Source organism: Pseudomonas kuykendallii, from assembly GCF_900106975.1.
In the GTDB taxonomy this organism is placed as follows: Bacteria; Pseudomonadota; Gammaproteobacteria; order Pseudomonadales; family Pseudomonadaceae; genus Pseudomonas_O; species Pseudomonas_O kuykendallii.
The window spans coordinates 1,036,231-1,093,127 of sequence record NZ_FNNU01000001.1; the positions used below are offsets into that span (position 1 = coordinate 1,036,231).

A 56,897-nucleotide genomic window follows, 5' to 3' on the forward strand; every position below is an offset into this window, starting at 1 on the left:
CGTGAAGGAATACCTTGAAGGCCTGCCAGAGCGCGCTGCGATAGCGTTCCGGGTGCCACACCAGGGAAAAGGTGCGGGTCAGTTGCAGGTCGTTCTGTAGGGCGACCAGTTCGCCGCGCTCCAGCTCGCCGGAGATGCTCAGGCGCGACATGCAGCTCAGGCCGAAACCGGCGCGCACCGCCTGCTTGATCGCCTCGTGCTGGCTCAGCTCCATGCGCACCCGTAGCCGTTCGGTGTGGTGAAGCACCGCCGACTCGAAGATGCTGCGGGTGCCGGAGCCGGGCTCGCGCAGAATCCACGGCTCGTTCTGAATGTCCTCGTCGCTCAGCCGTCCGCCGCGGGCCAGGGGATGCGCGGGGGCGCAGACCACGAGCATTTCGTCCTGGCGCCAGACTTCCCAGGCCAGCCGCGGCTCGCTGCACTGGCCTTCCACCAGGCCGAGGTCGGCCTCGAAGCGGAGGATGTCGCCGATCACTTCGCCGGTGTTGCGCAGGCACAATTGCAGGTTGGCTTCGGGGTGCGCCTCGCTGAAGCGCCCGGCGAGCGAGGGCAGCAGGTAGTTGCCGATGGTGGCGCTGGCAGCGATGTTGAGGGTGCCCTGCAGCGATCCCTGCGGCTCGCGCGCCGATTCGACGAACTGGCCGAGCTCGTGCAGCAGGCTCTCGGCCTGGGGCAGCAGGCGCCTGCCGACATCGTTGAGCTGCAGGCGACGCCCCTGGCGATCGAAGAGGATGACGCCCAGCTGGTGCTCGAGGTCGGCGAGCGACTGGCTGGTGGCCGACTGCGAGAGACTGAGTTTTTCCGCGGCGTTGCCGAGGCTGGTGCCCTTGGCGACGGCTACGAAGACCTGCAGCTGGCGGAAGGTGACGCTCGGGTTCATTTCACTTTTTCCGATCAGTCATATCGTTATAACCGTTTCGCAGCAGCACCTATTCGCCCATAGCCTGACCACATTCGCAAGCCTGGAGGTGGTTTTCATGTGGCAGGGTCTGCTCCTTTGCAGCGTACTGACGGCGCTCGGCTATGGTCTTTCGCAGGTGCCGCTGCTCGCCCACAGCGGCTTCAGCCCGTTGGTGTTCTCGCTGTTGCTCGGCCTGCTGGCGGGCAATGTCGGCGTGATCCGTTCGTTGCCCGGCGCGCGTCCGGGATTGTCCTTCTGCACGCGCTGGCTGCTGCGCGGCGGCATCGTGCTGTTCGGTCTGTCGTTGACCCTGCAGCAGATCTTCGCCCTCGGGCCCTGGGTGCTGGTGCTCGACGTGCTGGTGATCGGCTGCGTGCTGACGCTGGGCTACCTGATCGGCACCCGGCTGCTGAAGCTGGACGCGGAAACCACCCTGCTGACCTGCGCCGGCAGTGCGATCTGCGGGGCCGCGGCGGTGCTGGCCACCGAGGCGACGATCCGCTCGCGGCCGGCGGCGACCTCGATGGCGGTGGCCACCGTGGTGCTCTTCGGCTCGCTATCGATGCTGGTCTATCCGCTGCTCTACCCGCTGGTGGGGCTGGACGAGGCGCGCTTCGGCATCTACATCGGCGCCACCGTGCACGAGGTCGCTCAGGTGGTGGCCGCTGCCGACGCCGTCGGGCCGGATGCGCTGGCGAATGCGGTGATCGTGAAGTTGCTGCGGGTGCTGCTGCTGATTCCCTTCCTGCTGATCGTCGGCCAGTGGTGGCTGCGGCGCGGCCATCCGGCGGCGATGGGCATCGAGGGAAAAGGCCGCCTGGTGATTCCGTGGTTCGCCTTCGGCTTCCTGGCGATGGTGCTGTTCAACAGCTACGTCCAGCTGCCCGCCGAACTGCACCGCGGGCTGATCCTGATCGGCCAGATCGCCCTGGCGATGGCGATGGCCGCGCTGGGCTACGAGACGCGTCTGGAGAAGCTGGCCGCGCTGGGCGTGCGGCCGTTCATCCTGGCCCTGTGCCTGTTCGTCATGCTTACCGGCGGAGGGCTGCTGATGACCGTGCTCTGCTTCGGCTGAGCAGGCCGCCGGACTAGCCGGGCAGCGGCGCGGGCTCCACCGGTACGCTGGCGTCCTGGCCCACCGCGATCACCCGGCGCAAGGTGACGGGAATCGATTTGGCCGCCGGCACCTTGGCCTTTTCCGCGTGGTGCCAGAGCGGGATCAGCGCGTTGCATTCGGGGTAGTAGCCGGCGCAGCAGCCTTCGGGAATGTCATACGGCGTCACCCGCAGCGGCCCGACCTCGCGGTGCACGCCATCGTCCACCGCGGTGCTGACCTGCACCTTGTCGCCTTCGGCCAGGTTGAGCCGGGCGATGTCGTTGCGGTGCATCAGCAGTACCGCGCGGGTGCCGTGGATACCGCGGAAGCGGTCGTTATAGCCGTAGACGGTGGTGTTGAACTGGTCGTTGCTGCGGATCGTCATCAGGTTCAGCACGTCGCGGCGCTCCGCGCGCTGCTCGACATCGTCGTCCACCGACAGGGTGTGCGGCTCGATGAAGTTGGCCTTGCCGTTGCTCGTCTTCCACTGGCGCTGGCTGGCGCCGAGCGGACGGTGAAAGCCGCCGGGCTCCATCATCCTGACGTTGAGGTCATGGAAGGTCTCCGGGTAGGTCGCGGCAATCGCCTCGCGCACCAGCCCGTAGTCGGCCACCCAGGCATCCCAGTCGACGGCCGGGTTCGGCGCCAGGGTGGCCTTGGCCAGCGCCGCGATGATCGCTGGCTCGGACAGCAGGTGCTCGCCGGCCGGTGCCGCCACGCCGCGCCAGGCACGGATGCAGGCGGTGCTGTCCTCGGTGGTGTGGCGTTGCTCGCCGCTGGCCTGGACGTCGACCTCGGTGCGCCCCAGGCACGGCAGCAGGTAGGCCTTCTCGCCGTGGACCAGGTGGCTGCGGTTGAGCTTGGTGGCGATCTGCACGCTCAGCTTGAGCGACGACCAGGCCGGCTCGAGGCGGCCGCTGTCGGGAATCGCGCGGATGAAGTTGCCGCCGAGGGCGACGAAGGCCTTCACCTTGCCCGCGACTATCGCTTCGCAGGCCTCCACGGTGTTCATCCCGTCCTCGCTTGGCGGCTCGAAGCCGAAGCGCTCGCGCAGCTTGTCCGCTGGCACCTGGGCGGCCTTCTCGGTGATCCCCACGCTGCGCTGGCCCTGCACGTTGGAATGGCCGCGCACCGGGCAGATGCCGGCACCTTCCTTGCCCATGTTGCCGCGCAGCAGCAGCAGGTTGACCAGCATCTGCACGTTCAGCACGCCGTGGCGGTGCTGGGTCAGGCCCATGCCGTATACCGCGATCACCCGTTCGCAGCCCGCGTAGACGGTGGCGGCGGCCTCCATGGCGCCGCGGGTCAGGCCGCTGCGGCGTTCCAGCAACGGCCAGGCATAGCCGCGGATGCGCCGCTCGAAGGCCTCGAAGCCCGCCGTGTGCTTCGCGATGAAGGCAACGTCGAGCACCCGCGCGGCCCCGCGCTCGCGGGCGGCGTCGTCCATTTCGAAGAGTGCCTTGCAGATACCGGCGATGCAGGCGATGTCGCCGCCGATTGCCAGTTGGTGATACTGGGTGCTGACCACGATGGATTCGCCGGTGGCCATCTGCACCGGCGACTGCGGGTTGGTGAAGCGCTCCAGCCCGCGTTCGCGCAGCGGGTTGAAGGTGATGATCGGTGCATTGCGTTTACGCGCCGCCTCCAGCTCATGGAGCATTCGCGGGGCGTTGCTGCCGGTGTTGTGGCCGAAGAACAGCAGGCCGTCGGTCTTCGCGAAGTCGTTCAGCGTGACCGTGCCGACCGGCACGCCGATGCTCTCCGGCAACGCGATCGAGGTGCTCTCGTGGCACATGTTCGAGCTGTCCGGCAGGTTGTTGGTGCCATACAGGCGCGCATACAGTGCCCACATGTAGGAGGCCTCCAGCGAGGCGCGGCCGGAGGCGTAGAACACCACCTCATTGGGATCGGTGTAGCCCTTGAGTTCGGCGCCGATCTCGGCGAAGGCCTGCGCCCAGCTGATCGGCAGATAGCGGTCGCTGGCGGCGTCCCAGCGCAGCGGCTCGGTCAGGCGCCCCTGCTGCTCGAGTTCGTAGTCGCTCCAGTTGCGCAGTTCGCGCAGCGTATGCCGGGCAAAGAACTCCGGCCCGCAGCGCAAGGCAGTGCCTTCCCAGGCGGTGGCCTTGGCGCCGTTCTCGCAGAAGGCCAGCGGCAGGCTCGGGTGCGGCTTGGCCCAGGCGCAGCTGACGCAGGCGAAGCCGTCGATCGGCTTGTTCTGCTTGAGCAGCGCCTTGCCGGCGGCGAAGGGCGCGCGTTCGCGCAGCAGTATCTCGCCCACCGACTGCGCCGAACCCCAGCCACCGGCCGGACCCTTGTAAGGCTTGAAGCGCGCTTTGCGCATGCGGTTCTCCTCGGCGGCCGACGCGGTTCGCGCAGGCCTCTGAGTTACGACGCAGCGCCGCAGAGGATGGTTCAGGGTGGCGGATGAGCAAGCGTGGGCGACCGCTGCGGCCCGGTGAGGCTAGGCGCCGCCGCGGAAACCGAGCTGACGCCAGGCTTCGTAGACCGCGACGGCCACCGTGTTGGAGAGGTTCAGGCTGCGGCAGTCGGGCCGCATCGGCAGGCGCAGGCGCTGTTCCACCGGCAGGGAATTGCGGATGTCTTCCGGCAGGCCGCGGCTCTCGGGGCCGAAGAGAAAGGCATCGCCCTCGCGGTACTCGACCTCGTGGTGCGGGTGCGAGCCCTTGGTGGTGAAGGCGAAGACCCGCGGCTGGCCCAGGCTTTCCAGGCAGCTGGGCAGGTCGGCATGACGCTGCAGGGTGGCGTACTCGTGGTAATCGAGGCCGGCGCGGCGCAGGCGCTTGTCGTCCAGCTCGAACCCCAGCGGCTCGATCAGGTGCAGGCTGCAGCCAGCGTTGGCGCATAGCCTGATAATGTTGCCGGTGTTGGGTGGAATTTCCGGTTGAAAAAGGATCACGCGAAACATGCACGGCTCCGAGCCTGAAGACGGGCTCCATTCTACCCTCGAGGATGACCCGCGACCGCGCATGTGGCCGCGCTTTCTCCTGGCCCTGGCGCTGTTCGGTCTGCTGCTGGGGATGATGATCGGTCGCCTGAATGCGCCCCAGCCCGCGCTCCTGCAGCGGGTCGAAGTCCTGCCCGGTGCGCTGGTGCTGTGGTTCGACCGCGAGCCGAAGGTCTTCGTCGAGCGTATCGAAGGCACACTGGCGATGCTCATCGAGACCCGGGGCAAGGAGGCGGGCGGCCAGTTGCTGCTCGACGGGCGTCCGGTGAACTGGAGGATTGTGCGTGTGGAGCGTGGGTTGTTGCTCAATCTCGTCGCTGCCCTGCCTCTGCACGGCGCCCTGAAGGGCGCGGCAGAGGAGGGAGGATGGCGGCTGGAGATCAGCCTGCGAGCGGAATAAAAGAGGGGAATCCCCGGCCTGCCTGTACCAAGGCCCCCGAAAAACGGTGGTATCTGGCTTATTGCATCTGCTGTGCCAGTTCCGTACGGATGCTCGAAATCTGCACGTCTTCGTTTTTAAGTCCTTTAAAATCAATTGTTTGTGCTTGCATGGTTGTACAAATTGAGCCGGTTGGACGCTTCTCCGCCGTTGTTGCGAGGCGAATGCGCGGCACGGTGCGTGTTCAACATCTGTGCACCGTGCATTCAGGTTGTGCATGACAAGGTCATCGGCAGGTTGGACCGGGTAACCGGTTTGCGCCGCCGGGGCAGAGCAGGGCGCACTTCCTGTCGGCCTGTTACCGCTGGCGGATTGGCAGGAGCCGCGAGGCAATAAAAAAGCAGACCGAAGTCTGCTTTTGTTCCAGCGCGACGCGGCTCAGCTTTCTTCGCTGTCGTCGTCGTCGCCGCCGTCGATCTTCATGCCCAGTTCCTTGATCTTGCGCGTCAGGGTGTTGCGACCCCAGCCGAGCAGAACCGCGGCATCGCGGCGGCGGCCGGCGGTGTGCTTGAGCGCGGTCTCGATCATGATCCGCTCGAAGGTCGGCACGGCGCTGTCGAGCAGGCTCGACTGGCCGCGCGCCAGGGCCTGATCGGCCCACTGGCGCAGGGCCTGCTCCCAGTTGGTCACCGGCGCGGCGTCCTGCGGCTGGGTGAGCAGTTCCGGGGGCAGGTCGTCGATGTGCACTTCGCGACCCGACGCCATCACCGTGATCCAGCGGCAGGTGTTCTCCAGCTGGCGCACGTTGCCCGGCCAGTGCAGGTTCTGCAGGTAATCCTCGGTTTCCGGCTTCAGCAGCTTCGGCTCGACCGCCAGCTCCAGGGCGGCGCGGGCGAGGAAGTGGCGGGCCAGCGCGGGAATGTCCTCGCGGCGATCGGACATCCGCGGGATGTGGATGCGGATGACGTTGAGGCGGTGGAAAAGGTCTTCGCGGAATTTCCCCGCCTGCACCAGGTTTTCCAGGTTCTGGTGGGTCGCGGCGATGATCCGCACGTCGACCTTGACCGGCGTGTGACCGCCGACCCGGTAGAACTCGCCGTCGGCCAGCACGCGCAGCAGGCGGGTCTGGGTGTCGGCTGGCATGTCGCCGATCTCGTCGAGGAACAGCGTGCCGCCGTCGGCCTGCTCGAAGCGCCCGCGACGCTGGTTGGCCGCGCCGGTGAACGCGCCTTTCTCGTGGCCGAACAGCTCGGACTCCATCAGGTCCTTGGGAATCGCCGCCATGTTCAGCGCGATGAAAGGCGCCGCGGCGCGCGGGCTGTGGCGGTGCAGGGCGTGGGCGACCAGCTCCTTGCCGGTGCCGGACTCGCCGTTGATCAGTACGGTGATGTTGGAATGCGACAGGCGACCGATGGCGCGGAACACCTCCTGCATCGCCGGCGCCTCGCCGATGATCTCCGGCGTCCGGGCGATGCTCGCCGGCGCTTCCAGCCCCTGCTGTTCCTGGGCATGAAGGAAGGCGCGCTTGACCAGCGAAACCGCCTCGTCCACGTCGAACGGCTTGGGCAGGTATTCGAAGGCGCCGCCCTGGTAGGAGGCCACCGCGCTGTCCAGGTCGGAATGCGCGGTCATGATGATCACCGGCAGGCGTGGGTACAGCTCGCGTATCTGCGCCAGCAGATCGAGGCCGCTGGAGCCGGGCATGCGGATGTCGGAAATGATCACGTCCGGCTGCTGGCGAGTCAGCCGATTGAGCACGCTGTCGGCGTTGTCGAAGCTCTGGACGTTCATCCCCTCCTGTTGCAACGCCTTTTCCAGGACCCAGCGGATGGAACGGTCGTCATCGACGATCCAGACGGTTTCGCTACGGCTCATGTGACGCTGCTCCTTGTTCCAGCGGCAGGAAGATCGAGAACACGGTGTGGCCGGGATGGCTTTCGCATTCGATCAGTCCCTGGTGCTGACTGATGATGTTCTGGGTGATCGCGAGGCCGAGCCCGGTACCGTCCGGGCGGCCACTGACCATGGGGTAGAAGATGGTGTCCTGCATGTCGGCGGGGATGCCGGGCCCGTTGTCGATGATTTCCAGCTTCGCCACCAGGCGATGGCGGATGTAGCCGATGGTGAACTGGCGCAGGGTGCGGGTACGCAGCGAAATCCGTCCCAGGTGCAGGTCGTTCTGCGCCGACAGCGCCTGCATCGCGTTGCGCACGATGTTGAGCACCGCCTGGATCATCTGCTCGCGGTCGATCAGCACCTCGGGAATGCTCGGGTCGTAGTCGCGAACCAGGGTGATGCGCCCCTGGCTTTCCGCCTCGACAAGGCTGCTGACGCGCTCCAGTACTTCGTGGACGTTGGTCATCGACAGCGACGGCAGCTTGTTCGAGCCAAGCATGCGGTCGACCAGATTCCGCAGGCGGTCGGCCTCCTCGATGATGACGTTGGTGTAGTCCTTGAGGTGTTCTTCCGGCAGCTCGCGGGCGAGCAACTGGGCCGCGCCGCGAATGCCGCCCAGCGGGTTCTTGATCTCGTGGGCGAGGCCGCGCACCAGCAGTTTGGTGGTTTCCTGCTTGGACAGCTGCGCCTCTTCCTTGGTGATCCGCAGCAGGCGATCGCGCGGGTGCACTTCCAGAAGTAGCAGGGTCTCGTTGCGGGTGATGATCGGCGTCACCGCGTAGTCGACCGTCTGCATCTGGCCGGTGAGCGAGGTGAGGGTGGCTTCGCGCTTGGTGAAGGGATGGGCCTGCTCGACCGCCTGGCGCAGCGAATGCAGCGCCTCGGGCGACTCGGTGAACAGTTCGCTGATGAACTGCCCGTGGCTGCGCTGCCCGCTGACGGCCAGCAGCATCTCCGCCGCCGGGTTCATGTACTCGAGCCGCAGTTCGGCGTTGAGCAGCAGGGTCGCGGTGGTGAGATTGTCGAGCAACAGCCGGTGCAGGGGAGAATCGTTGGTCATGAGTGCGCAGGTCTCAAAGGATGCTGGAAAAATGCAAAAAGCAAACCAAGCCCTGAAAAGACGCGCTTTTATGGCCGAAATCATCCGGAAAGCTGTTTTTCGGCGCAAAAAACAGCCGGATAGCGGGCTTATTTGGGGAGAGTATAAAAATTAGTGCACTGTCGCGCTCTTTATTGGTGCGCGGCTTTGCCTTAGATGAACGGGATGAAGGGGATGTCGCGTTTTTCCGGAGGTTTGTCTTTCAGCGGGCATTCCGGTCGCACGCCCCAGTCGTCCTTCTTGCACGGATTGACGTTGCGTTTCTGCGCCAGGCTCGGACGCTGTACGTGGAAGGGCTGGCTCGGCGTCCGCTCCAGAACGACGCCGGCGGCGTTGACGATTTCCACCGACAATTGATGCGTCCCGCGGTCCTGCGTGGCGAGTGGGAACACGGGACTGCGTGTCGGTTCGCCGACCACCTTGCCATCCAGATACAGCCGGAAATTGTGCCCGGGTAGCAGGTTCGGCTCGCTGGTCACGGTGACAATCAGCGTGCCATCGCCATCGCGAAGGGTCGCATCCGGTTCGGGAACCAGAATGCGCAGCAGGTCGTAGCGCGGCGCGGCCACCGGCGCAGTCGCGGGCGGTCGCATGTGGATCGTCGCCGGCGCCGAGGTCATCGCGTTGGGCGGCGCCAGCTCGACGCGCTTGGCGTTGTCGCCCGCCCGTGGTTGGTCGGTGAACACGCGGTTCCCGGCGGCATCGACGTAGGTGTACACCTCGGCGGCCGCAGGCAGCGCAACCAGCAGCAGGGCGAAAAGCAGGCGGGCGTTCGGCACTAGTTGCTAGGCCTCGGTGGTGGCGGTGGACGTAGCGCCGGGCTCTGGGTATTTACCCGTTGCACGCTGAAGGTGATGGGCGCGCTCTGCTGGATCGACTGGCCGCCGCTGAGGACCTGGACGGCCAGGCTGTGCTCGCCGCGATCGATGTTGCTCAGTGGCAGGCGCAGCGAGGAATAGGGCACGCCATACGGGTTGCCATCCAGCAGCAGGCGTAACGTATGACCCGCACTCAGTTCGGGTTGCAGGATCACATCCACGCTGAAGCTGCCATTGTTGGCGCGGATGGCCTCGGTGGTGGGCACGTTCAGCTGCAGTACCGCGTACGGCGGCTGATCCGCCTGCTGCTGGTCGGAGCCCTGGCTGGGGGGCGGATTGGGTGTCTGGATATCCACGGTGTTGGTCGGCGGCAGCTGAATGGTTTCCGCCTGGGTGCCGTCCGGCGGTTGGTTGGTGAACACCGTCTTGCCGTTGGCATCGATGTATTTGTAGATCTGCGCGGTTGCCGGCAGGGTCAGCAAGCAGAGAAGGCAGGCAATCAACAGGCGCATCGGTGCGGCTCCGTGAGTGGACGCCTTAAGCCTTGCACCCCCGCGCCCGGCTTGCAAGGCGGATGAGCCCGAAAGCCCCGGCATCCTCCGGGCCGCGCAGAGACTTTTCGAGCGCCCATGAAAAAGGCCTCCCGAGGGAGGCCTTTCGCTGACGCTACTGGCTTAGACGCTGTAGTACAGGTCGTATTCCAGCGGGTGCACGAAGGTGCGCACCTTGATTTCTTCTTCCGATTTCAGCTCGATGTAGGCATCGATGAAGTCGTCGGAGAACACACCGCCCTTGGTCAGGAACGCGCGGCCCTTGTCCAGCTCTTCCAGGGCTTCCTTCAGGCTGCCGCAGACCTGCGGGATCTGGCTCGCCTCTTCCGGCGGCAGGTCGTACAGGTTTTTGTCGGCGGCATCGCCGGGGTGGATCTTGTTCTGGATACCGTCCAGACCGGCCATCAGCAGTGCAGCGAAGGCCAGGTACGGGTTGGCAGCCGGATCCGGGAAGCGCGCTTCGATGCGGCGGGCTTTCGGGCTGTTGACGTACGGGATGCGGATCGAGGCGGAACGGTTACGGGCCGAGTAGGCCAGCATGACCGGTGCTTCGAAGCCCGGGACCAGACGCTTGTAGGAGTTGGTCGACGGGTTGGTGAAGCCGTTCAGTGCCTTGCCGTGCTTGATGATGCCGCCGATGAAGAACAGGGCGGTGTCGGACAGGCCAGCATAGCCTTCGCCAGCGAAGGTGTTCTTGCCTTCTTTGGAGATCGACAGGTGGACGTGCATACCCGAACCGTTGTCGCCGTACAGCGGCTTCGGCATGAAGGTAGCGGTCTTGCCGTAGGCGTCGGCGACGTTGTGCACGCAGTACTTCAGGGTCTGCACTTCGTCGGCCTTGGCGACCAGGGTGTTGAACAGCACGCCGATTTCGTTCTGGCCGGCAGTCGCCACTTCGTGGTGGTGAACTTCGACCTTCAGGCCCATCTCTTCCAGTGCGTTGCACATGGCGGTACGGATTTCGTGGTCGTGGTCGACCGGCGGTACCGGGAAGTAGCCGCCCTTGACGCCCGGACGGTGACCTTTGTTGCCGCTTTCGAAATCACCGTCGGTGTTCCAGGAAGCCTGCTCGGAGAAGATCTTGAACATCGAGCCGGAGATGTCCGACTTGAACTTCACTTCGTCGAATACGAAGAATTCCGGCTCCGGACCGACGAACACCTTGTCGCCGATACCGGTGGATTTGAGGTATTCCTCGGCGCGGCGAGCGATGGCGCGCGGGTCGCGATCGTAGCCTTGCATGGTGCTCGGCTCGATGATGTCGCAGACCAGGATCAGGGTCGGCTCTTCGGTGAACGGATCGAGCACGGCGGTGCTGTCATCGGGCATCAGGATCATGTCGGAGGCTTCGATGCCTTTCCAGCCGGCGATGGAGGAGCCATCGAACATCTTGCCGTACTCGAAGAAATCGTCGTCCGCATCGCGTGCCGGCATGGTGACGTGTTGCTGCTTGCCCTTGGTGTCGGTGAAGCGCAGATCAATCCACTTCACATCGTTATCTTTGATCAGTTGAAGCGACTTCGACATGTTGTCCTCCAGGTGAAAGGCTGGGAGCGGTTGGCATACCCCCAGTATCAGTTGATGCCGGGGCAGGGATACTCCGCCAGGGCAACCTGCCTCACAAGGGAGCAATTAGCATGCCAGCGCCCCGAAATGGTAACGACCCCGAAACACGTGATTTTTCAGGGGGTCAAAGGCAATCTGAGAAGGGTGTGCGCCTTTAATTGGTGCGTGATGTTTTTTGCTTGCATTGTATTGGTGCGTAGCTGGGTGGGCTGATAATCACTGATTAAACCTTGAGCAATTTTCCGCTATAATTCGCCCCCCTCTTTTTCGGCTGCTTCGTGCACGCGCTGTTTCCATGAAACTCATCGTCAAGGTCTTCCCGGAAATCACCATCAAAAGCCGGCCGGTGCGCAAGCAGTTCATCCGCCAGCTGGCGAAGAATGTGCGCACGGTTCTGCGCGACCTGGATGCCGACGTGAGTGTGGAAGGCGTGTGGGACAACCTCGAGCTGCTGACCCGTGTGGAGGACCCGAAGGTCCTGCGCCAGATCATCGAGCGGCTGACCTGCGTTCCGGGCATCACCCATTTCCTCGAAGTGCACGAATACCCGCTGGGCGATTTCGACGACGTGCTGGAGAAGTGCAAGCTGCATTTCGGTGACCAACTGGCTGGCAAGGTCTTCGCCGTGCGTTGCAAGCGAGCCGGCAAGCACAGCTTCACCTCGATGGAGATCGAGCGCTACGTCGGCAGCCAGCTGCGTCAGCAGTGCGGTGCCGCCGGCATCTCGCTGAAGCAGCCGGAAGTCGAAGTGCGCATGGAGATTCGGCACGAACGCCTGTTCGTCATCCATCACCAGCACAATGGCATCGGCGGTTACCCGCTGGGCTCGCTGGAGCAGACGCTGGTACTGATGTCCGGCGGATTCGACTCCACGGTGGCGGCCTACCAGATGATGCGTCGCGGCCTGCTCACGCACTTCTGCTTCTTCAATCTTGGCGGTCGTGCCCACGAGCTGGGGGTGATGGAAGTCGCTCATTACCTGTGGGACAAGTTCGGCAAATCGCACCGGGTGCTGTTCATCAGCGTGCCGTTTGAGGAAGTGCTCGGCGAGATTCTGGAGAAGGTCGACAACAGCCAGATGGGCGTGGTGTTGAAGCGCATGATGCTGCGCGCCGCCACGCGCCTGGCCGAAGATTTGCAAATCGATGCGCTGGTGACCGGCGAGGCGATTTCCCAGGTGTCCAGCCAGACCCTGCCGAATCTCTCGGTGATCGATTCGGCGACCGACATGCTGGTGCTGCGCCCTCTGGTCGCGGCGCACAAGCAGGACATCATCGATACCGCCTACGAAATCGGCACCGCCGAGTTCGCCAAGCACATGCCGGAATACTGCGGAGTGATCTCGGTAAACCCGACCACCCGCGCCAAGCGGGCGCGTATCGAATACGAGGAAAAGCAGTTCGACATGGCCATTCTCGAACGGGCGCTGCAGCGTTCGCGGCGGATGACCGTGGACCGGGTGATCGACGAACTGGGGCAGGACGTCAAGATCGAGGAGATCGCCCAGGCGCTGCCGGGGCAGGTGGTGATCGACATCCGTCACCCCGACGACCAGGAAGAGGCGCCGCTCGAACTGTCCGGCATCGAAGTGCGCAACCTGCCGTTCTATGCCGTCAACAGCAAGTTCAAGGAACTGGATGAAAACCGCCAGTACCTGCTGTACTGCGACAAAGGCGTGATGAGCCGTCTGCACGCTCACCATCTGCTCAGCGAGGGGCATGCGAATGTACGTGTTTATCGCCCGTCTTAAGCAGCCCGGGCTGTTCGGCGGGAGTATCCGCCACCGCCCTCCCGACGCCTGAGCCCTACCGTTTCAGGCCCCGTTTCCGTGATCGGCGACGGGGAAAGCACGCTTCCAGCCCGGACCTTCAGCCCGGTGCCACAAACGAGATATAGAACTGTGATCGAGAATCTCCGCAACATCGCCATCATCGCCCACGTCGACCATGGCAAAACCACCCTGGTGGACAAACTCCTGCGCCTGTCCGGCACCCTGGACCGCAAAGAGCTCGAAAGCGAGCGCGTGATGGACTCCAACGACCAGGAAAAAGAGCGTGGCATCACCATTCTCGCCAAGAACACCGCACTGAAGTGGAACGGCTACGACATCAACATCGTCGACACCCCCGGCCACGCCGACTTCGGCGGTGAAGTCGAGCGCGTGATGTCGATGGTCGACTCCGTGCTGCTGGTGGTCGACGCCCAGGACGGCCCGATGCCGCAAACCCGTTTCGTGACCCAGAAGGCGTTCAAGGCCGGTCTGCGTCCGATCCTCGTGGTGAACAAGATCGACCGTCCGGGCGCGCGTCCGGACTGGGTCATCGACCAGATCTTCGACCTCTTCGACAACCTCGGCGCCACCGACGAGCAGCTCGACTTCCCGATCGTCTACGCCAGCGCCCTGAACGGCATCGCCGGTCTCGATCACGAGAAGATGGACGACCACATGGATGCCCTGTTCCAGGCCATCGTCGACCACGTTCCGCCGCCGAAGGTCGATATCGACGGCCCGTTCCAGATGCAGATCTCGCAGCTGGACTACAACAGCTTCCTCGGCGTCATCGGCATCGGCCGTATCGCTCGCGGCAAGGTCAAGACCAACACCCCGGTCGTCGCCATCGGCGCCGATGGCAAGAAGCGTCAGGGCCGCATCCTGAAGATCATGGGTCACTCGGGCCTGCACCGTGTCGAAGTCGCCGAAGCCCAGGCCGGTGACATCGTCTGCGTCAGTGGCATGGACGAGCTGTACATCTCCGACACCCTCTGCGATCTGCAGGCCGTCGAAGCCCTGCCGCCGCTGTCCGTCGACGAGCCGACCGTTTCCATGACCTTCCAGGTCAACGACTCGCCGTTCTGCGGCAAGGAAGGCAAGTTCGTCACCAGCCGCAACATCAAGGAGCGTCTGGAGAAGGAGCTGCTGCACAACGTCGCCCTGCGCGTCGAGGAAGGCGATTCGGCCGACAAGTTCAAGGTCTCCGGCCGTGGCGAGCTGCACCTCTCCGTACTGATCGAAACCATGCGCCGCGAAGGCTTCGAGCTGGCCGTCGGCCGTCCGGAAGTGGTGATCAAGGAAGTGAATGGCGAGAAGCAGGAGCCCTACGAGAACGTCATCATCGACATCGAAGAGCAGCACCAGGGTCCGATCATGGAGCAGATGGGTCTGCGCAAGGCTGACCTGACCAACATGGTTCCGGATGGCAAGGGTCGTATTCGCCTGGAATACACCGTGCCGGCACGTGGCCTGATCGGTTTCCGTAACGCCTTCCTGACCATGACCTCCGGCAGCGGCGTGCTGACCAGCACCTTCAGCCACTACGGTCCGATCAAGGTCGGCGACGTCGGCCACCGCCTCAACGGCGTGCTGGTTTCGATGGCCACCGGCAAGGCGCTGACCTATTCGCTGGAAACCCTGCAGGATCGCGGCAAGCTGTTCCTCGAGCCTGGCCAGGACATCTACGAAGGCCAGCTGTGCGGCATCAACAGCCGTGACAACGACCTGGTGATCAACCCCACCAAGGGCAAGAAGCTCGATAACATGCGCGCTTCGGGCAAGGACGAAACCATCGCCCTGGTTCCGCCGATCAAGTTCACCCTGGAGCAGGCGCTGGAATTCATCGACGACGACGAGCTGGTCGAAGTGACGCCGAAGTCGATCCGTCTGCGCAAAAAGTTCCTCAACGAAAACGACCGCAAGCGCGCCAGCAAAAGCTGATAGCGCTCGTGTTTGACGACGAAGGCGCCTTATGGCGCCTTTTTCGTTTCCAGAATTCCATTTTCACTTACTCGTATGGCTGTTTCGTGAGTGCTCATCAAAGGCTTGGCGATCATTAAATTATGGTATTAATATAAGTCCACGATCTCTTACTTGCGGAGCAACACATGAGCGTCCCTTCACGAAAAGGCGTGGCACTGGTTACCGGAGCTTCCAGCGGAATCGGCGCCGGCTATGCGCAACGTCTCGCTCAACGCGGCTACGATCTGCTGCTGGTGGCGCGCGACGAGCAGCGCCTGAATGCGCTGGCTGCGCGTCTGGGCAGCGAGACCGGGGTGAAGGTCGAGGTGCTGCGCGCCGACCTCACCGACAAGGCGGATCTGCTGCGCGTCGAGCAGCGCCTGCGCAGTGACGACTCGATCAGCCTGCTGGTGAACAACGCCGGCATCGCGGTGAAGGGTACGACGCTGGAAACCGATCTGGACGCCTTCGAGCAGATGGTCCAGCTCAACGTGGTCGCCCTGACGCGGCTGGCGATCGCCGCCGGCACGCGTTTCGGTGCGGCTGCCGGCGGCACGCTGATCAACATCGCCTCGGTGCTGGCGCTGGCGCCGGAGTTGTTCAACGGCCCCTACAACGCCACCAAGGCTTATGTCCTCAGCCTCACCCAGAGCCTGCAGAACGAGCTGGTGCCGCTGGGCGTCCGCGTCCAGGCGGTGCTGCCGGGCGCGACTCGGACGGAAATCTGGGAGCGGGCCGGGCTGGACGTGGACGGCTTCCCGGCGAGCATGGTGATGGAAACCATGGAGATGGTCGATGCCGCGCTGGCCGGTCTCGACCTGGGCGAGAACGTCACCATCCCCGCGCTGCCGGACGTTGCCGACTGGGAGGCGTTCGCTGCCGCGCGCCTGAAGTTGATGCCCAACCTGTCGTTGAGCCAGGCCGCCAAGCGCTACAAGTCGGCGGGCGAAGACGCCGCCTGAAGTTCCCCCGGACGCTGCGGGTACGCAGCGCCCTTACGCCTGCCGTGAACCTTTGCGGCGGGCTTTTTATTATCTGGGTGTCCGGTTTTTCCGGCGCCCTGGAGGCTGGATATGACTGCAACGAGAATCGTGGTGACCGGCATGGGGTTGGTCTCGCCGCTGGGTTGTGGGACCGAAATCGTCTGGCGCCGCCTGTTGGCCGGTCAGTCGGGCATCAGGCGACTGCCTGACGATGTCGTCGCCGACCTGCCGACGGCGATTGGCGGTGCGGTGCCGACGTTGGAGGAAGACCCAGAGGCCGGTTTCGACCCGGAGCGCGCCGCGCCGGCCAAGGAGCGCAAGAAGATGGATCGCTTCATCCTGCTCGCCCTCGCCGCTGCTCGCGAGGCGCTGGAGCAGGCGAACTGGCTCCCGCAAAGCGCGGCTCAGCAAGAGCGCACGGCGACCATCATCGCGTCCGGTATCGGCGGTTTTGGCACCATCGCCGAAGCGGTGAGGACGACCGACAGCCGGGGCCCGCGGCGCCTCTCGCCGTTCACCATTCCGTCCTTCCTGGTCAACCTCGCGGCGGGTCACGTGTCCATCCAGCATGGTTTCAAGGGACCGCTGGGTGCGCCGGTCACCGCGTGCGCGGCGGGCGTGCAGGCGATCGGCGATGCGGCGCGGATGATTCGCGCGGGTGAGGTGGACATCGCCGTGTGCGGTGGCGCCGAGGCGGCGATCGACCGTGTCAGTCTGGGCGGTTTCGCCGCGGCCCGGGCACTGTCGAGCGATTTCAACGAGACGCCCGAGCGCGCCTCGCGGCCGTTCGACCGTGATCGCGACGGCTTCGTCATGGGCGAGGGCGCCGGTGTGCTGGTGATCGAGTCGCTCGAACATGCGCTGGCCCGGGGCGCGCTGCCGATCGTCGAGCTGGTCGGCTACGGCACCAGTGCCGATGCCTATCACCTCACCGCCGGGCCGGAAGATGGCAATGGCGCGCGTCGCTCGATGGAGCTGGCGCTGCGCCAGGCGGACATCGCGCCTGCGCAGGTGCAGCACCTCAACGCCCACGCCACCTCGACGCCGGTCGGTGACAAGGGCGAGCTGGCGGCGATCAAGGCGCTGTTCGGCGCGGAAGGCGGTATTGCGGTGACGTCCACCAAGTCCTCCACCGGCCACCTGCTCGGCGCGGCCGGCGGCATCGAGGCGATCTTCACCGCCCTGGCGCTGCGCGATCAGAAGGTCCCGGCGACGCTCAACCTGGAGCACCTAGACGAAGCGGCGCAGGGTGTCGACATCGTTCACGGAGCGGCGCGCCCGATGCGCATAGAGCATGCACTGTCCAATGGCTTCGGTTTCGGTGGGGTGAACGCCAGCGTGCTGTTCAGGCGCTGGCAGGGCTGAGCCAGTGGCTGGTATCGATCACCCCGCGGGGCGATCGATACCGGCAGGCTCCGTCAGCCTCGGGGGCCGAGGATCATGCAGGTCGTGGTGCCGGTGGCGTAGAGACGGTCGTCCACGTCGTAGATGCGGCCTTCGGCGAGGGCGATGGTACGGCCGATGTGGACGATCGTGCCTTCCGCCCGGACCGGACCGGTATCGCTGGTCAGCGCGCGTACGTAACTGATGCGCAGATCGACGGTGGTATAGGCCTGGCCTTTCTTCAGTCCGGTGTGCACCGCGCAGCCCATGGCGGAGTCCAGCAGCGTCGCGGCGTAGCCGCCATGTACGCTGCCGAGCGGGTTGTAGTGACGCTTTCCCGGCGTGCCCTGGAAGACAAAGCGCCCCTCGGACCATTCGATGGGGTAGAAACCTATCAGGTCGCCGATGGCCGGGCTGGGGAAGTCGCCGCTGCCTATGCCGGCCAGGTATTCCGTCGGTGCCAGTTCGAGCAGCTGCTCGATGCTGGTGCTGCCAGGCGCGGCGAGGCGAGCACGCATGGCGGCCTCCACGGCATTCCACTCCTCGATTTTGCGGGTTCGTTCGGCTTCGTTCATGGCTGTTCCTTTATTGGTTTTGTATGACGGTCAACATGCTGCTGCGCAAAGGCGCTCTCCTGTGAGAGCAAGCGGGGGCGTTCAGTCGCGGGGGTCGCAGGTCTGCTCGATGAGCCAGTCGCGGGTCGTGTCGAGGATGCGTTCGGACAACTCGGGATCCACCACGCTGCGCGAGATCATCAGCGCGCCGAGCATGGCGCAGAAGGTGCCGATGCTGTCGCGTTCGGCCTGGGCGCCACCGATCTTGCCTTCGAGATTCGCCAGGCGGTTGCGCACCAGTTCGTCGGTCGTGCTGCTGGGTTGGCCGCGCTGGCCCAGCTCGGAGGACATTGTCGGCAGCGGGCAGCCCTTGCCGGGATTGTCACGGTGCGCGGTGGACAGGTAGCCGCTGATCAGCGTGCGCAGGTCGCCGCTCAGGGTATTGTTCTGGGCGCTGTTCAGGTTGCTGGATGCCGCGCGAAGCGCTTCTTCGACCAGCTCATCCTTCGACTTGAAGTGCGCATAGAAGCCGCCGTGGGTCAGCCCCAGCGCCTTCATCAGGGGTTGCAGGCCGGTGGCGCCGATGCCGTCGCGGCGAAACCGCTCGGAGGCTTCGTCGATGATGCGCTGATGGGTGCGCGCCTTGTGGTCTTCCGAATATCGCACGGACATGCCTCCGCTTAGATTGTGACCGTAATTTAACACGGAATGGGCAGTGTGCGAAAAGCAAGACGCGGTGTTTCGGCGGGGTGCTGGAGAAATGGTGGGCCTTCCCGGGCTCGAACCGGGGACCGAGCGATTATGAGTCGCGCGCTCTAACCAACTGAGCTAAAGGCCCTTGTTGCGATGCCGACGACCTATGTCGCTCGGCGGTGGTGCGGGTCGCCCTTGAGGGCCGGCGGATTATAGGGCGCGCGTCGCCACGCGCCAAGCCATTGAGCAGAAAGCAAAACCCCAGCTTGTGGCTGGGGTTCTGTGGTTACTCGTCGAGGAACGAACGCAGGTGCTCGCTTCGCGACGGGTGGCGCAGCTTGCGCAGCGCCTTGGCTTCGATCTGGCGGATACGCTCGCGGGTGACATCGAACTGCTTGCCGACTTCCTCGAGGGTGTGGTCGGTATTCATGTCGATGCCGAAGCGCATGCGCAGCACCTTGGCTTCACGAGCGGTCAGCCCGGAGAGCACTTCGCGGGTCGCTTCCTTGAGGCTTTCCACGGTCGCCACGTCGATCGGCGACTGCATGCTGGAGTCCTCGATGAAGTCGCCCAGGTGCGAGTCTTCGTCGTCGCCGATGGGCGTTTCCATGGAGATCGGCTCTTTGGCGATCTTCAATACCTTGCGGATCTTGTCCTCGGGCATCTCCATGCGCTCGCCCAGCTCTTCCGGAGTGGGCTCGCGACCCATCTCCTGCAGCATCTGGCGGGAGATGCGGTTGAGCTTGTTGATCGTCTCGATCATGTGCACCGGAATACGGATGGTGCGCGCCTGGTCGGCGATCGAGCGGGTGATCGCCTGGCGAATCCACCAGGTGGCGTAGGTCGAGAACTTGTAGCCGCGACGGTATTCGAACTTGTCCACCGCCTTCATCAGGCCGATGTTGCCTTCCTGGATCAGATCGAGGAATTGCAGGCCGCGGTTGGTGTACTTCTTGGCGATCGAGATCACCAGGCGTAGGTTCGCCTCGACCATCTCTTTCTTGGCGCGACGGGCCTTGGCCTCGCCGATGGACATGCGACGGTTGACGTCCTTGATCTCGGCGACGGTCAGCTCGGCTTCGTCCTGCAGCGCGGCCAGCTTGCGCTGGGCGCGGACGATGTCGTCCTGCAGGCGGCCGATGGCTTCGGCGTACTTGCTCTTGCCCTTGGCCAGTCCGGCGGCCCAGCTTTCGTCGGTTTCATGGCCGGGGAACTGGCGCAGGAAGTCGGCGCGCGGCATGCGGGCATCGCGAACGCACAGCTGCATGATCGCGCGTTCCTGCTGGCGAACCAGATCCAAGGCGCCACGGACGCGGCTGACCAGCACTTCGAACTGCTTCGGAATGACCTTGATCGGCATGAACAGCTCGGCCAGTGCCTGCAGTTCGGCAACGGCCTGCTTGCTTGCGCGGCCATGCTTCTTCAGGGCTTTCTTGGCCTTGTCCAGCTGTTCGGAAACGGCGGTGAAGCGGCGCAGCGCTTCCTCCGGGTCCGGGCCGCCGTCGCCTTCTTCCTCGTCTTCGCTGTCGCTATCGTCCTCTTCCTCGTCGTCCTTGGCGGCAGCGGCGTCGGTTTGCGGCTGCACGGGCTCGACTTCCTCGGCCGGCGCGCTGCCGTCATCGGGGTCGATATAGCCACTGAGGACGTCGGACAGACGGCCACCTTCGCTGGTGACGCGCTGGTACTCGCCGAGGATGTAGTCGACGGTGCCGGGAAAGTGGGCAATTGCGCCCATGACTTCGCGGATGCCTTCCTCGATGCGTTTGGCGATTTCGATCTCGCCTTCGCGGGTCAGCAGTTCCACGGTGCCCATTTCGCGCATGTACATGCGCACCGGGTCGGTGGTACGGCCGATGTCGGTTTCCACGGCAGCGAGAGCGGCAGCGGCTTCTTCAGCGGCGGCTTCGTCGGTGTCGGCTTCGGCCAACAACAGGGCATCCGCATCCGGAGCACTCTCGAATACGTTGATCCCCATGTCGTTGATCATGCGGATGATGTCTTCCACCTGTTCCGGATCGGAAATATCCTCCGGCAGGTGGTCGTTGACCTCCGCGTAAGTCAGGTAACCCTGCTCACGACCGCGGGCGATCAACTCTTTCAAACGAGACTGCTGTTGCGCTTTTCCGGACATAACACCCTATCCACTTAGGTCTTGGCGGGCAAAAAATAAGCTGAGCATTATAGCTGAGCCTTGACCTCACGCGCCAGTTGAGGTCGGGGAGACGGGAGATGCATTTCGACTGAGCAGGTCCCGAAGCTGGTCTTTCTCTTCGGCGGTCAACTCACTTTGACGTGCTTTACGAAGCAGGTGTTCGAGGCTTCGCTCGCGTTGGCGGGCTGCAAGCCTAGTTATAGTGTCGAAAAACTGTTGTTCAAGGTTATCGGCCGAAATCAGCCATTCCTTCTCGGCCAGCGCCCGCAGTAGCCGACCCTGTTCGGTGCCGTGCCAGCGCGCGATCAATTGCAGCGAGCGCAGCTTGGGGTTCTTCTGCATCGCTTCGAGCAGCGATACCAAAAGCTGCGCGTATGTGTCGTCTTCCGCGGCGAAATGGCTGGCATCTTCGACCTTGTGCGCGAGTTGCGGATGGTGAAGAAGCGTCCGCAGTGCGGTCAGCGTCGGTGATTCGACGGCGGTTGGAATGCGCGGGCCGCGCGGTTTCGGCTCCCCCTTGCGTCCGTCCTTCTTCCAGTCCTTCTTGCCATCCCACTTCTTTCTCTCGCCGGTGCCTGGGTTGGGCTTCTCGAAAGCGGCCGGCTCGTAATCGTGTTCGTGCGCCGGCATGGCTTCGTAGTAGGCGCTGCCGTCGTCCAGCGGTGGCGGGCCATCGACCGCGGGGGCGCTGTGCGCCATATGCTGCAATGCATCGCCCTGCAGGCCGGTGATCTCGCTCAGGCGCTGGCGCATCAGTGCGCGCAGATTGGCGCCGGGAATCTTTTCGATCAACGGTGCCGCGAGGGTGGCCAGATGGGCCTTGCCTTCGAGCGAGCGCGGGTCGGCTTCGTCGGTCAACTGCTGGAAGAAATAGTCCGCCAGCGGTTGCGCATGCTGGTTGATGCGCGCGTGGAACGCGTCGGTACCTTCGGCGCGCACCAAGCTGTCCGGGTCCTCTCCCTCGGGGAGGAACAGGAAGCGCGCCCGGCGTCCGTCCTGCAGGCTCGGCAATGCCGATTCGAGGGCGCGCCAGGCGGCCTTGCGCCCGGCGGAGTCGCCGTCGAAGCAAAACAGCACGTTGGGCACCAGGCGAAACAGTCGCTTGATGTGCTCCTCGCTGGTCGCGGTGCCGAGGGTGGCGACGGCGTTGCGCAGGCCCTGCTGGGCCAGCGCGATGACGTCCATGTAGCCTTCGACCACCATGATTTCGTGTAGGTCGCGGTTGTTCTGGCGCGCTTCATAAAGGCCGTACAGCTCCTGGCCTTTGTGGAACACCGGCGTCTCCGGGGAGTTCAGGTACTTCGGCTTGTCGTCACCGAGCACCCGGCCGCCGAAGGCGATCACGCGTCCGCGGCTGTCGCGGATGGGGAACATCACTCGATCGCGGAAGCGGTCGTAGCGCTTGCCAGTTTCGGCGTTCTCGATCAGCAGGCCAGCATCGATCATGGTCTTCTGCTGCAATGCATCGCCGCCGAAGTGCTTGAACAGATTGTCCCAGCCGGGCGGGGCGAATCCCAGGCCGAAGTCGCGGGCGATCTCGCCGGTCAGTCCGCGTCCCTTCAGGTAGGTGACTGCAGCCTTGCGCGTGGGGTGGCTTTTCAGCGCCTGGCGATAGAACTCCGCCGCGGCCGCGAGCAGCGGGTAGAGCGGCGAGTCGGTGGGTTGCCGGGCTTTCTGACCGCGGCCGCCTTCCTCGCGCGGCACCTCCATGCCGGCACGCTTGGCCAGGTCCTCGACGGCCTGGACGAAGTCCAGGTGGTCGTGGTCCATGACGAAGCCCAGGGCGTTGCCGCCAGCGCCGCAGCCGAAGCAGTAGTAGAACTGCTTGTCCGGACTGACCGTGAAGGACGGCGTCTTTTCCTTGTGGAACGGGCAGCAGGCGCTGTAATTCTTCCCGGTCTTCTTCAGCGAGATGCGCGAGCTCACCACGTCGACAATGTCGGAGCGGTTGAGCAGATCATCGATGAACGACTGGGGAATCAGTCCGGCCATGGGTGCGTCGGGCGCTCGCTATCAGCGGTGGGCGAAAACGAAAAAACTCCGACCATCGCCAATCGGCGAAGCGGAGTCTGTCGGCGCTTGAAAAGCAAAGCCCGGCAGAAGCCGGGCAATGCGGGGCGTCAGCGGCGCAGGCTGTAACTCAGTACAGGCGCTCGCGACGGCGCTGTTCGCGCTGCACTTTCTTGGCATGACGCTTGACTGCGGCAGCAGCCTTGCGCTTGCGCTCGGAAGTGGGTTTCTCGTAAAACTCGCGGCTGCGGACTTCAGCCAGTACACCGGCTTTTTCGCAGGAGCGCTTGAAACGACGCAGGGCTACGTCGAAGGGTTCGTTCTCTTTAACTTTGACGGCGGGCATCCAGGTCGTACCTTCATTAATACCGGTGGTGGAACGCTCTCCCGGCAATCGGCTCTGGGAGTACGTCGGTTTTCAAGGGTTGCGGATAGTAACGTCTCATGCCGCAGAATGCAAAGCCCTTCAGTCGAAAAGCACTGGTCTGCCCTCGGGGCGGTGATTATCATGCACGCCTTCGAATTTGCCTAGCGGGAAGCTCACTGCCCATGCGTGTGCTGGGATTGGAAACCTCTTGCGACGAGACCGGTGTCGCGCTCTACGACAGCGAGCGCGGTCTGCTGGCCGACGCGCTGTTCAGCCAGATCGACCTGCACCGCGTCTACGGTGGCGTGGTCCCCGAACTGGCCTCGCGCGACCACGTCAAGCGCATGCTGCCGCTGATCCGCCAGGTTCTCGCCGAGGCCGACTGCGGCACCGGGCAGGTCGACGCGATCGCCTACACCGCCGGCCCCGGCCTGGTCGGCGCGCTGCTGGTGGGCGCTTCCTGCGCCCAGGCGCTGGCGTTCGCCTGGGGTATCCCGGCGCTCGGCGTGCACCATATGGAAGGTCACCTGCTGGCGCCAATGCTGGAAGAGCAGCCCCCCGAGTTTCCGTTCGTCGCCTTGCTGGTTTCCGGGGGGCACACCCAGCTGGTTCGCGTCGACGGCATCGGGCGCTACCAGCTGCTTGGCGAGTCCCTCGACGATGCGGCGGGCGAGGCGTTCGACAAGACCGCCAAGCTGATGGGCCTGAATTATCCGGGTGGGCCGGAAATCGCCCGGCTGGCCGAGGCCGGTACGTCGGGCCGGTTCACCTTTCCGCGGCCGATGACCGATCGGCCCGGCCTGGATTTCAGCTTCAGTGGGCTGAAGACCTTCGCCCTGAATACCTGGCAGCACTGCCGAGCCTCGGCTGACGACGGCGAGCAGACGCGCGCCGATGTGGCGCTGGCGTTCCAGCAGGCGGTTGTCGACACGCTGACCATCAAGTGCCGCCGCGCCCTCAAGCAGACCGGCCTGAACAGCCTGGTGATCGCCGGCGGCGTCAGCGCTAACCAGGCCCTGCGCGAGTCGCTGGAGCGCATGCTCGGCGAATTCGGCGGCCATGTGTTCTATGCCCGCCCGCGGTTCTGTACCGATAACGGTGCGATGATCGCCTACGCCGGCTGCCAGCGGCTGCTTGCCGGGCAGCAGGACGGTCCGGCGATCAAGGTGCACGCGCGTTGGCCGATGGAGTCCCTTCCAGCGATTTGATCTGCACTTTCCGGTCGTTCAGAAGTGCCGTTCGCGGCCGCCGAACAGGTCGCGCAGGTTGCCGCGATGGCGCCAGACGATCAGCGCGCAGAGTGCGCTCATCGGCAGCAGGGCGCCGGGTTGCTGCCAGGCCAGCAGTGGCAGCGTCAGCGGCGTGGCCACCAGCGCGGCCAGCGAACTGATGCGGGTGAGGGCGAACGTCAGCAGCCAGGCGGCCGCGGCGAGCAGCGCCGCCGGTGGATAAAGACCGAGCAGCATGCCGGCGGCGGTGGCGACACCCTTGCCACCACGAAAACCGAAATACAGCGGATACAGGTGCCCGACCACCGCCGCCAGGCCGATCCAGGCCTGCTGCTGGACGGAGAAGCCGAGCAGCTTGACGATCAATACCGGCAGGCAACCCTTGAGCAGATCGCCGAGCAGGGTGAGGATGGCCAGGCGTTTGCCGGCCACACGCAGCATGTTGGTGGCGCCCGGGTTACCCGAGCCGCTGGCGCGAGGGTCCGGGCCGCCGGCCACGCGGCTGAGCAGAATGGCGAAGGACAGCGAGCCGAGCAGGTAGGCGAGGGCCGCCAACAGCCAAAACATGGTATCCATCCCGGGGCGAGAGAGTCCCGATTCTAGCGGGGCGCAGGCCCCTTGTCGTGCCGCGGAGAGCGAAGTGGACAGAGTGTTTATCGACGGGCTGGAAGTCGACACCGTGATCGGTGCCTACGACTGGGAGCGGGATATCCGCCAGTGCCTGAGGCTCGACCTGGTGTTCGCCTGGGACAACCGGGCGCCCGCCGAGCAGGACGACCTGAGCAAGGCGCTGGACTACGCCACGGTTTCCGAGCGGATCGCCGCCTTCGCCGCCGAGGCGCGCTATGAGCTGGTGGAAACCTTCGCCGAGCGGCTCGCCGCCTGCCTGATGGACGAGTTCGGCATGCCCGGCCTCTGGCTCAAGGTGACCAAGCCTGGCGCGGTGCCCAGCGCGCGCGGGGTCGGTGTGGAAATCCGCCGGGGTAGCCTGTGACGCCGATCCTGCTGGGCCTTGGCAGCAACACCGAGCGCACCGCGCACCTCAGCGCCGGACTGGAGGCGCTGGACGGCTTCCTGCATAACATCGCCTGTTCACCGGTGTTCGAGAGCCTGCCGGTGGGTATCAAGAGCGGACCGTTCTACAACCTGGTGGTGTCGGCGCAGACCGATCTTCCGCTCGGCGAGCTGGATCGCCGGCTCAAATTCATCGAGGCCGACAACGGTCGCTATGCGCCGGATCGGCGCGGCTTGCCCCTGGACATCGACGTGCTGACCTACGGCCAGATGACTGGCAACTTCGACGGCCTGATCCTGCCGCGCGGGGAAATCCTGAAGAACGCTTTCGTGCTCTGGCCGCTGGCGCTGCTCGTGCCAGAGGGCCTGCACCCCGGCAGCGGCATCAGCTTCGCCGCGCTCTGGCGCGACGCGCAGATCGAACAGACCTTGTGGCCGGTGGCCTTCGAGTGGCGCGGCGTCGCGCTGACTCCCGCGAGCCTGATCGAGCGCCATCCGCGCCCGGTCTGAACGCTACTCGCGGTTCTGCTTGTAAGCCTTCAGCGCCGCCAGTCGCTCACGGTTCAGTGCCTCGCCCAGCTGTGCGCCCTGGAAACCCCTCTCCAGCAAGGGCCGCACCGCCACCGCCCGCGCCGCGTCGGCCGCGCCGCGCAGGTAGTCGGCCTGCGGATAGTCGCGTTGTTCGAGGCCCAGACGCCCGCGGGCATCCATCTCGCTGGCCGCGATGAACTCCTCGAAGCGCTGCGGGCGGCGGTAGATGTCGAAGTGCTGGAGCAGTTCGAACAGCGTCGAGGGGCGCAGCTCCAGGGCCCGGTGGGCATGGGTGTGGTATTCGCCCACCAGCAGCGCCAGTTCGGCGCATTCGCGCGGCACCTTGCAGCGCTCGTTCACCGCAGTGATCGGCTTACGGCCCTTGTGTTCATGGGCGATGTGCTTCGGCCATTCCTCCGGCGGGGTGAGGCCCTTGCCCAGATCGTGCAGGAGGCAGGCCCAGCGCACGGTGAGCGGCTGGTCGTGTTCGGCGCATTGGCGCAGCACGGCCAGCACGTGGGCGCCGGTATCGACTTCGGGATGGTGCTGTGGCGGCTGCGGCACGCCGAACAGGGCGTCGACCTCCGGCAGCAGTTCGGCGAGGGCGCCGCAGTCGCGTAGCACCTGCACGAAGACGTCGGGGCGCGGTTCCATCAGCGCCCGGGAGATTTCCTTCCAGCTGCGCTCGGGCGTCAGCGCCTGCAACTCGCCGGACACGGCGAGCTGCCGCATCAGCGCCTGGGTTTCCTCGGCGACGCGAAAGCCAAGCGGGGCATAGCGCGCGGCGAAGCGGGCGACGCGCAGCACGCGCAGCGGGTCTTCGGCGAAGGCGGGGGAGACGTGCCGCAGCAGCCTGGCCTGCAGGTCCTGCTGGCCGTGGTAGGGGTCGATCAGCTGACCATGCTCGTCCTCGGCCATCGCGTTGATGGTCAGGTCGCGGCGGATCAGGTCTTCCTCCAGGGTGACCCGTGGATCGGCGAAGAAGGTAAAGCCGCCATAGCCCCGGCCACTCTTGCGCTCGGTGCGCGCGAGCGCGTATTCCTCGCCGGTCTTCGGATGCAGGAAAACCGGGAAATCGGCGCCCACCGGGCGAAATCCCAGGGCTTGCATCTCCTCCGCCGTCGAACCCACCACCACCCAGTCGACCTCGGTAACCGGTCGCCCGAGCAATCGGTCACGCACGGCCCCACCCACCTTGAAAATCTGCATGTTCACCTCCGAGCCGCGGAGGATAACGGTTGGCGGCCGGCGACACACCTGCGTCGCGTTACGCGAGAGACGGCCGGGGCGATCACGCGCCCTGGTTGGAGTGTCAGATCGGCGGCAGGGCCAGATCGAGTCGCGGGTAGCCGCCGTCGTTGTCGTGCTCGCCCTTCGCCGGAACGTGATGGGTGTGCATGACCTTGTCGCCCTGCACCGTTTCCAGGTGCACGTCGAAGCCCCACAGCCGGTGCAGGTGCTTGAGTACCTCGTCGGTGGACGCGCCCAGCGGTTTGCGGTCGTGCTGGGTGTGGCGCAGGGTCAGAGAACGGTCGCCACGGCGGTCGACGTTCCAGATCTGCACGTTGGGTTCGCGGTTGCCGAGGTTGTACTGCGCGGCGAGCAGTTCGCGGATGGTGCGATAGCCGCTCTCGTCGTGGATCGCCGGGACCAGCAGCTCGTCCTTCTGGTCGTCGTCGAGGATGCCGAACAGCTTGAGGTCGCGGATAACCTTGGGCGAGAGGAACTGTAGGATGAAGCTCTCGTCCTTGAAGCTGCTCATGGCGAATTTCACCGTGGTCAGCCAGTCGCTGCCGGCGATCTCGGGGAACCAGCGGCGATCCTCGTCGGTGGGGTTCTCGCACATGCGGCGGATGTCGGTGTACATGGCGAAACCCAGCGTGTACGGGTTGATGCCGCTGTAATAGGGGCTGTCGAAGCCGGGCTGGAAGATCACGCTGGTGTGCGACTGCAGGAACTCCATCATGAAGCCGTCGCTGACCAGGCCCTCGTCGTAGAGGTCGTTCATCAGCGTGTAGTGCCAGAAGGTCGCCCAGCCTTCGTTCATCACCTGGGTTTGCCGCTGCGGATAGAAGTACTGCGCGATCTTGCGCACGATGCGCACCACTTCGCGCTGCCAGGGCTCAAGCAGCGGCGCGTGCTTCTCGATGAAATAGAGGATGTTCTCCTGCGGTTCGGAGGGAAACCGCTTGCTGTCGTGGCCATCCTCCTTGCCGGCGCCTTTGGGGATGGTCCGCCAGAGGTCGTTGATCTGCTTCTGCAGGTGTTCCTCGCGGTCCTTCTGCCGGCGCCGCTCTTCTTCGGCGGAGATCGGGTAGGGGCGCTTGTAGCGATCGACGCCGTAGTTCATCAGCGCATGGCACGAGTCCAGCAGGTCCTCCACCGCATCGATACCGTGGCGCTCCTCGCACTGCATGATGTACTGCTTGGCGAACACCAGGTAGTCGATGATCGAGCTGGCATCGGTCCAGGTGCGGAACAGGTAGTTGCCCTTGAAGAAGCTGTTGTGCCCGTAGCAGGCGTGGGCGATCACCAGCGCCTGCATGCAGATGGTGTTTTCCTCCATCAGGTAGGCGATGCACGGGTCGGAGTTGATCACGATCTCGTAGGCCAGGCCCATTTGCCCGCGCGTGTAGGACTTCTCGGTACTGAGGAAATGCTTGCCGTAGGACCAGTGGTGGTAGCCGAGTGGCATGCCTACCGACGCGTAGGCGTCCATCATCTGTTCGGCGGTGATCACTTCGATCTGGTTCGGGTAGGTGTCCAGCGCGTAGCGCTCGGCGATCCGGCCGATCTCGCGGTCGTAGGTGCGGATCAGGTCGAAGGTCCATTCCGAGCCGGTGGAAAGGGGCTGGGCCCTGCGTTCACGTGCGCTCATCAGGCGAGCCTCCGTTGGAACAACTCGCGGAATACCGGGTAGATATCGCCGGCCGAAACCAGTTGCTGCTGGGCGAAGCTGTCGTCGAAGGCCTCGCGCACGGCCTCGTACTCGTACCACAACGCCTGGTGTTCACGCGGGGTGATCTCGACATAGGTGAAGTACTGGACGAAGGGCATGATCTGCTTGATCAGGATGTCCCGGCAGATCGGCGAGTCGTCGTTCCAGTTGTCGCCGTCCGAAGCCTGGGCGCCGTAGATGTTCCATTCGTTGACCGGATAGCGCTCCGCCATGATTTCCTGCATCAGCTTCAGTGCGCTGGAAACGATGGTGCCGCCGGTTTCACGCGAATAGAAGAACTCTTCCTCGTCCACTTCGCGGGCGCTGGTGTGGTGGCGGATGAACACGACTTCGATCTTGTCGTAGCTGCGCTTGAGGAACAGGTAAAGCAGGATGAAGAAGCGCTTGGCGACGTCCTTGGTCGCCTGCGTCATCGAGCCTGAGACGTCCATCAGGCAGAACATCACGGCCTTGGAGCTGGGATTGGGTTGCTTGGACAGCAGGTTGTACTTCAGGTCGAAGGTATCGAGGAACGGCACGCGGGCGATGCGACCTCGCAGCCTGGCGATCAGAGCCTCGACTTCCTGGATGTCACTGAAGTTGTCCGGTTCCTCGAGCCAGAGCCGCTCCAGTTCGATCTCCGCGGCGCGCAGCTTGGCACGACTGCTACCGGACAAGGCGATGCGCCGGGCATGGGCCGAACGCAGGGTGCGGATGATGTTGATGCGCGAGGGATTGCCCTCGCTGCTGATCCCGGCGCGGACGGTCTTGAAGGTATCGCTGCCCTCCAGGTGGCGCTTCACCAGGTTCGGCAGCTCCAGGTCCTCGAACATGAACTCGAGGAATTCCTCCTGGGTGATCTGGAAAACGAACTCGTCCATGCCTTCGCCGGAGTTGCTCGCCTTGCCCTGGCCGCCACCACCGCCGCCGCCCTGGGGGCGCGGAATGCGCTCGCCGGCGGTGAATTCCTTGTTGCCCGGATGGACGATGGACTGCTTGCCGCCGCGCCCGTGGTGGAGCACGGGCTCATCGATATCGCGGCCGGGAATGCTGATGTTCTCGCCATGCTCCATGTCGGTGATGGAGCGGCGGCCGACGGCCTCCTCGACCGCCTTCTTAATGTGGTCACGGTAGCGCCGGAGAAATCGCTGGCGGTTCACCGTGCTCTTGTTCTTACCGTTCAGGCGTCGGTCGATCACGTAACTCATAGGCCCCTCCGAGGAGCAAGCTCCGGCTACGCACCCCCGGACGATGCCCGGGGACGCGTAGCCAGTGCTTATGGCTTGAGGCGGGTTACTGCGATTTGCGCACCCGCAGATACCACTCGGAGAGCAGGCGCACCTGCTTCTCAGTGTAACCGCGCTCGACCATGCGTCTTACGAAATCGCTGTGTTTCTGCTGATCCTCCTTGCTTGCCTTGGCGTTGAAACTGATGACGGGCAGCAGGTCCTCGGTGTTGGAGAACATCTTCTTCTCGATCACCACCCGCAGTTTCTCGTAGCTGAGCCAGGTCGGGTTCTTGCCGTTGTTGTTGGCGCGGGCGCGCAACACGAAGTTGACGATCTCGTTGCGGAAGTCCTTCGGATTGCTGATGCCGGCAGGCTTCTCGATCTTCTCCAGTTCCTCGTTGAGCGCCACGCGATTGAGGATCTCGCCGGTTTCCGGGTCGCGATACTCCTGATCCTGGATCCAGAAGTCCGCGTACAGCACGTAGCGGTCGAAGATGTTCTGCCCGTACTCGCTGTAGGACTCGAGGTAGGCGGTCTGGATTTCCTTGCCGATGAACTCGATGTAGCGCGGCGCCATGTATTCCTTGAGGTAGCGCAGATAACGCTCGCGCACCTCGGCGGGGAACTGTTCCTGCTCGATCTGCTGCTCGAGGACATAGAGCAGGTGCACCGGATTGGCCGCCACTTCGTTGGGGTCGAAGTTGAAGACCTTGGAAAGAATCTTGAAGGCGAAGCGCGTGGACAGGCCGGTCATGCCCTCGTCGACGCCCGCGCTGTCGCGGTACTCCTGAATCGACTTGGCCTTGGGATCGGTGTCCTTGAGGTTTTCCCCGTCGTAGACCCGCATCTTCGAATAGATGTTGGAGTTTTCCGGCTCCTTCAGGCGCGACAGGGTGGAGAACTGCGCCAGCATCTTGAGTGTGTCCGGCGCGCAATGGGCCTTGGACAGCGAGCTGTTGATCAGCAGTTTGTCGTAGATCTTGATTTCATCGGACACGCGCAGGCAGTACGGCACCTTGACGATGTAGATGCGGTCGATGAACGCCTCGTTGTTCTTGTTGTTGCGGAAGGTGTGCCACTCGGATTCGTTGGAGTGTGCCAGCAGGATGCCGTTGAACGGGATCGCGCCGAGGCCCTCGGTGCTGTTGTAGTTGCCTTCCTGGGTGGCGGTCAGCAGCGGGTGCAGCACCTTGATCGGTGCCTTGAACATCTCGACGAATTCCATCAGGCCCTGGTTCGCCCGGCACAGTGCGCCCGAGTAGCTGTAGGCGTCGGCATCGTTCTGCGGGAATTCCTCCAGCTTGCGGATATCCACCTTGCCCACCAGCGCGGAGATGTCCTGGTTGTTCTCGTCGCCCGGTTCGGTCTTGGCCACGGCGATCTGGTTGAGCACCGACGGATAGAGCTTGACCACGCGGAATTGGCTGATGTCACCACCGAATTCCTGCAAGCGCTTGGTCGCCCAGGGGGACATGATGGTGGACAGGTAGCGGCGCTGGATGCCGTAGTCCTCTTCGAGGATGTCGCCATCCTCTGTGGCGTTGAACAGGCCGAGAGGCGACTCGAAGACCGGCGAGCCCTTGATCGCGTAGAACGGCACCTTCTCGATCAGTTGCTTGAGTTTTTCCGCCAGGGAGGATTTACCGCCGCCGACCGGACCGAGGAGGTAGAGGATCTGTTTCTTCTCTTCCAGGCCCTGGGCCGCGTGGCGGAAGTAGGAAACGATCTGTTCGATGCAGTCTTCCATGCCGTGGAAGTCGGCGAATGCCGGGTAGCGGCGGATGACCTTGTTGGAGAATATCCGCGACATCCGCGAGTCCACCGAAGTATCCAGCACCTCCGGTTCGCCGATGGCCATGAGCATCCGTTCCGCCGCGCTGGCGTAGGCGCTTTTGTCCTGCTTGCACAGGTCGAGGTATTCCTGGAGGGACAGCTCCTCCTGGCGCGTGGATTCGAAGCGTTGTTGGAAGTGGCTGAATATACTCATTACATCACCTCGCTCGATGCTCGGAGCCGATGCGAGCTCGCTCTTGCGGGCGCTGGCAATCAGTCGACAAGTCGGCCGATCAATCCCCCAGTACACCTAAAAGGTCGCTCCCGCTCCGGTAGCCGGTGGGCCGGCTTTTCCCCTGATATGGATGGCCTGCAGTGAAGGATAGTTCGATATCGCGATGATCAAGAACGCTGAAGCTTGTCCTCATATTGCGCTCCTTCCCCGCGCAGCGGAAGACCAGGCGGGACAAGGCATTGCGTCATTGCAAAAAAATTATTCGGCGTGCGCCTGGGAGGTTTGTTCGGGGTAGGTGAGCCTCCAGAGCTCGAATCCGCCATCCAGGCTGTACACCTCGGCGAAGCCCTGGTTGACCAGATAGGCGGCCGCGCCCTGGCTGGAGTTGCCGTGGTAACAGGTGACGATCAGGGGCTTATCGAGATCGGCCTGGGCGATGAAGTCGGCCAGGGAGTAGTTGTCCAGGTGCCGCGAGCCACTGATGTGGCCGGCCGCGAAGCTCTGCGGATCGCGCACGTCGACCACCACCGCGCCCTGTTCGCGCAGCGTCTGTGCCTGTTGCGGGGGAATGCGTTTGAACTCGGTCATGGGGAGGCTCGCTGACGGTTACTGACAATCGCAATGATGGCGCTGGCCGCTGCCCAGGTCGAGTAGCGTCAGACTGCCACCCCATACGCAGCCGGTGTCCAGGGCGAACAGGCCCGGCTCGTCGCAGCGCCCCTCGAGCGCCGCCCAGTGGCCGAAGATCAGCTTCTGACCGAGGGTCTTGCGCTCCGGGAAGCTGAACCAGGGGGCGAAACCGGGCGGCGGGTTGTCGGCGCTTTCCTTGCTGTTCAGGTCCAGCGTACCGTCCGCGGTGCAGAAGCGCATGCGGGTGAAATAGTTGGTGATGGTGCGCAGCCGGGCGACGCCTTCGAGGTCGCTGTTCCACTTCGCCGGCTCGTTGCCATACATGCCGTCGAGGAACAGCGGCAGCAGTTGGTCGTCACGCATGACGTCCTCGACCTCGGCCGCGCGCTTGAGCGCCTTCTTCAGCGTCCATTGCGGCGGAATGCCGGCATGGACCATGGCGAAGCCGAGCGCCGGATCGTGGTGGACGAGCTTCTGCCGACGCAACCAGTCGATCAGATCCTGACGGTCGGGCGCGTCGAGGATTTCGCGCAGGGTGTCCTGCTTCTTCAGCCGTTCGACGTTGTGCGCGACCGCCAGCAGGTGCAGGTCGTGGTTGCCCAGGACGACGACCAGCGCGTCACGCATGGCGTACAGGTAACGCAGCGTCTCCAGCGATTGCGGGCCGCGGTTGACCAGGTCGCCGGCCAGCCACAGGCGGTCCTTGAGCGGGTCGAAGGCGACCCGTTCGAGCAGGCATTTCAGCGGATCGAGGCAGCCTTGCAGGTCGCCGACGGCATACACCGCCATCAGTGCAGGGCTCCGGGCACCGCCAGGCGGAAGGGCGCTATCGGTGCCTCGAAGCGGGTGCCGTCGTCGGCCAGCATCTGATAGCTGCCGTGCATGTTGCCGACCCGCGTGGTCATCAGAGTGCCGCTGCTGTAGGTGTGGCTCTGCCCGGGCTCCAGGCGCGGCTGCTGGCCGATGACCCCGGAACCGCGCACTTCCTGCACATTGCCGTTGCCGTCGGTGATCACCCAGTGGCGCGAGAGGAGCTTGGCCGGCAGCTCGCCGGCATTACTCAGGGTGACGGTATAGGCGAAGGCGAAACGTTCCTGCTCCGGCTGGGACTGCTCGGGGAGGAAGCGCGAAATCACCGTGACGTCGATGTGGTAACGCGGATCGGGCATGCGGAAGAACTCGAAGGTGTCTCTGGCGAGTCTAGGGGGTTAGGCGGTGCTTGTCTGCTCGCAGAGCTTGTCGGCGAGGCGAACGAAGGCGGCGAGGTCGAGCTGTTCCGGGCGCAGGCTGCCATCCACGCCGGCGGCTTCGATCGCCTGGGCATCGAGCAGGCCCTTGAGCGTGTTGCGCAGGGTCTTGCGGCGCTGGTTGAAGGCGTCGCGGACCACGCGCTCGAGCTGGCGATGATCCCTGGCCGGGAATGGAAGGACCTCGTGCGGCACCAGGCGAACGATGGCGGAGTCGACCTTGGGGGGTGGGTTGAAGGCTCCCGGGCCGACGTTGAACAGGTGCTCCACGCGGCAGTGGTACTGCACCATGATCGACAGGCGGCCCCAGTCGCCGCCGCCGGGGCCGGCGGCGAGGCGCTCGACGACCTCCTTCTGCAGCATGAAGTGCATGTCACGGATCAGCCCGGCGTGATCGAGCAAGTGGAAGATCAGCGGGGTCGAGATGTTGTAGGGCAGGTTGCCGACCACGCGCAGGCTGTGCGGCTGATCGCTCAGGCGGGTGAAGTCGAACTTCAGCGCGTCGCCCTGGTGCAGGCTGAAGTTCGGCAGGTTGCCGAAGCGCTCGCGCAGGATCGGGATCAGGTCGAGGTCCAGCTCGACCACGTCCAGCCGCGCGCCGCTGCCGAGCAGGCCTTCGGTGAGGGCGCCCTGGCCGGGGCCGATCTCCACCAGGCGCTCGCCTTCGCGGGGATGAATGCCGCGCAGGATGCGGTGGATAACCCCGGCATCGTGCAGGAAGTTCTGGCCGAAGCGTTTGCGGGCGCGGTGTTGGTACTCGGACATTGCGAAAAGGCTCCAGGCTTCGGCTGCAGGCGACAGGCCAGAGCGGAAGCGAAACGACGAAGGCGCGCAGTTTAGCAGCATTGCCCCAGGCGCCGATTCGCCGGGGCGCAGCCCGCAGCCGGAAACGGCCCTCTCAGCGCCGCGCGACGCTGGCTTCAGCCATCTGGTAGGCGGTTTCCAGGGCGACCGCCAGGCTGCCACTGTCGATCCGGCCACTGCCGGCGAGGTCCAGCGCGGTGCCGTGGTCGACCGAGGTGCGGATGATCGGCAGGCCCAGGGTGACGTTCACCGCCGCGCCGAAGCCCTTGTACTTGAGCACCGGCAGGCCCTGGTCGTGGTACATGGCGAGTACCGCGTCGCATTGCTCGAGGTGCTTGGGCGTGAACAGCGTGTCGGCGGGCAGCGGGCCGATCAGGTCGATCCCCTCCGCGCGCAGTTGCTCCAGGGTCGGCTCGATCACCTGGATTTCCTCGCGCCCGAGATGACCGCCTTCGCCGGCATGGGGATTGAGGCCGCACACGAGGATGCGCGGCCGGACGATGCCGAACTTGTCGCGCAGGTCGGCATGCAGGATGCGCGTGACGCGCGTCAGGCGCTCGGCGGTGATTGCATCGGCGACCTCCCTGAGCGGCAGGTGAGTGGTCACCAGCGCCACCCTCAGGCCGCGCGTGGCCAGCATCATCACCACCTGCTCGGTGCCGGTGAGGTCGGCGAGAAACTCGGTGTGCCCGGAGAACGCGATGCCGGCATCGTTGATCACGCCCTTGTGCACCGGCGCGGTGATCATTCCGGCAAAATCGCCGGCCAGGCAGCCCTGGCCGGCGCGGGTCAGGGTTTCCAGCACGTAGGCCGCATTCGCGGCGTCGAGCTGGCCCGCGCTCACCGGGGCGCGTAGCGGCGTATCCCAGACGTAGAGGCTGCCGGCCGGCGCGGCTTTTTTCGGCCATTGGCCAGGCCCGACGGGAATCAGCTCGACGTTCAGCGCCCGCTGGAGCGCACGTTCGCCAAGCAGCGCGAGGCTGGCGATGGCCACAAACGGATGTGGCTGCGCCTGCCCGGCCAGCAGCAGGCAGAGGTCCGGGCCGATGCCGGCGGGTTCGCCCGGGGTAAGCGCAAAAACGGGTTGAGCGGTCATTGGAAGACTCTCTGGTGGCAGGGGCACTACTGTAAACCTGAGGGCCGCGAAAACGAAAAAGCCCGGCGGCTGCCGGGCTTTTTCAACGCTGCGGGTTGCCCCTCAGAGTTTGATCTCCACGTAAGCCTCGTCGCGGATCTGCCGCAGCCAGGCTTGCAGTTCCTCGTCGTACTTGCGATTGCGCAGCGCGTTCATCGCCTGTTGCTCGCGGAACTGCGCGCTGTTGTCGGTGGCGCGGCGTCCGAGCACTTCCAGCACGTGCCAGCCGTACGGGCTCTTGAACGGTTTCGACACCTGCCCGCTGGGCGTGTCCGTCATCACCTGACGGAATTCGGGAACCAGCGCGTTGGGGTCGACCCAGTTCAGGTCGCCGCCGTTGAGCGCGGAGCCCGGGTCTTCGGAGAAATTCTTCGCCAGCTCGGCGAAATCCTCACCCGCGCGGATGCGCTCGTAGAGACGCTCGGCGAGGCGCTGGGTCTCGGCTTCGCTGCGGATTTCGCTGGGCTTGATCAGGATGTGGCGGACATGCACTTCGTCACGAACCTGGGTGTCGCCACCGCGCTTCTCGACCAGCTTGAGGATGATGAAGCCGCCCGGCGTGCGCAGCGGTTCGGTGACCTCGCCCGGGCTCATCGCACCGATCATGGTGTCGAACGGCTGGGGCAACTGGGCGGCCTTGCGCCAGCCCATGTCGCCACCTTCCAGCGCGTTCTCGCTGGCGGAGTGGGCGATGGACAGCTGGGCGAAGTCGGCCCCCTTGAGCAGTTGCGCGTGCAGATCCTGGGCCTGGCGCTCGGCGGCCTGGATGGCGTCCGCCGACGCGGCGTCGGGAACTGGAATCAGGATGTTGGCCAGGTGGAACTCTTCGGACAGCTGCATCTTGCCCATGTCGGAGGCGAGGAAGTTCTGCACTTCCTGGTCGGTGACCTGGATGCGCTCGGCCACGCGACGTTGACGCACGCGGCTGATGATCATCTCGCGACGGACCTGCTCGCGGGCGTCGTCGAACGACAGGCCATCCTGCTTCAGCGCGGCGCGGAACTGGTCGACGGTCATGCCATTACGCTGAGCGATGGTGGTGATCGCGTCGTTCAGTTCGTCGTCGCCAATGCGGATGCCGGAGCGTTCGCCCATCTGCAGCTGCAGGTTCTCGATGATCAGGCGATCGAGCACCTGCGGGTCCAGCACGTTCTCGGGTGGTAGCTGGCCGCCCCGTTTGGTGATGGTCTGCTCGACTTCCCGTACGCGCTGATCCAGCTGGCTCTTCATGATCACGTCGTTGTCGACGATGGCGACCACGCGGTCCAGCGATTGCACCTGGGCGTGCGCCAGGGTGCCGACAAACACTGCGCCCAACAGCAGCGGGCGCAGACACTCAGAAAGCTTGGTCTTCACGTTCACGATAACCTTCGATGCCTTTGTCGAGGAAAGTCTCGACACCATTGCCAAGTACCCCACCGAGGCCCTTGAACACGATCTGGAGGAAGATGCCGCGGTCCGCTTCGTCGTTGCGGTCCGGGTTCAGGCTGGCTTCGTCGTAGTCGATCCAGTAGCGATTGACCAGACGCAGCTTCCAGCAGCAGCTGTCGTATTCGAAGCCGCCGAATGCCTCCAGCGTACGGTTGCGGTTGTAGTCGTACTGCCAGCGCGCGATGACGCTCCACTGCGGGACGATCGGCCAGATGGTCGAGAAGTCGTGCTGGCTGATCTTGTAGTAGTCCTTGATGTAGTTCGGGTCACCCGGCCTACCGAAGTCCTGCGAGTAACCCCAGGTGCCCGACGCCTGGTCGAAGCGAACGGTGTCGGCGCGGTAGCGGTAGCCGGCGTTGATCACCTTGTTCGGGTTGTCTTCCGGCTGGTAGTGGAACATCGCGCTGCCGGAGCGGGTTTCACGCGAATCCGGGTCCCAGTTGAAGTCCGAGGTCAGGCGCCAGTCGCGGTTGAAGCGGTACATGTACTCCAGGGCGTAGGGCGATACCGAGGACTGCGATTCGTTGCGGTCGCGGTAGTCGATGCCCGGCATCTGCACCTTGCGGTCGGCGAAGTAGATCGCCTGGCCGATGCTGAAGCGCTGCCGCTCGAAACCGTTCGGCTCGATCCAGCGGTTGGTCACGCCCAGCGACAGCTGGTTGGCGTCGCCGATGCGGTCGCTGCCGGAGAAGCGGTTTTCGCGGAACAGCGAGGCGTAGTTGAAGGTGCTCTCGCTGGTGTCGAACACCGGAATGTCGGTCTGGTCTTCCTCGGGTACGTAGAGATAGAACAGGCGCGGTTCCAGGGTCTGGCGGTAGGCGTTGCCGAACAGCTGGGTGTTGCGATCGAAGTACAGGCCGCTGTCGACGCTGTAGATCGGTACGCTACGGCTGACGCTATCATCGAACGTCTGGTTGGCCGCGGCCAGGTCGGCCTTGCCTTCGCCGTCCAGATCCAGGTCGTACTTGGTGTAGGCGTACTTGACCGACGGCTTGAGGTAACCGAAGGACCAGTTGAGCGGCAGGCTGACGCCCGGCTCGACGTGGAGGCGGTTGCCGTCGGCGCGCGCCAGTCCGTTGAGGTTATTGTCGTACCAGGACTCGAGCTGGTCGTCGCGGTTGGTGAAGAAGCCGCTACGCAGGTTGCGATCGAAACGGACGATCTCGGTGTTGTACGAGAAGTTCAGGCCGGCCGGCTGGAACGGCAGGGTGCCGTTCAGGGTGAGCTGCGGCAGACGCTCGTACGGGGTGATGTCGGTGACGGTCGCGCGCTCGTAGCCCTGCACGTTCAGGCGGGCTGTGTAGCTGTCGCCGCGCCAGGTCAGGGTACCGCGCTTGTCGAGGTAGTCGCCGGTGTTGATGCCCAGCTGGGTTTCCAGATCCTGGAAGTAGTAGGGGTCGCTGATCTCGGTGTAATCGACTTCGCTCAGCAGGCGAGTATCCAGGCCGCCCTTGTGCTGCCAGCTGTACATCCAGCGGGTGTCTTCGTATTCCGACTGGTTCTTGCGCTGGTCCTCCTCATCGTTGAGGAAGGAGGCGCCGACCTGGCCCTCGGTGCTCTTGGTCAGGTAGCGGACCTCGCCTTCCATCTGCAGACCGCGCTTGGTCATCAGGGTCGGGTAGAGCGTGGCGTCGTAGTTCGGGGCCAGGTTGAAGTAGTACGGCGTGAGCAGCGAGAAGCCGGTGTCGCTGGAATTGCTGATGCTCGGCTGGAGGAAGCCGGACTGGCGACGGTCGTCGATCGGGAACTGGATGTACGGCGTGTAGAACACCGGCAGGTCTTTCACCCGCAGGGTCACGTTGGTCGCCGTGCCGAAACCGGATGCCGGGTTCAGGGTGATGTTGTTGCCCTTCAGGTACCAGGTGTTCTCGCCCGGTTCGCAGCGGGTGTAGGTACCGTCCTTCAGGCGGATGATCGCGGTCTCTTCACGCTTGGCGTACTGCGCGCTGCCGCGGATGTGCGACTTGTGCAGCACGTACTCGGCGTTCTCGATCTTGGCTTCGCCGTTGTCCAGCTGCAGCTCGGCGCGATCGCCGACCACCAGGGCACCGTTGTCGCGCAAGCGCACGTTGCCGACCAGCTCGCCCTTGTTTTCCAGCTGGTGCAGGTTGGCTTCGTCGGCCTCGACCTGCAGATGGCTCTGGCGCAGCACGACGTCGCCGGCGAGGGTCGCAACCTGTTCGGTCTGCTCGTAGCGCGAGGCCTTGGCGGAAACGAACATCGGCGCTTCGCTCAGCGGCGTCTTGTCATCCATGCCCGGGCGCAGCGGCTCGACATAGGCGCCGGCGCAGTAAGGACCGGCTTCGGCCAACTGGGCAGGCGTGAGCTTTTCACGCGGGACCCAGTCGATGTGGCTGTAGTCCGCACTGCGCGCCGTCAGGGCCTTGCCCTTGTTCTCCGTTACCAGGCGGGTGCTCGCGGGCTGCGCCGCGGCGGCCGTCGCGGGCTCGGCGGCCGTGGTGCCGACGGTGGAGCTGACCGCCGAGTTGCTGTGCACCGGGCGTGGAGGCAGGTTCGCCGGCTCGCTTTTGGGTGCGCAGGCCCAACTGCCGGCGGAAGCCTGGCAATCGTATTGCTCGGCGGCGACAACGTATTGGGTAGCGACGGGCTGCAGGGCCAACAGGCTTGCGGACACCAACAGAGGAAACTTCTTGCGAAACGCGGGGGACTTTACTGCCATCTTATTAATCCAGGCTTCCTGCGCGCCATCGGCCGCGGGGGGCCGCACGCCTCTCGATGGGCTGAAAAAGATGCTGGATAATAAAGCATGACCCGCGCAACGGCTAGCGCCGTCGGAGAGCCCTGCAATGCCCGATGAAGATGTACGTCTGCAACAAATAAGCGCCTGGCTGGATCAGTGCCTTCCCGAGGCCTGCGCCCGTCTGGGCTGGGCTCCTCCGGTAGGAGGACGGCTCACGCCCGCCAGCAGCGACGCCAGTTTTCGGCGTTACTTCCGCTGGGAAAGCGAGGGGCGCAGCCTGATCCTGATGGACGCTCCGCCGCCACAGGAAGACTGCCGGCCCTTCGTGCGGATGGCGCAAATGCTCGCCGGCGCCGGTGTTCACGTGCCGAAGATTCTCGCCGCCGACCTCGACCGCGGCTTCCTGCTGCTCGACGATCTCGGCCGGCAGACCTACCTCGAGGTGATCGATCCGGACAACGCCGACGCGCTGTTCGAGGATGCCCTGCAGGCCCTGCTGGCGTTCCAGCGGCTGCCCCTGGACGGCGATCTGGCGCACTACGACGACGCCCTGCTGCGCCGCGAGCTGCAGCTCTTCCCTGACTGGTACCTGCAGCACGAGCTGAGCGTGAGCCTCGACGGCGAACGCCTGGCGGCCTGGCAGCGCATCAGCGCGCTGCTGATCGACAGCGCCCTGGCGCAGCCGAAGGTGCTGGTGCACCGCGATTTCATGCCGCGCAACCTGATGCTCAGCACACCCAATCCCGGTGTGCTGGATTTCCAGGACGCCGTCTATGGCCCCGTCACCTACGACATCACCTGCCTGTTCAAGGACGCCTTCCTCAGCTGGCCGGAAGCACGCGTGCGCGGCTGGCTGGAGGACTACTGGCAGAGCGCCCGCGCCGCCGGCATCGCGGTGCAGGCCGAGCTGGACGACTTTCTGCGCGCCAGCGACCTGATGGGCGTGCAGCGTCACCTCAAGGTGATCGGCATCTTCGCGCGCATCTGCCACCGCGACGGCAAGCCGCGCTACCTCGGCGACGTGCCGCGCTTCTTCCGCTACATCGAGGCGGTGGTCGCGCGGCGACCGGAACTGGCCGAACTCGGCGAACTGATCGCCAGCCTGCCGAACCCGGAGAAACGCCAATGAGGGCGATGATCCTCGCCGCCGGCAAGGGCGAGCGGTTGCGTCCGCTGACCCTGCACACGCCCAAGCCGCTGGTGCGTGCCGGCGGCGTGCCGCTGATCGAGTATCACGTACGTGCGCTGGCGGCCGCCGGTTTCCGCGAGCTGGTGATCAACCATGCCTGGCTCGGCCAGCAGATCGAGGACTACCTCGGCAACGGCGCGCGCTTCGGCGTGACGATCCGCTACTCCGCCGAGGGCGAGCCGCTGGAAACCGGTGGCGGCATCTTCCGTGCGTTGCCCCTGCTGGGCGATCAACCCTTCCTGCTGGTCAACGGCGACGTCTGGGGCGACTTCGATTTCGCCGCCCTGCGCAAGCCGCTCGACGGCCTGGCCCACCTGCTTCTGGTGGACAACCCGGCGCACCATCCGCAGGGCGATTTCAGCCTGCACGACGGCCTGGTCGGCGACGCGCAGGAGGGCGAGAGCCTGACCTACAGCGGCATCGCGGTGATCGACCCGCAGCTGTTCCTCGGTTGCGAGGACGGTGCCTTCAAGCTGGCGCCGTTGCTGCGCCAGGCGCTGCGCGAGGGGCTGGTCACGGGCGAACGGCACGTCGGAGCCTGGGTCGACGTCGGCACCCACGAGCGCCTGGCCGATGTCGAGCGCCTGCTCGTGGCGCGGGGCTGAGGTGTTCTTCTGGCCGATCACCTTTCTGGGCGCCGGCGTCGGCTGGGCCGTGGCGAGCATTCCGGGCGCGCTGCTCGGCGCGGTCCTCGGGCAGGTGCTGGACCGGCGCCTGAAGATCGACTCCTGGGCCGGCCTGCGCGAGCGTCTCGGCGGCGCGGCGCTGCCACCCGAGGAGCTGCTGTTCGTCCTGCTCGGGCGGCTGGCGAAGAGCGAGGGCCGCGTGCTCGAAGTGCACATCGAGCAGGCGCGGGCGGAAATGCGCCGGCTGGGGCTGGACGCCGCCGCCTTGAAACGGGCGATCGCCGCGTTCTCGCGGGGCAAGCGCGACGAGCTGGGCCTGCGCAAACCGCTGATGCGCTTGCGCGGCGACCAGGAGCGGGTGCGCGAGCTGCTGCGCGCCTGCTGGCGCATGGCGCTGGCCGACGGCAAGCTCGGTGAGCGCGAACGCGAGCTGATCCTGCTCTGGGGGCGCTGGCTCGGCTTGTCCGCCGCCGAGGTGGAGGACCTGCAGCAGCCGCGCAAGAAGCGTGCACCCGGTGGCGTTTCGCCGCGCACATTGAACGCCTACGAAAGCGCCCTGAAGCTGCTCGGCATTCCCGCCGACAGCGACCTGGCGGTGATCAAGCGCGCCTACCGCCGGCTGCTCAGCCAGCATCACCCGGACAAGCTGGCCGGCGGCGGCGCCAGTGAGGCCCAGGTTCGCCAGGCCACGGAAAAGACCCGCGAGTTGCATGCGGCCTATGCGCTGGTGCGCGAGCGGCAGGGACTTCGTTAGGCGAGTTTCGCGCTGCTTCGGTGTGTGCGTCACGGTGCGCGCGGCGCACCCTACGGCGCGGCGCTACTTGGCGTAGGGTGCGCCATGCGCCCCCATCAGAACGCACGCCTCACTTCTTGGCTTCCCCGACATTGCGCGTCAGCCAGCCGCGGACGCGGCGGGCGAGCTGTTCCTCCTCGGCGTCGGGGTTGGCCGGCAGGGCGTTCAGGCCGATCAGCGCGTAGGCCGGATGCTGCAGGCGCTTGCTGGCCTGCTGCCGCGCGAGGGCGGCATCGGCCTGGCGGTCCTTGTAATAGAAGTCGCCGGTGGCGAGCTTGAGCGGCGGCACCAGCTCGTCCAGCGGCGGTGCGTAGCCGGCCGGGATCGAGGCTTCCACCATCAGCAGTTGATGGATCTGCGCCGGCTTGCGTTCGGCCAGGAAACTCGCCGCCCACCAGGCGCCGCTGCCGTGGCCGAGGAGGACGACCGTCTTCACTTGCTTGTCGGTGGCGAAGTCGAGACCCGCCTGGATGCGTGCCATCACCCGATCGCCGTGTGCCTTGCGCTGGTCCTCCGCGGAGGCGGCGGGCGGGGTTTCCTCGGCGGCGGTGGTGGGCGGCGCGTCGGTTTTCGCCGCGTCGTCCTTCTTCGCCGGTTCGATGGCTTCGGGCGGGCGCGCCTGCAACGGGTCGCCGAGCGGATCGGGCAGGCTCAGGGCGAGGGTGTGCCAGCCGGCGTCGGCCAGCTTGCTGCGCAACGGGCCGACGACCCGCGGCCAGTCGGGGTGCTCGCCCTCGCCGGGCACCAGGATCACCAGGCCGCTCGGGGTGGGGCTGTTGGCCGGCTTCCAGAGCGCGAGGAAGTGCTCGCCGCCAGCCTCCAACTGCTGCTGCTCGGCTGTCGGCAATTGCCGTTGCAGGGCGATGGCCTCGTCCTGGCTGCGTTCTTCCAGGGGCGCGCGCTCGACCGGCAGGGCGGGCGCGGCCACGGGTTCCGCGCCGCGAACGGCACTGGCGCCAAGCAGCAGGGCGATGCACAACGGGGGCAGGATCGAGCGCGACATCGGCGGTCCGGACGGGCGAGTGGGTGATGCCCCAGCGTACTGGCGCGCCGGCGATTTGTCAGGCGCGGCGGCCTCTGGAGTACTCTATGCCGGCTGCCCGTCCTGGTAACCCGCGCATGATCCGCCTGCTTTCGCTGCTCCTCGTCCTCTGCCTGCCGCTTTCCGCGATCGCCGCGGCGGCGCCGGCGCACCCGCCGCTGAGCGCCGCGCAGCGCGACTGGCTGGGCGAGCATCCGCAACTGCGCGTCGGCATCGTGCTGCAGGCGCCGTATGCCGAGCTGGATCGCCGCCGCCAGCAGCTGTCGGGGCTCAACGTCGAGCTGATGAACCAACTGGCGGCGTCGTTGCAGGTGCAGTTGAGCTGGCGCAGCTATCCGGACGCCGCGGCCCTGGAGCGCGGCCTGCGCTCTGGGCAGATCGACATCGCGCCGGGCCTCAGCCAGACGCCGGCCGGGCTGCGCCTGTGGCTGTTTTCCGATCCCTACCTGCGGGTGCCGCAGCTGTTGGTCGGCGAGCGCGAGGGCGGCGCGGCGGTGGACATGGAGCAACTGGTCGGCGTCAGCGTGGCGCTGCGCCAGCCGAGCGCGGTGAGCGATTACCTGCGCGACACCTATCCCACCATCGCCCAGGTCGCGGTGAACAACGAGCGCCAGGCGTTGCGGGCGCTGCTCGAGCGGCAGGTGGACTACGCCGTGGTCGACGAGGCCCAGCTCGGCCGGCTGTCCCGCGAGGCGGAGTTCGCCGGGCTCGCGGTGGTCGGCGATGTCGGCTTTCCGCAGTTGCTGCGTGTCGCCAGCCGGCGCGACTGGCCGCAGCTCTCGGCGATCGTCGACGCCGGGCTGCGCAGCCTGCCGGCCAAGGATCTGGAGCAGTTGCACGAACGCTGGCTGCAACCGCGCTATGCGCGGCTCGGCGAGTCGCCCGGCTTCTGGCAGAACCTCAGCCTGCTGCTCGGCATCCTGTTCTGCTGCGCGGCTTTTCTCGTCTATTGGCAGCGTCGCCAGCAGCGCGGGCTGGAGAAACGGCTGGCCGAGGCACGGCTGGCGATCCAGTTGCGCGAAGCCGCCGAGGAAGCGCTGCGCCTCACCCAGTTCTCCATCGACCAGAGCACCGTGGGCATCCTCTGGGTGAACTGGGACAGCCACATCCGCTACGCCAACCGCGCCGCCGAGGCGATGTTCGGCTACCCGCCCGGCGCCCTGCTGGAGCGCCCGCTGGGTGATTTCGATCCGCAGCTGAACATGGACCGCTGGCTCGGCCTGTGGCGTCGCGCGCGCAGCGACGAAGGCGGCGGCCTGAGTTTCGAGACCGCCTGCCGCCGCGCCGACGGCGGCTGGCTGCCGACCGACGTGTCGCTGAGCTTCCTGCGTTTCGCCGATTCGGAATACCTGGTGGTGTTCCTCAGCGACGTCACCGAGCGCCGCCGAGCCCTCGCCGCGTTGCAGGAGAGCGAGGCGCGGCTCAAGGGCATCGCCTCCAACGTGCCGGGCCTGGTGTTCCGCCTGGAGCGCCCGCACGCCCAGGCGCCGGCCGCATTCGCCTTCATCGGCGAGGGCAGCGAGGCGCTGGTCGGCTACGCGGCGAGCGAGCTGATCGAACGCGGCCGTGGGATTCGCGGGCTGGTGCATCCCGATGACCTCGACGACTACCGCGCGACGCAGAAGGCGGCGCTGGACAACGACCGCGACTGGCACTGGCAGGGGCGCATCCTGACCCGCGACGGCTCGCTGCGCTGGGCCGACATCAAGGCCGGCGCACGCTTTTTCGAGGACGGTCGCGCGGTGTGGGACGGCGTGGTCTGGGACATCAGCGCGAACAAGCGTATCGAGCTCGAACTGGCCGAATCCCGCGCCCAACTGCGCCAGTTGTCGGCGCACCTGGAAAGCGTGCGCGAGGAGGAAAAGGCGCGCATCGCCCGCGAGGTGCACGACGAGCTGGGGCAGATGCTCACCGTGCTCAAGCTGGAAACCTCGATGTGCGAACTGGCCTACGCCGACCTCGACGGCGGCCTGCGCGAGCGGCTGCAGAGCATGAAGAAGCTGATCGCCCAGCTGTTCCAGCTGGTGCGCGACGTGGCCACCGCGCTGCGCCCGCCTATCCTCGACGCCGGCATCGCCTCGGCGATCGAGTGGCAGGCGCGGCGCTTCGAGGCGCGCAGCGGAATTCCCTGCCTGGTCGAGGTCCCCGAGCACCTGCCGCCGCTGTCCGACGCCAAGGCCATCGGCCTGTTCCGCGTGTTGCAGGAAGCGCTGACCAACGTCATGCGTCACGCCCGCGCGCATACCGTCGAGGTGCGCCTGAGCGTCGAGCAGGGCTGCCTGTGCCTGCGCGTCAGCGACGACGGCCAGGGCTTCGGCGAGAATGCCGGGCAGGGCAAATCCTTCGGCCTGGTCGGCATGCGCGAACGCATGCTGATCCTCGGCGGCCAGTTGCACATCGACAGCAGCCCCGGCGAGGGCACGACCCTCAGCGTGCGGGTCGCTTTGGACGAGGAAATCGCATGATTCGGGTTCTGGTGGCCGAAGATCACACCATCGTCCGCGAGGGCATCAAGCAGCTCATCGCCCTGGCCAGGGACCTGCAGGTGGTCGGCGAGGCGGGCAACGGTGAGCAACTGATGGAGGTGCTGCGGCAGACGCCCTGCGAAGTGGTGCTGCTGGACATCTCGATGCCCGGCGTCAATGGCCTGGAGGCGATCCCGCGGATTCGCGCGCTGGCCAGGCCGCCGGCGGTGCTGGTGCTGTCGATGCACGACGAGGCGCAGATGGCCGCGCGGGCGCTGAAGATCGGCGCCGCCGGCTACGCCACCAAGGACAGCGACCCGGCGCTGCTGCTCACGGCGATCCGCAAGGTCGCCGCCGGCGGGCGCTACATCGACCCGGAGCTGGCCGACCGGATGGTCTTCGAGGTCGGCCTGACCGATTCGCGACCGCCGCACGCGCAGTTGTCCGAGCGCGAGTTCTCGGTGTTCGAGCGCCTGGCGCGCGGCGAGGGCGTCAACGAGATCGCCCAGCACCTGGCGGTCAGCGGCAAGACGGTGAGCACGCACAAGGCGCGGCTGATGCAGAAGCTCGGCGCGCATTCGGTGGCCGACCTGGTGCGCTACGCGATGGAGCACAAGCTGGTTTGACGCCGGCTTGGGGCCTACTCGCACACCGACCCACCCGACGCCCCTTCCGATGCGGGGTGGATCGGGGCGCGCAGCCCGGGGCGCGCAGCTCGGGGCGCGTAGCCGGCGCTCTTCATCCGCCGTCGCACCGCCCGGTGGATCGATGAAGCGCGATTCACCCTACGGCCTGCTCGACCGTACCAATCTGGCGGGCAGCGGTAGGGTGGGCTTCAGCCCACGCGATACGCCGATGTCCTTGTGAGAGGTGGGCTGAAGCCCACCTGCGGGAGAGCGGTGCGGCGGTGGCTGGGCGGTATTCGCCGCGCGTCGATTGTCCTTTCGTACTGTAGGGCGATGCCTACAAGGCATCTTCCGCGCGGCTGATGCGAATCTCTCCTGGCGCCCGATTTTTCCGCGCGGCGCGCTTCTCTAGTCTCTGCTCACGGCATACGACAGAGAGAAGGGTGCGGTTCATGGCCGAGATTCAAGGCAGCGACACACTGGTCAGTTTTCGCGGTGTGCAAAAGAGTTACGACGGCGAGTCGCTGATCGTCAAAGACCTCAACCTGGACATTCGCAAAGGCGAATTCCTCACCCTGCTCGGGCCGTCCGGCTCCGGCAAGACCACCAGCCTGATGATGCTGGCGGGCTTCGAGACGCCCACCAACGGCGAAATCCTCCTCGCCGGGCGCAGCCTGAACAATGTGCCGCCGCACAAGCGCGACATCGGCATGGTGTTCCAGAACTACGCGCTGTTCCCGCACATGACGGTGGCCGAGAACCTCGCGTTCCCGCTCTCGGTGCGCGGTATGAACCGCAGCGATGCCAGCGAGCGGGTCAAGCGCGCGCTGTCGATGGTGCAGCTCGACGCCTTCAGGCATCGCTACCCGGCGCAGCTCTCCGGCGGCCAGCAGCAGCGCGTGGCCCTGGCCCGCGCGCTGGTCTTCGAGCCGCAGCTGGTGCTGATGGACGAGCCGCTCGGCGCTCTGGACAAGCAGCTGCGCGAGCACATGCAGATGGAGATCAAGCACATCCACGAGCGCCTCGGTGTCACCGTGGTCTACGTGACCCACGACCAGGGCGAGGCGCTGACCATGTCCGACCGCGTGGCGGTGTTCCATCAGGGCGAGATCCAGCAGATCGCCCCGCCGCGCGAACTCTACGAATTCCCGCGCAACACCTTCGTCGCCAACTTCATCGGCGAGAACAACCGCCTGGGCGGCAAGCTGCTCAGCCGCGAGGGCGATCGCTGCACCGTTGCCCTGGCGCGCGGCGAGAAGGTCGAGGCGCTGGCGGTGAACGTCGGCGAGCCCGGCGAGCCGGTCACCCTGTCGATCCGCCCTGAGCGGGTTCGCCTGAACGGCACCAGCGAAAACTGCGCGAACCGCTTCTCCGGTCGCGTGGTGGAGTTCATCTATCTCGGCGATCACGTGCGCATCCGCCTGGAGGTCTGCGGCAACGCCGACTTCTTCGTCAAGCAGCCGATCGCCGAACTCGACCCGAGCCTGGCCGTGGGCGACGTGCTGCCGCTGGGCTGGCACGTCGAGCATGTCCGTGCCCTGGACCCGCTCGCCGCCGAGTAGCGGTGAGGCGTCACGTTTCATCCCACTAGCAGCTAGGAGAGAAGAAGAACATGTCCAACCGCCTGAAACTGACTGCCCTCGCCCTCGGCATGACCTGTGCGGCCCACGCGATGGCTACCGACCTCACGGTGATTTCCTTCGGTGGGGCGAACAAGGCCGCACAGGAAAAAGCCTTCTACGCGCCCTACCAGAGCAGTACCGGCAACAAGATCATCGCCGGCGAGTACAACGGCGAGATGGCCAAGGTGAAAGCCATGGTCGACACCAACAGCGTGTCCTGGAACCTGGTGGAAGTGGAGTCGCCGGAACTGGCCCGCGGCTGCGACGAGGGCCTCTTCGAGGAACTCGACCCGGCGCAGTTCGGCAAGACCGAAGACTTCGTTCCCGGCGCCATCCAGCCGTGCGGCGTGGGCTTCTTCGTCTGGTCTACGGTGCTCGCCTACAACGCCGACAAGCTGAAGAGCGCGCCGACCGGCTGGGCGGATTTCTGGGACACCAAGAAATTCCCCGGCAAGCGCGGCCTGCGCAAGGGCGCCAAGTACACCCTGGAATTCGCCCTGATGGCCGATGGCGCCGCCCCGGCGGACGTCTACAAGGTGCTCGCCACCAAGGAAGGCCAGGACCGCGCCTTCAAGAAACTCGACGAGATCAAGTCGAGCATCCAGTGGTGGGAAGCCGGTGCCCAGCCGCCGCAATTCCTCGCCTCCGGCGACGTGGTGATGAGTTCCGCCTACAACGGCCGCATCGCCGCCGTGCAGAAGGAGAGCAACCTGCAGGTGGTGTGGACCGGCGGCATCTACGACTTCGACGCCTGGGCTATTCCGAAAGGCGCGAAGAACCAGGACGAAGCGGCCAAGTTCATCGCCTATTCGGTGCAACCGGCGCAGCAGAAGACCTATTCGGAAAACATCGCCTACGGCCCGGCCAACACCCAGGCGGTGCCGCTGCTGAACAAGGCGCTGCTGAAGAACATGCCGACCACGCCTGAGAACATCAAGGACCAGGTCGCCATGGACGTCGCCTTCTGGGCCGACTTCGGCGAGCAACTGGAACAGCGCTTCAACGCCTGGGCCGCGAAGTAAGCGGCGAGTGCCTGCGTAGGATGGGTTGAGCTTGCGATACCCATCGTGGTGGCGGCACGGGTATCGCTGCGCTCGACCCATCCTGCAACTGCATTCCACGCCGGCGGTTCGCGCCGCCGGCGTCATTCATCGCGCAAACCCTGTGGAGTAACCATGGCCATCGCCGTACCCCTGACCGAGGCCACCGGGCCAACCCTGAAGCAGCGCCTGGCGCGTGCCGAGCGGATGAACCGCCTGAAATCCCAGGCGCTGATCCTGCCGCTGCTGATCTTTCTGCTGCTGACCTTCCTGGTGCCGATGGGCGCGCTGCTCTACCGCAGCCTGAGCAACCCGGAAGTGGTCGGCGCACTGCCGCGCACCGTCGAGGCCATCGCCAGCTGGGACGGCAAGGCGCTGCCCGATGAGCCGGTCTACCAGGCACTGGCCGCCGACCTCGCCGAGGCGCGGAAGAACCAGACCATCGGCGATCTTTCCAAACGCCTGAATATGGAGCTGGCCGGCTACCGCAGCCTGATGGCGAAGACCGCCCGCGCGCTGCCGCTCAAGAACGAACCGGCCTCCTACAAGGACGCCCTCGAGGCGCTCGACGAGCGCTGGGGCGACCCGGCCTACTGGCAGGCGATCCGTCGCAACGCCAGCAGCCTGACCCCGTTCTACCTGCTCGCCGCCGTCGATCACCGCATCGACGACCTCGGCGAAGTGGCACCGGCGACGCCGGACCAGGCGATCTACCTGGACATCTTCGCGCGGACCTTCTGGATGGGCGCGGTGATCACCGCGATCTGCCTGGCGCTGGCCTATCCGCTGGCTTACCTGCTGGCCAACCTGCCGACGCGCACCAGCAACCTGCTGATGATCCTCGTGCTGCTGCCGTTCTGGACCTCGATCCTGGTGCGCGTTGCCGCCTGGATCGTGCTGTTGCAGTCGGGTGGGCTGATCAACGGCGCGCTGCTCAAGCTGGGCCTGATCGATCAGCCGCTGCAACTGGTGTTCAACCGTACCGGCGTGTACATCGCCATGGTCCACATCATGCTGCCGTTCATGATCCTGCCGATCTACAGCGTGATGAAGGGCATCTCGCCGACCTACATGCGCGCAGCCATTTCGCTGGGCTGCCACCCGTTCGCCAGCTTCTGGCGGGTGTACTTCCCGCAGACGGTCGCCGGTATCGGCGCCGGCTGCCTGCTGGTGTTCATCCTGTCCATCGGCTACTACATCACCCCGGCGCTGCTCGGCAGCCCGAACGACCAGATGGTCAGCTACTTCGTCGCCTTCTTCACCAACAGCACCATCAACTGGGGCATGGCCACGGCGCTCGGCGGCCTGCTGCTGTTCGCCACGCTGATCCTGTACGTCGTCTACAGCTGGCTGGTCGGCGCCGGCCGCCTGCGCCTGGGCTGAGGAGAGAGAAATGCTGAGTCCCTACATGTCCCCCGTCGAGCGCGTCTGGTTCTACACCCTGCGCCTGCTCTGCGGCCTGGTGCTGCTGTTCCTGATCCTGCCGGTGCTGGTGATCATCCCGCTGTCGTTCAACGCCGGGACCTTCCTGGTCTATCCGCTGCAGGGCTTCTCGCTGCGCTGGTACGCCGATTTCTTCGGTTCCAGCGAGTGGATGCGCGCGCTCTCCAACAGCCTGATCGTGGCGCCGGCGGCGACCCTGCTGGCGATGCTCTTCGGCACCCTGGCGGCGATCGGCCTGACCCGCGGCGAGTTTCGCGGCAAGGCGCTGGTGATGAGCCTGCTGATCTCGCCGATGGTGGTGCCGGTGGTGATCGTCGGTGTCTCCAGCTACCTGTTCTTCGCCCCGCTCGGGCTGGGCAACAGCTACCTGTCGCTGATCCTGGTGCATGCGGTGCTGGGCGTGCCCTTCGTCATCATCACGGTGTCGGCGACCCTGCAGGGCTTCAACCAGAACCTGGTGCGTGCCGCCGCCAGCCTCGGCGCCTCGCCGCTCACCGCGTTCCGCCGGGTGACCCTGCCGCTGATCGCGCCGGGGGTGATCAGCGGTGCACTGTTCGCCTTCGCCACCTCGTTCGACGAAGTGGTGGTGACGCTGTTCCTCGCCGGCCCCGAGCAGGCCACGCTGCCACGGCAGATGTTCAGCGGCATCCGCGAGAACCTCTCGCCGACCATCGCCGCGGCGGCGACCCTGCTGATCGGCTTCTCGGTGGTGCTGCTCCTGACGCTGGAATGGCTGCGCGGGCGCAGCGAGAAACTGCGCACGGCGGTCGCCGAGTAGCGCTTTGTGCTCGGTGCGCGCGGCGCACCCTACGGCAGGCCCGCGGCGCGAGCGGGTAGGGTGCGCCGTGCGCACTGCGTGTCTACTGCTCGCTTCGGCCGGTACACTCTGCGGCTTTTCCGCCCGCCCGGCAGGAGAGGCCGCATGGACCTCAACGATCCCAGTTTCGAAGAGTTGCTCGACGCCCTGCACGACGGCGTCTACATCACCGACGCCGCCGGCACCACGCTGAAGATCAACCGTGCCTACCAGCGCCTGACCGGGCTGAGCAGCGACGAGCTGGTCGGCCGCAACATGCAGGACCTGGTGCGCGAGGGCGTGATCTCGCAATCCGCTTCCCTGCGCGTGCTCAAGGAAGGCAAGCCGTTCTCGGTGATGCAGAGCCTGGGCAACGGCAAGCAACTGCTGGTCAGCGCCTCGCCGATCCTCGAGGCCGACCGGCGCATCCGCTACGTGGTCAGCGCGGTGCGCGACATGACCGAGCTGCTGCGCATGAAGCACGAGCGGGACGAGTTGCAGCAGCTCAAGCAGTTGCGCAGCAGCACCGCGCAGTTGCACGCCGGGCCGCGCGACGACCTGCTGCACTCGCCGCTGGTGGCCAGCCAGGAGGTCGCCGGCGCGGTTTTCGCGTTGGCCCGGCAGGTTGCCGCCAGTGACGTGAAAGTGCTGCTGCAGGGCGAGACCGGGGTCGGCAAGACGCTGGTCGCACAGTTCATCCACAACGCCAGCGCGCGCGCCGCCGAACCCTTCCTCTCGCTGAACTGCGGCGCGCTGCCCGAGCATCTGGTCGAGGCCGAACTGTTCGGCTACGCGCCCGGTGCCTTCACCGGCGCCTCGGCGAAGGGCAAGCGCGGCCTGCTGGAGCTGGCCAACGGCGGCACCCTGTTCCTCGACGAGATCGGCGACCTGCCGCTGGCGTTGCAGGTGAAGCTGCTCAAGGTGCTGGAGGAGAACCGCTTCATTCCGGTCGGCGGCCTGGAGCTGAAGGAAGTCGACGTGCGCGTGATCACCGCCACCCACCGCGACCTGCGGCGGATGGTGGCCGAGGGCGGCTTTCGCGCCGACCTGTTCTACCGGCTCAACGTGGTGCCCATCGGCATTCCGCCGCTGCGTGAGCGCCGCGAGGAGATCCGCCCGCTGCTCGACTACTACCTGGAACACTTCAACGCACGGCATCGGCGCGCGCTGCAGTGGAGCCTGGAGGCGCTCGACCTGCTGCTCGACTACCCCTGGCCGGGAAACATCCGCGAGCTGATCAACGTCGTCGAGCGCCTGGTGGTGACCTGCGCCGGCGCGCACATCGAGACCCTCGACCTGCCGGAGGAATGCCGCGCGGGGCTGCTGCCGGCCGAGGGCGCCGACCTCGACCTGCGGCGCATCGTCGAGCGTGCCGAGCGGCTGGCGATCCGCCAGGCGCTGCAGCGCCACAAGACCACCCGGCTGGCGGCCAAGGCGCTGGGCGTGAGCCAGGCGACGGTGGTGCAGAAGATGAAACGCTGGGAGCGCAGCGATTAGCTTTTCAATCAATGCCCGCTTCGGCGAGTAGAAAACCAATCATGCCCCTGCGTTCGCGAGGGGCTTGAGAGGGCTGCACGCCAGGCGCAGTGCGGTCTGCGACAATCTGGCACAGCTTTGGCAATGGTCGGCGTCCACCTCCCATAACGAACAACAAGGTGAAGCCGATGACCATCGCCGCATTCAAGATCGCCAACAAGCTGCTGACCGGGCGCGCCGCCGTCGAGCAGCTGGATGCCGAACTGACCCGCCTGAACATCCACAACCCGCTGATCGTCACCGACGCCATCCTCGTGCAGTCGGGCACCGTCGACCAGGTGCTCGGCCAGCTCGGCGGGCGCCGCTACGGCGTCTTCGATCAGGTCAAGCCCGAGCCGGAAATCGCCATCGTCGAAGACTGCACCCAGGCCTATCGCCAGGGCGGCCACGACGGGCTGATCGGCGTCGGCGGCGGCAGCGCCATCGACATCGCCAAGAGCGTCGCCGCCTACGCCGGCCACGAGGGCAAACTGGAAGAACTCTTCGGCGTCGACCAGGTGAAGCGCAAGGGCCCGCCGCTGATCGCCATCCCGACCACCGCCGGCACCGGCTCGGAAGTCACCAACGTGGCGATCCTTTCCGACAAGCAGGCGCAGTTGAAGAAGGGCATCGTCTCCGACTACCTGCTGCCCGACGTGGCGCTGGTCAGCCCGCTGATGACCCTGACCTGCCCGCGCGGCGTGACCGCGGCCAGCGGCGTCGATGCGCTGGTGCACGCGATCGAGTCCTACCTGTCGCTGAACGCCTCGCCGATCACCGATTCGCTGGCCATCGGCGCGATCAAGCTGATCGCCAAGTCGCTGCCCAAGGCCTACGCCAACCCCAACGACATCCAGGCCCGCGAAGACATGGCCACCGCCAGCCTGATGGCCGGGATGGCCTTCGGCAACGCCGGCGTCGGTGCCGTGCACGCGCTGGCCTACCCGCTGGGCGGCCGCTTCAACATCGCCCACGGGGTGAGCAACGCGCTGCTGCTGCCCTACGTGATGGCCTGGAACAAGCTGGCCTGCGTCGAGCGCTTCCGTGACATCGCCGAAGCCATGGGCGAGCCGGTGGCCGGGCTGTCCGACCTCGACGCCGCCGAGCGTGCGGTGCAGGCGATGGCCGCGCTGTGCGCCGCGGTGGAGATTCCCAAGGGCATGCGCGCCTTCGGCGTACCCGAGGATGCGATCCCGCAGATGGCCGAAGAGGCCAGCAAGATCGACCGGCTGATGCGCAACAACCCGCGCAAGTTCAACGCTCGCGACATCGAGCAGATCTACCGCGCCGCCTACTGATACCGCGTAACCCCAGGGCGCCGCTGCGTTCGCTACGCCGCGGCGTCGCCCAGCACTTGCCAATAATCAATAACAAGGTGTTCACATGTCCTCGCAGAATACGCTGACCGAGTCGCCGTACATCCCGCTCGGGCCGTTCAAGGTCCGTTTGCCGTTCATCCATTACAAGTTCGAGATGCCGGACTACCTCCAGGGCCTGCTGATGTGCGCGGTCGACCTCGCGGCGATCCCGCTGATGACCGAGATCCTCGGCATGCCCTTCGAGGCGGCGCTGGCCGTGGTCATGCTCAACGGCCTGCTGTACCTGCTCCACCACCTGCTCGGCGACCCCGTGGTACCGGGCTGGATCACCCCGGCCGTGCCGCTGCTGATGGCCTTCTGCGCGCAGTTCCCGATGGGCCCGGAGCGGGTGCACGCATTGATCGCCTTCCAGATGATGCTCGGGTTGCTCTCCATCGTGCTCGGCGCCACGGGAATGGCGAGCAAGGTGATCGGCTTCATTCCGGCGGCGATCAAATCGGGGATCATCATCGGCGCCGGCCTTTCGGCGGTGACGTCGGTGTTCGCCGTCGGCGGCAAGTTCGATACCTTCCCGTGGACCATCTCGATCGCCATCGGCGTGGCCTTCTACCTGATCTTTTCCCAGCACTTCCAGCAGCTGAAGGTGCGCAACCTGTTCTGGTGGAACTTCGCCAAGCTCGGCATCCTGCCGATCATCCTGCTCGCGGTGGTCATCGCGCCGCTGTTCGGTGAAGCGCACTGGCCGCAGATCCAGTGGGGCCTGAGCAAGCCGGACTTCGCCACCTTGTGGAACGAATACACCATCTTCGGCCTAGGCCTGCCCTCGCTGAGCATGTTCGTCACCACCATCCCCACCGTGCTGGCCGTGTACATCATCGTCTTCGGCGACGTGCTCTCGGCCAAGGCATTGCTGGACGACGCCGAGCGCAGCCGCGGCGACGAGAAGGTCGACTACGACGCCAACCGTTCGCACCTGATCTTCGGCGCGCGCAACGCGCTGATGAGCGTGATCGGCCCGGACGTGGCCATGTGCGGCCCGAAATGGGCGGCGATGCTGGTGGTGATCACCGAGCGCTTCAAGGGCGGCCCGAAGGCGATGAAATCGATCTACGGCGGCTGCGGCTCGTTCCGCTGGGGCACCAACACCGGCCTGCTGCTGTTGCCGGTGGTGACCCTGGTGCAGCCGATCCTCGGCGTTGCCCTGGCGCTGACGCTGCTGATCCAGGGCTACGTCAGCGTGCGCCTGGGCATCATGGAGGCGCGCAGCCAGCGTGACCTGGGCATCGCCGGGGTGATCGCCGCGGTACTTGCGATCAAGGGCGCCAGCTGGGCGTTCGCCATCGGCATCGTGCTCTGCCTGCTCATCTACGGCCGCCATTTCTTCACCGGCGAAAACGACGGCACCTTCGCCAAGGACCTCGACAGCGCCGACCTCGACACCTCGCCGCTGCCGGATGCCGATACCGCCGAGCCGCCGCACGCCATCCCGGTTCAAAACCACTGAGCCGCGCTTTCGGGAGAACCGCATGCAACTCAATGACTCCAGCCTGCTGCGCCAGCAGGCCTATCTGAACGGCGAATGGTGCGAAGCCGATGCCGGCGAGCGCACCGAAATCCTCAACCCGGCGGATGCCTCGCCGGTGGGCTCGGTGCCGAACATGGGCGGCTCCGAAACCCGCCGCGCGGTTCTCGCCGCCCAGGCCGCGCAACCGGCCTGGCGCAAGCTCACCGCCAAGGAGCGCTCGCTCAAGCTGCGCCGCTGGGGCCAGCTGATGCTGGAAAACCAGGAAGACCTGGCGCGCATCATGACCGCCGAGCAGGGCAAGCCGCTCAGCGAGGCGCGCGGTGAAGTGCTCTACGCCGCGTCCTTCCTCGAGTGGTTCGCCGAGGAAGCCAAGCGCGTCTACGGCGACACCATTCCCGGCCACCAGCCGGACAAGCGCATCATCGTCACCAAGGAGCCGGTGGGCGTCACCGCGGCGATCACGCCGTGGAACTTCCCGGCGGCGATGATCACCCGCAAGGTCGGCCCGGCGCTGGCCGCGGGCTGCGCGATGGTGCTCAAGCCGGCGCCGCAGACGCCGTTCAGCGCCCTGGCGCTGGCCGAGCTGGCGCAACGCGCGGGCATTCCGGCCGGGCTGTTCAGCGTGATCACCGCCGACGCGCAGCGCTCGCGCGAGGTCGGCGCCGAGCTGTGCGCCAACCCGATCGTGCGCAAGCTGTCGTTCACCGGCTCCACCGGCGTCGGCATCAAGCTGATGGAGCAGTGCGCGCCGACCCTGAAGAAGCTCTCGCTGGAGCTGGGCGGCAACGCACCCTTCATCGTCTTCGACGACGCCGACCTGGACGCGGCGGTGGAAGGGGCGATGATCTCCAAG

The 56,897-nt window shown here is 65.6% G+C and carries 49 protein-coding genes and 1 tRNA gene (2 of these 50 only partly in view); 23 read left to right on the forward strand and 27 right to left on the reverse strand.

Translation table 11 applies throughout. From position 1 onward, the window contains the following. On the reverse strand, positions 1-880 hold the 5' portion of the coding sequence (locus BLV15_RS04695; protein ID WP_090225037.1) for a LysR substrate-binding domain-containing protein. Its footprint begins 11 nt before the window's first position; the window shows 880 of its 891 coding nt (coding positions 1-880); it begins with the start codon at positions 878-880; its stop codon lies off the left edge, out of view. Between the two features lie 97 nt (positions 881-977). Between BLV15_RS04695 and BLV15_RS04700 the strand changes: the two genes are divergently transcribed. Continuing rightward, positions 978-1,976, forward strand: coding sequence for a YeiH family protein (locus BLV15_RS04700; protein ID WP_090225038.1), 999 nt, complete (start codon positions 978-980; stop codon positions 1,974-1,976). Positions 1,977-1,989: 13 nt separating this feature from the next. On the opposite strand, the gene BLV15_RS04705 is transcribed toward BLV15_RS04700, so the two are convergent. Both BLV15_RS04705 and trmL read right to left on the reverse strand, forming a co-directional pair. Then, entirely contained in the window at positions 1,990-4,338 is a 2,349-nt protein-coding gene (locus BLV15_RS04705; RefSeq protein WP_090225040.1) for an FdhF/YdeP family oxidoreductase, read from the reverse strand. Between the two features lie 120 nt (positions 4,339-4,458). Continuing rightward, positions 4,459-4,923, reverse strand: coding sequence for a tRNA (uridine(34)/cytosine(34)/5-carboxymethylaminomethyluridine(34)-2'-O)-methyltransferase TrmL (gene trmL, locus BLV15_RS04710; RefSeq protein ID WP_090225041.1), 465 nt, complete (start codon positions 4,921-4,923; stop codon positions 4,459-4,461). On the opposite strand from trmL, the gene BLV15_RS04715 reads away from it, so the two are divergent. Next, positions 4,922-5,362 (forward strand): hypothetical protein, encoded by a 441-nt coding sequence (locus tag BLV15_RS04715; RefSeq protein ID WP_090225043.1) that lies wholly within the window; start codon positions 4,922-4,924, stop codon positions 5,360-5,362. The genes trmL and BLV15_RS04715 overlap by 2 nt on opposite strands. Positions 5,363-5,779: 417 nt before the next feature. On the opposite strand, the gene ntrC is transcribed toward BLV15_RS04715, so the two are convergent. Beyond that, positions 5,780-7,216, reverse strand: a complete 1,437-nt coding sequence (ntrC, locus tag BLV15_RS04720) for a nitrogen regulation protein NR(I) (protein ID WP_090225045.1) — start codon at positions 7,214-7,216, stop codon at positions 5,780-5,782. Then, entirely contained in the window at positions 7,206-8,297 is a 1,092-nt protein-coding gene (gene glnL / locus BLV15_RS04725; RefSeq protein WP_090225047.1) for a nitrogen regulation protein NR(II), read from the reverse strand. The genes ntrC and glnL overlap by 11 nt, the downstream gene beginning before the upstream one ends. On the opposite strand from glnL, the gene BLV15_RS22045 reads away from it, so the two are divergent. Beyond that, the gene (locus BLV15_RS22045; RefSeq protein WP_175534283.1) at positions 8,296-8,451 is read left to right on the forward strand and encodes a hypothetical protein; all 156 of its coding nucleotides are present in this window, start codon (positions 8,296-8,298) and stop codon (positions 8,449-8,451) included. The two genes, glnL and BLV15_RS22045, sit on opposite strands and share 2 nt — an antisense overlap. Positions 8,452-8,488: 37 nt before the next feature. On the opposite strand, the gene BLV15_RS04730 is transcribed toward BLV15_RS22045, so the two are convergent. The 3 genes from BLV15_RS04730 to glnA all read right to left on the reverse strand — a co-directional run bounded on the left by BLV15_RS04730 (position 8,489) and on the right by glnA (position 11,232). Next, positions 8,489-9,115 (reverse strand): DUF4124 domain-containing protein, encoded by a 627-nt coding sequence (locus BLV15_RS04730; protein ID WP_090225048.1) that lies wholly within the window; start codon positions 9,113-9,115, stop codon positions 8,489-8,491. Then, entirely contained in the window at positions 9,115-9,666 is a 552-nt protein-coding gene (locus BLV15_RS04735; protein ID WP_090225050.1) for a DUF4124 domain-containing protein, read from the reverse strand. Before BLV15_RS04735 ends, BLV15_RS04730 begins: the two co-directional genes overlap by 1 nt. 162 nt (positions 9,667-9,828) lie before the next feature. Further along, positions 9,829-11,232: a glutamate--ammonia ligase gene (glnA, locus tag BLV15_RS04740; protein WP_090225052.1), complete on the reverse strand. Its 1,404-nt coding sequence runs from the start codon at positions 11,230-11,232 to the stop codon at positions 9,829-9,831. Between the two features lie 334 nt (positions 11,233-11,566). Between glnA and thiI the strand changes: the two genes are divergently transcribed. The 4 genes from thiI to fabF all read left to right on the forward strand — a co-directional run bounded on the left by thiI (position 11,567) and on the right by fabF (position 17,352). Continuing rightward, positions 11,567-13,021, forward strand: a complete 1,455-nt coding sequence (thiI, locus tag BLV15_RS04745) for a tRNA uracil 4-sulfurtransferase ThiI (RefSeq protein WP_090225054.1) — start codon at positions 11,567-11,569, stop codon at positions 13,019-13,021. 150 nt (positions 13,022-13,171) lie between these two features. Continuing rightward, positions 13,172-14,983, forward strand: coding sequence for a translational GTPase TypA (typA, locus tag BLV15_RS04750; protein WP_090225056.1), 1,812 nt, complete (start codon positions 13,172-13,174; stop codon positions 14,981-14,983). A 167-nt stretch (positions 14,984-15,150) separates the two neighbouring features. Continuing rightward, complete coding sequence (locus BLV15_RS04755; RefSeq protein WP_090225057.1) at positions 15,151-15,966, forward strand: SDR family NAD(P)-dependent oxidoreductase; 816 nt, start codon at positions 15,151-15,153, stop codon at positions 15,964-15,966. A 111-nt stretch (positions 15,967-16,077) separates the two neighbouring features. Further along, a complete protein-coding gene (fabF, locus tag BLV15_RS04760) occupies positions 16,078-17,352 on the forward strand; it encodes a beta-ketoacyl-ACP synthase II (protein ID WP_090225059.1) in 1,275 nt (424 codons plus the stop codon). A 53-nt stretch (positions 17,353-17,405) separates the two neighbouring features. Here the strand turns inward: fabF and BLV15_RS04765 are convergent, their stop codons facing one another. From BLV15_RS04765 to rpsU, 6 genes are all read right to left on the reverse strand, one after another. Beyond that, a complete protein-coding gene (locus BLV15_RS04765; protein ID WP_090225060.1) occupies positions 17,406-17,945 on the reverse strand; it encodes a PaaI family thioesterase in 540 nt (179 codons plus the stop codon). An 81-nt stretch (positions 17,946-18,026) separates the two neighbouring features. Next, complete coding sequence (locus BLV15_RS04770; protein WP_090225223.1) at positions 18,027-18,590, reverse strand: TetR/AcrR family transcriptional regulator; 564 nt, start codon at positions 18,588-18,590, stop codon at positions 18,027-18,029. Positions 18,591-18,685: 95 nt separating this feature from the next. Next, positions 18,686-18,762, reverse strand: a tRNA-Ile gene (locus BLV15_RS04775). 141 nt (positions 18,763-18,903) lie between these two features. Further along, complete coding sequence (gene rpoD / locus BLV15_RS04780) at positions 18,904-20,748, reverse strand: RNA polymerase sigma factor RpoD (protein ID WP_090225062.1); 1,845 nt, start codon at positions 20,746-20,748, stop codon at positions 18,904-18,906. Positions 20,749-20,814: 66 nt separating this feature from the next. After that, positions 20,815-22,761 carry a DNA primase gene (dnaG, locus tag BLV15_RS04785; RefSeq protein WP_090225063.1) on the reverse strand — a complete coding sequence of 649 codons (1,947 nt, stop codon included), beginning with the start codon at positions 22,759-22,761 and terminating at the stop codon, positions 20,815-20,817. A 148-nt stretch (positions 22,762-22,909) separates the two neighbouring features. Continuing rightward, positions 22,910-23,125 carry a 30S ribosomal protein S21 gene (gene rpsU / locus BLV15_RS04790; RefSeq protein WP_010795989.1) on the reverse strand — a complete coding sequence of 72 codons (216 nt, stop codon included), beginning with the start codon at positions 23,123-23,125 and terminating at the stop codon, positions 22,910-22,912. Positions 23,126-23,328: 203 nt separating this feature from the next. On the opposite strand from rpsU, the gene tsaD reads away from it, so the two are divergent. Further along, positions 23,329-24,354: a tRNA (adenosine(37)-N6)-threonylcarbamoyltransferase complex transferase subunit TsaD gene (gene tsaD / locus BLV15_RS04795; RefSeq protein WP_090225065.1), complete on the forward strand. Its 1,026-nt coding sequence runs from the start codon at positions 23,329-23,331 to the stop codon at positions 24,352-24,354. Between the two features lie 18 nt (positions 24,355-24,372). Here the strand turns inward: tsaD and plsY are convergent, their stop codons facing one another. Then, positions 24,373-24,942, reverse strand: coding sequence for a glycerol-3-phosphate 1-O-acyltransferase PlsY (plsY, locus tag BLV15_RS04800; protein WP_090225225.1), 570 nt, complete (start codon positions 24,940-24,942; stop codon positions 24,373-24,375). A gap of 73 nt (positions 24,943-25,015) precedes the next feature. Here plsY and folB point away from each other — a divergent pair, with 73 nt between their 5' ends. Then, positions 25,016-25,369: a dihydroneopterin aldolase gene (folB, locus tag BLV15_RS04805; RefSeq protein WP_090225067.1), complete on the forward strand. Its 354-nt coding sequence runs from the start codon at positions 25,016-25,018 to the stop codon at positions 25,367-25,369. Then, positions 25,366-25,899, forward strand: a complete 534-nt coding sequence (gene folK, locus BLV15_RS04810) for a 2-amino-4-hydroxy-6-hydroxymethyldihydropteridine diphosphokinase (protein WP_090225068.1) — start codon at positions 25,366-25,368, stop codon at positions 25,897-25,899. Before folB ends, folK begins: the two co-directional genes overlap by 4 nt. Positions 25,900-25,902: 3 nt before the next feature. Here the strand turns inward: folK and BLV15_RS04815 are convergent, their stop codons facing one another. The 11 genes from BLV15_RS04815 to BLV15_RS04865 all read right to left on the reverse strand — a co-directional run bounded on the left by BLV15_RS04815 (position 25,903) and on the right by BLV15_RS04865 (position 40,022). Beyond that, positions 25,903-27,129, reverse strand: coding sequence for a multifunctional CCA addition/repair protein (locus BLV15_RS04815; RefSeq protein ID WP_090225070.1), 1,227 nt, complete (start codon positions 27,127-27,129; stop codon positions 25,903-25,905). Between the two features lie 103 nt (positions 27,130-27,232). Then, on the reverse strand, positions 27,233-28,798 hold the full coding sequence (locus BLV15_RS04820) for a SpoVR family protein (RefSeq protein WP_090225071.1): 1,566 nt from the start codon (positions 28,796-28,798) through the stop codon (positions 27,233-27,235). Continuing rightward, positions 28,798-30,066: a YeaH/YhbH family protein gene (locus tag BLV15_RS04825; protein WP_090225073.1), complete on the reverse strand. Its 1,269-nt coding sequence runs from the start codon at positions 30,064-30,066 to the stop codon at positions 28,798-28,800. Before BLV15_RS04825 ends, BLV15_RS04820 begins: the two co-directional genes overlap by 1 nt. 85 nt (positions 30,067-30,151) lie before the next feature. Next, positions 30,152-32,074, reverse strand: a complete 1,923-nt coding sequence (locus BLV15_RS04830; RefSeq protein ID WP_090225075.1) for a PrkA family serine protein kinase — start codon at positions 32,072-32,074, stop codon at positions 30,152-30,154. Between the two features lie 279 nt (positions 32,075-32,353). After that, on the reverse strand, positions 32,354-32,683 hold the full coding sequence (gene glpE / locus BLV15_RS04835; RefSeq protein ID WP_090225076.1) for a thiosulfate sulfurtransferase GlpE: 330 nt from the start codon (positions 32,681-32,683) through the stop codon (positions 32,354-32,356). A gap of 18 nt (positions 32,684-32,701) precedes the next feature. Continuing rightward, positions 32,702-33,514: a symmetrical bis(5'-nucleosyl)-tetraphosphatase gene (locus tag BLV15_RS04840; RefSeq protein WP_090225077.1), complete on the reverse strand. Its 813-nt coding sequence runs from the start codon at positions 33,512-33,514 to the stop codon at positions 32,702-32,704. Next, a complete protein-coding gene (apaG, locus tag BLV15_RS04845) occupies positions 33,514-33,894 on the reverse strand; it encodes a Co2+/Mg2+ efflux protein ApaG (RefSeq protein ID WP_090225079.1) in 381 nt (126 codons plus the stop codon). Before apaG ends, BLV15_RS04840 begins: the two co-directional genes overlap by 1 nt. A gap of 39 nt (positions 33,895-33,933) precedes the next feature. Beyond that, positions 33,934-34,737, reverse strand: a complete 804-nt coding sequence (rsmA, locus tag BLV15_RS04850; RefSeq protein WP_090225081.1) for a 16S rRNA (adenine(1518)-N(6)/adenine(1519)-N(6))-dimethyltransferase RsmA — start codon at positions 34,735-34,737, stop codon at positions 33,934-33,936. 133 nt (positions 34,738-34,870) lie between these two features. Then, on the reverse strand, positions 34,871-35,872 hold the full coding sequence (pdxA, locus tag BLV15_RS04855) for a 4-hydroxythreonine-4-phosphate dehydrogenase PdxA (RefSeq protein ID WP_090225082.1): 1,002 nt from the start codon (positions 35,870-35,872) through the stop codon (positions 34,871-34,873). A 102-nt stretch (positions 35,873-35,974) separates the two neighbouring features. Next, positions 35,975-37,267 carry a peptidylprolyl isomerase gene (locus BLV15_RS04860; protein ID WP_175534297.1) on the reverse strand — a complete coding sequence of 431 codons (1,293 nt, stop codon included), beginning with the start codon at positions 37,265-37,267 and terminating at the stop codon, positions 35,975-35,977. Beyond that, positions 37,248-40,022 carry an LPS-assembly protein LptD gene (locus BLV15_RS04865; RefSeq protein ID WP_090225086.1) on the reverse strand — a complete coding sequence of 925 codons (2,775 nt, stop codon included), beginning with the start codon at positions 40,020-40,022 and terminating at the stop codon, positions 37,248-37,250. The genes BLV15_RS04860 and BLV15_RS04865 overlap by 20 nt, the downstream gene beginning before the upstream one ends. 127 nt (positions 40,023-40,149) lie before the next feature. On the opposite strand from BLV15_RS04865, the gene BLV15_RS04870 reads away from it, so the two are divergent. The 3 genes from BLV15_RS04870 to BLV15_RS04880 are packed head-to-tail and all read left to right on the forward strand — an operon-like array spanning position 40,150 to position 42,612. Further along, positions 40,150-41,172, forward strand: coding sequence for an aminoglycoside phosphotransferase family protein (locus BLV15_RS04870; protein WP_090225087.1), 1,023 nt, complete (start codon positions 40,150-40,152; stop codon positions 41,170-41,172). Further along, positions 41,169-41,837 carry an N-acetylmuramate alpha-1-phosphate uridylyltransferase MurU gene (gene murU / locus BLV15_RS04875; protein WP_090225089.1) on the forward strand — a complete coding sequence of 223 codons (669 nt, stop codon included), beginning with the start codon at positions 41,169-41,171 and terminating at the stop codon, positions 41,835-41,837. Before BLV15_RS04870 ends, murU begins: the two co-directional genes overlap by 4 nt. Next, on the forward strand, positions 41,806-42,612 hold the full coding sequence (locus BLV15_RS04880) for a TerB family tellurite resistance protein (protein WP_090225091.1): 807 nt from the start codon (positions 41,806-41,808) through the stop codon (positions 42,610-42,612). Before murU ends, BLV15_RS04880 begins: the two co-directional genes overlap by 32 nt. 109 nt (positions 42,613-42,721) lie before the next feature. On the opposite strand, the gene BLV15_RS04885 is transcribed toward BLV15_RS04880, so the two are convergent. Continuing rightward, positions 42,722-43,654, reverse strand: coding sequence for an alpha/beta hydrolase family protein (locus BLV15_RS04885; protein ID WP_090225093.1), 933 nt, complete (start codon positions 43,652-43,654; stop codon positions 42,722-42,724). 116 nt (positions 43,655-43,770) lie between these two features. On the opposite strand from BLV15_RS04885, the gene BLV15_RS04890 reads away from it, so the two are divergent. From BLV15_RS04890 to gabD, 10 genes are all read left to right on the forward strand, one after another. Beyond that, on the forward strand, positions 43,771-46,158 hold the full coding sequence (locus BLV15_RS04890) for a PAS domain-containing sensor histidine kinase (RefSeq protein ID WP_090225094.1): 2,388 nt from the start codon (positions 43,771-43,773) through the stop codon (positions 46,156-46,158). Next, positions 46,155-46,784 carry a response regulator gene (locus BLV15_RS04895; RefSeq protein WP_090225096.1) on the forward strand — a complete coding sequence of 210 codons (630 nt, stop codon included), beginning with the start codon at positions 46,155-46,157 and terminating at the stop codon, positions 46,782-46,784. The genes BLV15_RS04890 and BLV15_RS04895 overlap by 4 nt, the downstream gene beginning before the upstream one ends. Before the next feature lie 452 nt (positions 46,785-47,236). Next, a complete protein-coding gene (locus tag BLV15_RS04900) occupies positions 47,237-48,346 on the forward strand; it encodes an ABC transporter ATP-binding protein (protein WP_090225227.1) in 1,110 nt (369 codons plus the stop codon). A 50-nt stretch (positions 48,347-48,396) separates the two neighbouring features. Continuing rightward, complete coding sequence (locus BLV15_RS04905) at positions 48,397-49,428, forward strand: ABC transporter substrate-binding protein (protein WP_090225098.1); 1,032 nt, start codon at positions 48,397-48,399, stop codon at positions 49,426-49,428. 153 nt (positions 49,429-49,581) lie between these two features. Next, entirely contained in the window at positions 49,582-50,829 is a 1,248-nt protein-coding gene (locus BLV15_RS04910; RefSeq protein ID WP_090225099.1) for an ABC transporter permease, read from the forward strand. A gap of 10 nt (positions 50,830-50,839) precedes the next feature. Further along, positions 50,840-51,667: an ABC transporter permease gene (locus BLV15_RS04915; protein WP_090225101.1), complete on the forward strand. Its 828-nt coding sequence runs from the start codon at positions 50,840-50,842 to the stop codon at positions 51,665-51,667. A 144-nt stretch (positions 51,668-51,811) separates the two neighbouring features. Next, positions 51,812-53,182, forward strand: coding sequence for a sigma-54 interaction domain-containing protein (locus tag BLV15_RS04920; protein WP_090225102.1), 1,371 nt, complete (start codon positions 51,812-51,814; stop codon positions 53,180-53,182). A 167-nt stretch (positions 53,183-53,349) separates the two neighbouring features. Beyond that, positions 53,350-54,498, forward strand: coding sequence for an iron-containing alcohol dehydrogenase (locus BLV15_RS04925; RefSeq protein WP_090225104.1), 1,149 nt, complete (start codon positions 53,350-53,352; stop codon positions 54,496-54,498). 85 nt (positions 54,499-54,583) lie between these two features. Next, complete coding sequence (locus BLV15_RS04930) at positions 54,584-56,023, forward strand: hypothetical protein (RefSeq protein WP_090225106.1); 1,440 nt, start codon at positions 54,584-54,586, stop codon at positions 56,021-56,023. A gap of 22 nt (positions 56,024-56,045) precedes the next feature. After that, a protein-coding gene (gene gabD, locus BLV15_RS04935; RefSeq protein WP_090225107.1) for an NADP-dependent succinate-semialdehyde dehydrogenase crosses the window boundary here: on the forward strand, positions 56,046-56,897 show its 5' portion. 603 nt of this gene lie beyond the right edge of the window; only the first 852 of its 1,455 coding nucleotides appear in the window; its start codon is at positions 56,046-56,048; the stop codon falls past the right edge of the window.

Coding starts and splice junctions, on each gene's coding strand:
- BLV15_RS04840 (WP_090225077.1), bottom strand. CDS start 33,514: ATGGCGGTGTATGCCGTCGGCGACCTGCAAGGCTGCCTCGATCCGCTG.
- BLV15_RS04735 (WP_090225050.1), bottom strand. CDS start 9,666: ATGCGCCTGTTGATTGCCTGCCTTCTCTGCTTGCTGACCCTGCCGGCA.
- glnL (WP_090225047.1), bottom strand. CDS start 8,297: ATGACCAACGATTCTCCCCTGCACCGGCTGTTGCTCGACAATCTCACC.
- BLV15_RS04755 (WP_090225057.1), top strand. CDS start 15,151: ATGAGCGTCCCTTCACGAAAAGGCGTGGCACTGGTTACCGGAGCTTCC.
- BLV15_RS04830 (WP_090225075.1), bottom strand. CDS start 32,074: ATGAGTATATTCAGCCACTTCCAACAACGCTTCGAATCCACGCGCCAG.
- rsmA (WP_090225081.1), bottom strand. CDS start 34,737: ATGTCCGAGTACCAACACCGCGCCCGCAAACGCTTCGGCCAGAACTTC.
- glnA (WP_090225052.1), bottom strand. CDS start 11,232: ATGTCGAAGTCGCTTCAACTGATCAAAGATAACGATGTGAAGTGGATT.
- rpoD (WP_090225062.1), bottom strand. CDS start 20,748: ATGTCCGGAAAAGCGCAACAGCAGTCTCGTTTGAAAGAGTTGATCGCC.
- BLV15_RS04820 (WP_090225071.1), bottom strand. CDS start 28,798: ATGAGCGCACGTGAACGCAGGGCCCAGCCCCTTTCCACCGGCTCGGAA.
- BLV15_RS04715 (WP_090225043.1), top strand. CDS start 4,922: ATGCACGGCTCCGAGCCTGAAGACGGGCTCCATTCTACCCTCGAGGAT.
- tsaD (WP_090225065.1), top strand. CDS start 23,329: ATGCGTGTGCTGGGATTGGAAACCTCTTGCGACGAGACCGGTGTCGCG.
- BLV15_RS04705 (WP_090225040.1), bottom strand. CDS start 4,338: ATGCGCAAAGCGCGCTTCAAGCCTTACAAGGGTCCGGCCGGTGGCTGG.
- BLV15_RS04880 (WP_090225091.1), top strand. CDS start 41,806: ATGTCGAGCGCCTGCTCGTGGCGCGGGGCTGAGGTGTTCTTCTGGCCG.
- BLV15_RS04910 (WP_090225099.1), top strand. CDS start 49,582: ATGGCCATCGCCGTACCCCTGACCGAGGCCACCGGGCCAACCCTGAAG.
- BLV15_RS04905 (WP_090225098.1), top strand. CDS start 48,397: ATGTCCAACCGCCTGAAACTGACTGCCCTCGCCCTCGGCATGACCTGT.
- BLV15_RS04895 (WP_090225096.1), top strand. CDS start 46,155: ATGATTCGGGTTCTGGTGGCCGAAGATCACACCATCGTCCGCGAGGGC.
- fabF (WP_090225059.1), top strand. CDS start 16,078: ATGACTGCAACGAGAATCGTGGTGACCGGCATGGGGTTGGTCTCGCCG.
- BLV15_RS04885 (WP_090225093.1), bottom strand. CDS start 43,654: ATGTCGCGCTCGATCCTGCCCCCGTTGTGCATCGCCCTGCTGCTTGGC.
- BLV15_RS04900 (WP_090225227.1), top strand. CDS start 47,237: ATGGCCGAGATTCAAGGCAGCGACACACTGGTCAGTTTTCGCGGTGTG.
- thiI (WP_090225054.1), top strand. CDS start 11,567: ATGAAACTCATCGTCAAGGTCTTCCCGGAAATCACCATCAAAAGCCGG.
- apaG (WP_090225079.1), bottom strand. CDS start 33,894: ATGCCCGATCCGCGTTACCACATCGACGTCACGGTGATTTCGCGCTTC.
- BLV15_RS04765 (WP_090225060.1), bottom strand. CDS start 17,945: ATGAACGAAGCCGAACGAACCCGCAAAATCGAGGAGTGGAATGCCGTG.
- BLV15_RS04930 (WP_090225106.1), top strand. CDS start 54,584: ATGTCCTCGCAGAATACGCTGACCGAGTCGCCGTACATCCCGCTCGGG.
- BLV15_RS04890 (WP_090225094.1), top strand. CDS start 43,771: ATGATCCGCCTGCTTTCGCTGCTCCTCGTCCTCTGCCTGCCGCTTTCC.
- BLV15_RS04920 (WP_090225102.1), top strand. CDS start 51,812: ATGGACCTCAACGATCCCAGTTTCGAAGAGTTGCTCGACGCCCTGCAC.
- BLV15_RS04865 (WP_090225086.1), bottom strand. CDS start 40,022: ATGGCAGTAAAGTCCCCCGCGTTTCGCAAGAAGTTTCCTCTGTTGGTG.
- BLV15_RS22045 (WP_175534283.1), top strand. CDS start 8,296: ATGAGTGCGCAGGTCTCAAAGGATGCTGGAAAAATGCAAAAAGCAAAC.
- BLV15_RS04925 (WP_090225104.1), top strand. CDS start 53,350: ATGACCATCGCCGCATTCAAGATCGCCAACAAGCTGCTGACCGGGCGC.
- trmL (WP_090225041.1), bottom strand. CDS start 4,923: ATGTTTCGCGTGATCCTTTTTCAACCGGAAATTCCACCCAACACCGGC.
- BLV15_RS04815 (WP_090225070.1), bottom strand. CDS start 27,129: ATGCAGATTTTCAAGGTGGGTGGGGCCGTGCGTGACCGATTGCTCGGG.
- ntrC (WP_090225045.1), bottom strand. CDS start 7,216: ATGAGCCGTAGCGAAACCGTCTGGATCGTCGATGACGACCGTTCCATC.
- BLV15_RS04700 (WP_090225038.1), top strand. CDS start 978: ATGTGGCAGGGTCTGCTCCTTTGCAGCGTACTGACGGCGCTCGGCTAT.
- glpE (WP_090225076.1), bottom strand. CDS start 32,683: ATGACCGAGTTCAAACGCATTCCCCCGCAACAGGCACAGACGCTGCGC.
- BLV15_RS04825 (WP_090225073.1), bottom strand. CDS start 30,066: ATGAGTTACGTGATCGACCGACGCCTGAACGGTAAGAACAAGAGCACG.
- plsY (WP_090225225.1), bottom strand. CDS start 24,942: ATGTTTTGGCTGTTGGCGGCCCTCGCCTACCTGCTCGGCTCGCTGTCC.
- dnaG (WP_090225063.1), bottom strand. CDS start 22,761: ATGGCCGGACTGATTCCCCAGTCGTTCATCGATGATCTGCTCAACCGC.
- pdxA (WP_090225082.1), bottom strand. CDS start 35,872: ATGACCGCTCAACCCGTTTTTGCGCTTACCCCGGGCGAACCCGCCGGC.
- BLV15_RS04870 (WP_090225087.1), top strand. CDS start 40,150: ATGCCCGATGAAGATGTACGTCTGCAACAAATAAGCGCCTGGCTGGAT.
- BLV15_RS04915 (WP_090225101.1), top strand. CDS start 50,840: ATGCTGAGTCCCTACATGTCCCCCGTCGAGCGCGTCTGGTTCTACACC.
- murU (WP_090225089.1), top strand. CDS start 41,169: ATGAGGGCGATGATCCTCGCCGCCGGCAAGGGCGAGCGGTTGCGTCCG.
- rpsU (WP_010795989.1), bottom strand. CDS start 23,125: ATGCCCGCCGTCAAAGTTAAAGAGAACGAACCCTTCGACGTAGCCCTG.